At 63.8% G+C, this 53,217-nt stretch carries 60 protein-coding genes and 1 pseudogene (2 of these 61 running past the window's edge); 12 read left to right on the forward strand and 49 right to left on the reverse strand.

Annotated elements, in window-relative coordinates; all coding sequences use genetic code 11:
• Window positions 1–207: the 5' end (the start) of an adenylate/guanylate cyclase domain-containing protein gene (locus AC1DFC_RS09160; protein ID WP_007832214.1), read on the reverse strand. It extends 741 nt beyond the left edge of the window; the window shows 207 of its 948 coding nt (coding positions 1–207); it begins with the start codon at window positions 205–207; its stop codon lies off the left edge, out of view.
• 339 nt (window positions 208–546) lie between these two features.
• On the opposite strand from AC1DFC_RS09160, the gene AC1DFC_RS09165 reads away from it, so the two are divergent.
• Complete coding sequence (locus tag AC1DFC_RS09165; protein ID WP_007832215.1) at window positions 547–882, forward strand: hypothetical protein; 336 nt, start codon at window positions 547–549, stop codon at window positions 880–882.
• A gap of 59 nt (window positions 883–941) precedes the next feature.
• On the opposite strand, the gene AC1DFC_RS09170 is transcribed toward AC1DFC_RS09165, so the two are convergent.
• From AC1DFC_RS09170 to AC1DFC_RS09205, 8 genes are all read right to left on the reverse strand, one after another.
• Window positions 942–1,910, reverse strand: coding sequence for an LD-carboxypeptidase (locus AC1DFC_RS09170; protein WP_478179038.1), 969 nt, complete (start codon window positions 1,908–1,910; stop codon window positions 942–944).
• Complete coding sequence (gene tadA, locus AC1DFC_RS09175) at window positions 1,907–3,025, reverse strand: tRNA adenosine(34) deaminase TadA (protein ID WP_413311743.1); 1,119 nt, start codon at window positions 3,023–3,025, stop codon at window positions 1,907–1,909. Before tadA ends, AC1DFC_RS09170 begins: the two co-directional genes overlap by 4 nt.
• Window positions 3,015–3,236: a hypothetical protein gene (locus AC1DFC_RS09180; RefSeq protein WP_413311741.1), complete on the reverse strand. Its 222-nt coding sequence runs from the start codon at window positions 3,234–3,236 to the stop codon at window positions 3,015–3,017. The genes tadA and AC1DFC_RS09180 overlap by 11 nt, the downstream gene beginning before the upstream one ends.
• Before the next feature lies 1 nt (window position 3,237).
• Entirely contained in the window at window positions 3,238–3,882 is a 645-nt protein-coding gene (locus AC1DFC_RS09185) for an FMN-binding negative transcriptional regulator (protein ID WP_413311740.1), read from the reverse strand.
• Window positions 3,883–3,927: 45 nt separating this feature from the next.
• Window positions 3,928–4,626: an ankyrin repeat domain-containing protein gene (locus tag AC1DFC_RS09190; RefSeq protein ID WP_007832220.1), complete on the reverse strand. Its 699-nt coding sequence runs from the start codon at window positions 4,624–4,626 to the stop codon at window positions 3,928–3,930.
• A complete protein-coding gene (locus AC1DFC_RS09195) occupies window positions 4,626–5,135 on the reverse strand; it encodes a GlcG/HbpS family heme-binding protein (protein WP_007832221.1) in 510 nt (169 codons plus the stop codon). The genes AC1DFC_RS09190 and AC1DFC_RS09195 overlap by 1 nt, the downstream gene beginning before the upstream one ends.
• 118 nt (window positions 5,136–5,253) lie before the next feature.
• Window positions 5,254–5,892, reverse strand: a complete 639-nt coding sequence (locus tag AC1DFC_RS09200; protein ID WP_007832222.1) for a response regulator transcription factor — start codon at window positions 5,890–5,892, stop codon at window positions 5,254–5,256.
• A complete protein-coding gene (locus AC1DFC_RS09205) occupies window positions 5,889–7,367 on the reverse strand; it encodes a sensor histidine kinase (protein ID WP_413331725.1) in 1,479 nt (492 codons plus the stop codon). Before AC1DFC_RS09205 ends, AC1DFC_RS09200 begins: the two co-directional genes overlap by 4 nt.
• 62 nt (window positions 7,368–7,429) lie before the next feature.
• Between AC1DFC_RS09205 and AC1DFC_RS09210 the strand changes: the two genes are divergently transcribed.
• Window positions 7,430–8,512, forward strand: a complete 1,083-nt coding sequence (locus AC1DFC_RS09210; protein ID WP_413331724.1) for a DUF72 domain-containing protein — start codon at window positions 7,430–7,432, stop codon at window positions 8,510–8,512.
• On the opposite strand, the gene AC1DFC_RS09215 is transcribed toward AC1DFC_RS09210, so the two are convergent.
• The 5 genes from AC1DFC_RS09215 to AC1DFC_RS09235 form a co-directional block, all read right to left on the reverse strand.
• On the reverse strand, window positions 8,509–9,003 hold the full coding sequence (locus AC1DFC_RS09215) for a RidA family protein (protein WP_007832225.1): 495 nt from the start codon (window positions 9,001–9,003) through the stop codon (window positions 8,509–8,511). The genes AC1DFC_RS09210 and AC1DFC_RS09215 overlap by 4 nt on opposite strands.
• 86 nt (window positions 9,004–9,089) lie before the next feature.
• Window positions 9,090–9,410, reverse strand: coding sequence for a non-heme iron oxygenase ferredoxin subunit (locus AC1DFC_RS09220; protein ID WP_413331723.1), 321 nt, complete (start codon window positions 9,408–9,410; stop codon window positions 9,090–9,092).
• Between the two features lie 8 nt (window positions 9,411–9,418).
• Window positions 9,419–9,901, reverse strand: coding sequence for an aromatic-ring-hydroxylating dioxygenase subunit beta (locus AC1DFC_RS09225; protein ID WP_413331722.1), 483 nt, complete (start codon window positions 9,899–9,901; stop codon window positions 9,419–9,421).
• A complete protein-coding gene (locus tag AC1DFC_RS09230) occupies window positions 9,898–11,154 on the reverse strand; it encodes an aromatic ring-hydroxylating dioxygenase subunit alpha (RefSeq protein WP_413331721.1) in 1,257 nt (418 codons plus the stop codon). The genes AC1DFC_RS09225 and AC1DFC_RS09230 overlap by 4 nt, the downstream gene beginning before the upstream one ends.
• Window positions 11,155–11,187: 33 nt before the next feature.
• A complete protein-coding gene (locus tag AC1DFC_RS09235; protein WP_413331720.1) occupies window positions 11,188–12,177 on the reverse strand; it encodes a 2Fe-2S iron-sulfur cluster-binding protein in 990 nt (329 codons plus the stop codon).
• Window positions 12,178–12,302: 125 nt separating this feature from the next.
• Between AC1DFC_RS09235 and AC1DFC_RS09240 the strand changes: the two genes are divergently transcribed.
• The 3 genes and pseudogenes from AC1DFC_RS09240 (at window position 12,303) to AC1DFC_RS09250 (ending at window position 15,048) form a co-directional block, all read left to right on the forward strand.
• Entirely contained in the window at window positions 12,303–13,217 is a 915-nt protein-coding gene (locus AC1DFC_RS09240; RefSeq protein ID WP_007832233.1) for a LysR family transcriptional regulator, read from the forward strand.
• 70 nt (window positions 13,218–13,287) lie between these two features.
• Window positions 13,288–13,644, forward strand: a pseudogene (locus AC1DFC_RS09245) (transposase); the annotation flags it as partial.
• Window positions 13,645–14,061: 417 nt separating this feature from the next.
• A complete protein-coding gene (locus tag AC1DFC_RS09250; RefSeq protein WP_478179039.1) occupies window positions 14,062–15,048 on the forward strand; it encodes a hypothetical protein in 987 nt (328 codons plus the stop codon).
• A gap of 70 nt (window positions 15,049–15,118) precedes the next feature.
• On the opposite strand, the gene AC1DFC_RS09255 is transcribed toward AC1DFC_RS09250, so the two are convergent.
• The 14 genes from AC1DFC_RS09255 to AC1DFC_RS09320 all read right to left on the reverse strand — a co-directional run bounded on the left by AC1DFC_RS09255 (window position 15,119) and on the right by AC1DFC_RS09320 (window position 27,290).
• The gene (locus AC1DFC_RS09255) at window positions 15,119–15,868 is read right to left on the reverse strand and encodes a hypothetical protein (RefSeq protein ID WP_478179040.1); all 750 of its coding nucleotides are present in this window, start codon (window positions 15,866–15,868) and stop codon (window positions 15,119–15,121) included.
• A gap of 2 nt (window positions 15,869–15,870) precedes the next feature.
• Complete coding sequence (locus tag AC1DFC_RS09260) at window positions 15,871–16,341, reverse strand: hypothetical protein (RefSeq protein WP_478179041.1); 471 nt, start codon at window positions 16,339–16,341, stop codon at window positions 15,871–15,873.
• Window positions 16,342–16,444: 103 nt separating this feature from the next.
• Window positions 16,445–17,890: a hypothetical protein gene (locus tag AC1DFC_RS09265; protein ID WP_478179042.1), complete on the reverse strand. Its 1,446-nt coding sequence runs from the start codon at window positions 17,888–17,890 to the stop codon at window positions 16,445–16,447.
• 76 nt (window positions 17,891–17,966) lie between these two features.
• On the reverse strand, window positions 17,967–19,385 hold the full coding sequence (locus tag AC1DFC_RS09270; protein ID WP_478179043.1) for a UvrD-helicase domain-containing protein: 1,419 nt from the start codon (window positions 19,383–19,385) through the stop codon (window positions 17,967–17,969).
• On the reverse strand, window positions 19,372–21,102 hold the full coding sequence (locus tag AC1DFC_RS09275) for an ATP-dependent nuclease (protein ID WP_478179044.1): 1,731 nt from the start codon (window positions 21,100–21,102) through the stop codon (window positions 19,372–19,374). Before AC1DFC_RS09275 ends, AC1DFC_RS09270 begins: the two co-directional genes overlap by 14 nt.
• Before the next feature lie 107 nt (window positions 21,103–21,209).
• Entirely contained in the window at window positions 21,210–21,623 is a 414-nt protein-coding gene (gene acpS, locus AC1DFC_RS09280; RefSeq protein ID WP_478179045.1) for a holo-ACP synthase, read from the reverse strand.
• A 37-nt stretch (window positions 21,624–21,660) separates the two neighbouring features.
• Window positions 21,661–21,909, reverse strand: a complete 249-nt coding sequence (locus AC1DFC_RS09285) for a hypothetical protein (protein ID WP_478179046.1) — start codon at window positions 21,907–21,909, stop codon at window positions 21,661–21,663.
• 25 nt (window positions 21,910–21,934) lie between these two features.
• Window positions 21,935–22,912, reverse strand: coding sequence for an IS5 family transposase (locus AC1DFC_RS09290; protein ID WP_478179047.1), 978 nt, complete (start codon window positions 22,910–22,912; stop codon window positions 21,935–21,937).
• Window positions 22,913–22,970: 58 nt separating this feature from the next.
• On the reverse strand, window positions 22,971–23,747 hold the full coding sequence (locus tag AC1DFC_RS09295) for a MazG nucleotide pyrophosphohydrolase domain-containing protein (protein ID WP_478179048.1): 777 nt from the start codon (window positions 23,745–23,747) through the stop codon (window positions 22,971–22,973).
• Window positions 23,747–24,838 carry a nucleotide kinase domain-containing protein gene (locus AC1DFC_RS09300; RefSeq protein ID WP_478179049.1) on the reverse strand — a complete coding sequence of 364 codons (1,092 nt, stop codon included), beginning with the start codon at window positions 24,836–24,838 and terminating at the stop codon, window positions 23,747–23,749. Before AC1DFC_RS09300 ends, AC1DFC_RS09295 begins: the two co-directional genes overlap by 1 nt.
• Window positions 24,839–24,882: 44 nt before the next feature.
• Window positions 24,883–25,731: a thymidylate synthase gene (locus tag AC1DFC_RS09305; protein WP_478179050.1), complete on the reverse strand. Its 849-nt coding sequence runs from the start codon at window positions 25,729–25,731 to the stop codon at window positions 24,883–24,885.
• On the reverse strand, window positions 25,724–26,614 hold the full coding sequence (locus AC1DFC_RS09310; RefSeq protein WP_478179051.1) for an ImmA/IrrE family metallo-endopeptidase: 891 nt from the start codon (window positions 26,612–26,614) through the stop codon (window positions 25,724–25,726). The genes AC1DFC_RS09305 and AC1DFC_RS09310 overlap by 8 nt, the downstream gene beginning before the upstream one ends.
• Entirely contained in the window at window positions 26,611–26,979 is a 369-nt protein-coding gene (locus AC1DFC_RS09315; RefSeq protein WP_478179052.1) for a helix-turn-helix domain-containing protein, read from the reverse strand. The genes AC1DFC_RS09310 and AC1DFC_RS09315 overlap by 4 nt, the downstream gene beginning before the upstream one ends.
• Window positions 26,976–27,290 (reverse strand): hypothetical protein, encoded by a 315-nt coding sequence (locus AC1DFC_RS09320; protein WP_478179053.1) that lies wholly within the window; start codon window positions 27,288–27,290, stop codon window positions 26,976–26,978. The genes AC1DFC_RS09315 and AC1DFC_RS09320 overlap by 4 nt, the downstream gene beginning before the upstream one ends.
• Window positions 27,291–27,505: 215 nt before the next feature.
• On the opposite strand from AC1DFC_RS09320, the gene AC1DFC_RS09325 reads away from it, so the two are divergent.
• The 6 genes from AC1DFC_RS09325 to AC1DFC_RS09350 all read left to right on the forward strand — a co-directional run bounded on the left by AC1DFC_RS09325 (window position 27,506) and on the right by AC1DFC_RS09350 (window position 33,952).
• Complete coding sequence (locus AC1DFC_RS09325) at window positions 27,506–28,102, forward strand: DUF6088 family protein (RefSeq protein ID WP_478179054.1); 597 nt, start codon at window positions 27,506–27,508, stop codon at window positions 28,100–28,102.
• Entirely contained in the window at window positions 28,095–29,105 is a 1,011-nt protein-coding gene (locus AC1DFC_RS09330; RefSeq protein WP_478179055.1) for a nucleotidyl transferase AbiEii/AbiGii toxin family protein, read from the forward strand. Before AC1DFC_RS09325 ends, AC1DFC_RS09330 begins: the two co-directional genes overlap by 8 nt.
• 51 nt (window positions 29,106–29,156) lie before the next feature.
• Window positions 29,157–29,978 carry an abortive infection family protein gene (locus AC1DFC_RS09335; RefSeq protein ID WP_478179056.1) on the forward strand — a complete coding sequence of 274 codons (822 nt, stop codon included), beginning with the start codon at window positions 29,157–29,159 and terminating at the stop codon, window positions 29,976–29,978.
• 79 nt (window positions 29,979–30,057) lie between these two features.
• Window positions 30,058–30,930, forward strand: coding sequence for a hypothetical protein (locus AC1DFC_RS09340; RefSeq protein WP_478179057.1), 873 nt, complete (start codon window positions 30,058–30,060; stop codon window positions 30,928–30,930).
• Window positions 30,927–32,618 carry a hypothetical protein gene (locus AC1DFC_RS09345; RefSeq protein WP_478179058.1) on the forward strand — a complete coding sequence of 564 codons (1,692 nt, stop codon included), beginning with the start codon at window positions 30,927–30,929 and terminating at the stop codon, window positions 32,616–32,618. Before AC1DFC_RS09340 ends, AC1DFC_RS09345 begins: the two co-directional genes overlap by 4 nt.
• Complete coding sequence (locus AC1DFC_RS09350; protein ID WP_478179059.1) at window positions 32,615–33,952, forward strand: Swt1 family HEPN domain-containing protein; 1,338 nt, start codon at window positions 32,615–32,617, stop codon at window positions 33,950–33,952. Before AC1DFC_RS09345 ends, AC1DFC_RS09350 begins: the two co-directional genes overlap by 4 nt.
• Window positions 33,953–33,977: 25 nt before the next feature.
• Here the strand turns inward: AC1DFC_RS09350 and AC1DFC_RS09355 are convergent, their stop codons facing one another.
• The 20 genes from AC1DFC_RS09355 to AC1DFC_RS09450 form a co-directional block, all read right to left on the reverse strand.
• Window positions 33,978–34,262: a DUF2274 domain-containing protein gene (locus AC1DFC_RS09355; protein WP_478179060.1), complete on the reverse strand. Its 285-nt coding sequence runs from the start codon at window positions 34,260–34,262 to the stop codon at window positions 33,978–33,980.
• On the reverse strand, window positions 34,259–35,548 hold the full coding sequence (locus tag AC1DFC_RS09360; RefSeq protein ID WP_478179061.1) for a TraB/TrbI/VirB10 family type IV secretion system protein: 1,290 nt from the start codon (window positions 35,546–35,548) through the stop codon (window positions 34,259–34,261). Before AC1DFC_RS09360 ends, AC1DFC_RS09355 begins: the two co-directional genes overlap by 4 nt.
• A gap of 2 nt (window positions 35,549–35,550) precedes the next feature.
• The gene (gene trbG / locus AC1DFC_RS09365) at window positions 35,551–36,564 is read right to left on the reverse strand and encodes a P-type conjugative transfer protein TrbG (RefSeq protein WP_478179062.1); all 1,014 of its coding nucleotides are present in this window, start codon (window positions 36,562–36,564) and stop codon (window positions 35,551–35,553) included.
• The gene (gene trbF / locus AC1DFC_RS09370) at window positions 36,561–37,268 is read right to left on the reverse strand and encodes a conjugal transfer protein TrbF (protein ID WP_478179063.1); all 708 of its coding nucleotides are present in this window, start codon (window positions 37,266–37,268) and stop codon (window positions 36,561–36,563) included. Before trbF ends, trbG begins: the two co-directional genes overlap by 4 nt.
• Window positions 37,269–37,294: 26 nt before the next feature.
• Window positions 37,295–38,662 carry a P-type conjugative transfer protein TrbL gene (trbL, locus tag AC1DFC_RS09375; protein WP_478179064.1) on the reverse strand — a complete coding sequence of 456 codons (1,368 nt, stop codon included), beginning with the start codon at window positions 38,660–38,662 and terminating at the stop codon, window positions 37,295–37,297.
• Window positions 38,659–38,946: an EexN family lipoprotein gene (locus AC1DFC_RS09380; RefSeq protein ID WP_478179065.1), complete on the reverse strand. Its 288-nt coding sequence runs from the start codon at window positions 38,944–38,946 to the stop codon at window positions 38,659–38,661. Before AC1DFC_RS09380 ends, trbL begins: the two co-directional genes overlap by 4 nt.
• A 10-nt stretch (window positions 38,947–38,956) precedes the next feature.
• Window positions 38,957–39,724: a P-type conjugative transfer protein TrbJ gene (gene trbJ / locus AC1DFC_RS09385; protein WP_478179066.1), complete on the reverse strand. Its 768-nt coding sequence runs from the start codon at window positions 39,722–39,724 to the stop codon at window positions 38,957–38,959.
• A gap of 12 nt (window positions 39,725–39,736) precedes the next feature.
• On the reverse strand, window positions 39,737–42,172 hold the full coding sequence (trbE, locus tag AC1DFC_RS09390; RefSeq protein ID WP_478179067.1) for a conjugal transfer protein TrbE: 2,436 nt from the start codon (window positions 42,170–42,172) through the stop codon (window positions 39,737–39,739).
• Window positions 42,173–42,182: 10 nt separating this feature from the next.
• Window positions 42,183–42,440: a VirB3 family type IV secretion system protein gene (locus AC1DFC_RS09395; protein ID WP_478179068.1), complete on the reverse strand. Its 258-nt coding sequence runs from the start codon at window positions 42,438–42,440 to the stop codon at window positions 42,183–42,185.
• Entirely contained in the window at window positions 42,437–42,769 is a 333-nt protein-coding gene (locus tag AC1DFC_RS09400; protein ID WP_478179069.1) for a TrbC/VirB2 family type IV secretion system protein, read from the reverse strand. The genes AC1DFC_RS09395 and AC1DFC_RS09400 overlap by 4 nt, the downstream gene beginning before the upstream one ends.
• The gene (trbB, locus tag AC1DFC_RS09405; protein ID WP_478179070.1) at window positions 42,766–43,794 is read right to left on the reverse strand and encodes a P-type conjugative transfer ATPase TrbB; all 1,029 of its coding nucleotides are present in this window, start codon (window positions 43,792–43,794) and stop codon (window positions 42,766–42,768) included. The genes AC1DFC_RS09400 and trbB overlap by 4 nt, the downstream gene beginning before the upstream one ends.
• Window positions 43,778–44,251 (reverse strand): CopG family transcriptional regulator, encoded by a 474-nt coding sequence (locus AC1DFC_RS09410; protein WP_478179071.1) that lies wholly within the window; start codon window positions 44,249–44,251, stop codon window positions 43,778–43,780. Before AC1DFC_RS09410 ends, trbB begins: the two co-directional genes overlap by 17 nt.
• Entirely contained in the window at window positions 44,248–46,260 is a 2,013-nt protein-coding gene (locus AC1DFC_RS09415; RefSeq protein WP_478179072.1) for a conjugal transfer protein TraG, read from the reverse strand. Before AC1DFC_RS09415 ends, AC1DFC_RS09410 begins: the two co-directional genes overlap by 4 nt.
• 266 nt (window positions 46,261–46,526) lie before the next feature.
• Window positions 46,527–47,414, reverse strand: coding sequence for a LysR family transcriptional regulator (locus AC1DFC_RS09420; RefSeq protein ID WP_478179073.1), 888 nt, complete (start codon window positions 47,412–47,414; stop codon window positions 46,527–46,529).
• A 6-nt stretch (window positions 47,415–47,420) separates the two neighbouring features.
• Window positions 47,421–47,642, reverse strand: a complete 222-nt coding sequence (locus AC1DFC_RS09425) for a hypothetical protein (RefSeq protein WP_478179131.1) — start codon at window positions 47,640–47,642, stop codon at window positions 47,421–47,423.
• Window positions 47,617–48,105, reverse strand: coding sequence for a YbaK/EbsC family protein (locus AC1DFC_RS09430; RefSeq protein WP_478179074.1), 489 nt, complete (start codon window positions 48,103–48,105; stop codon window positions 47,617–47,619). Before AC1DFC_RS09430 ends, AC1DFC_RS09425 begins: the two co-directional genes overlap by 26 nt.
• A gap of 263 nt (window positions 48,106–48,368) precedes the next feature.
• Window positions 48,369–49,283: a 3-methyl-2-oxobutanoate hydroxymethyltransferase gene (gene panB, locus AC1DFC_RS09435; RefSeq protein WP_478179126.1), complete on the reverse strand. Its 915-nt coding sequence runs from the start codon at window positions 49,281–49,283 to the stop codon at window positions 48,369–48,371.
• A gap of 71 nt (window positions 49,284–49,354) precedes the next feature.
• Window positions 49,355–50,062, reverse strand: a complete 708-nt coding sequence (locus AC1DFC_RS09440; protein WP_478179075.1) for an RraA family protein — start codon at window positions 50,060–50,062, stop codon at window positions 49,355–49,357.
• A 1-nt stretch (window position 50,063) separates the two neighbouring features.
• Window positions 50,064–50,906 carry an acetoacetate decarboxylase family protein gene (locus AC1DFC_RS09445; RefSeq protein ID WP_478179076.1) on the reverse strand — a complete coding sequence of 281 codons (843 nt, stop codon included), beginning with the start codon at window positions 50,904–50,906 and terminating at the stop codon, window positions 50,064–50,066.
• Window positions 50,907–50,966: 60 nt separating this feature from the next.
• Window positions 50,967–52,064 carry a branched-chain amino acid aminotransferase gene (locus AC1DFC_RS09450; RefSeq protein ID WP_007836467.1) on the reverse strand — a complete coding sequence of 366 codons (1,098 nt, stop codon included), beginning with the start codon at window positions 52,062–52,064 and terminating at the stop codon, window positions 50,967–50,969.
• A gap of 154 nt (window positions 52,065–52,218) precedes the next feature.
• Between AC1DFC_RS09450 and AC1DFC_RS09455 the strand changes: the two genes are divergently transcribed.
• Window positions 52,219–52,683 carry an Lrp/AsnC family transcriptional regulator gene (locus tag AC1DFC_RS09455; protein WP_007836465.1) on the forward strand — a complete coding sequence of 155 codons (465 nt, stop codon included), beginning with the start codon at window positions 52,219–52,221 and terminating at the stop codon, window positions 52,681–52,683.
• A 46-nt stretch (window positions 52,684–52,729) separates the two neighbouring features.
• Here AC1DFC_RS09455 and AC1DFC_RS09460 read toward each other — a convergent pair whose 3' ends face one another.
• On the reverse strand, window positions 52,730–53,217 hold the 3' portion of the coding sequence (locus AC1DFC_RS09460) for a Crp/Fnr family transcriptional regulator (protein ID WP_478179077.1). 238 nt of this gene lie beyond the right edge of the window; 488 of the gene's 726 nt are visible here — the last part of the coding sequence; its start codon lies off the right edge, out of view; it ends in the stop codon at window positions 52,730–52,732.

Consider the following 53,217-nt stretch of genomic DNA (forward strand, 5'->3'; position numbering starts at 1 on the left):
GTGCGTGGCGGCTGCACCACTGGAGAAGATGGCGAACACGCCGTCTCCGAGCGACTTCACCACCCGGCCGCCATGCGCCTGGCACACGCCGCCGATCCATTGCGTCAGCCGCGTCACCGTTTCCGTGGCCCGCGCATTCCCCATGGCCTCGAAGACTCTCGTACTCCCCGTCAAGTCCGCGAATACGACTGTGGAATTGACACCCATATTGTTGTGATTCTCGATTTTTCTATCGCAGGTTGTGAACGTTCAGGCTCTCTACCTTCCTCCGCAAACAGCTCTCCTGGCTATATCCATCGCGCACAAAAAGAAACGGCGTGCGCTCTCTTCGTGTTGACCGCTGGGTATACCCCGTTGGGCACGGAGCAGACATACCAAGGGTCTTTTGGCCGCTTGTAGTACTTTTGAAAACAAAACACAACGACGGCGAAAAACACTAAGCCAAGGGTGTTGTTTACAAACAAGAAACATCGTTTCAGATCTTGTGGAACTCCTGACTGAGGCTTAAGGTAGCGGCCGTCCTGGCTTCCCACACGCATCCCGTCCATGCTTCTCCGCCTCCTTCGCCTGCTGAACGTACCCGGCTCCGGATCCCGCCAGGCGACGGAGAGCCAGCTGGGGCGCATTCGCACTGCGATGCTGTCGGTGCTCCAGGGCCATGGCGGCCACTCGGTGCAGCGCGTCAGCCAACGCGTGCGCTTCGCGGCCGACGTCGAGGCACTCTGGTACCTGCGACAGGACGTGATGATGGCGCTGAGCGCCATCGATGGCGAAACCGCCGCCCGCCGCCAGATGAAAGCCATCAACAGCATGTTCAAGGGCGGATTGCCGGGCTCGATGGGGCCTCGTGCGCACCAGCGCTTTACCAGCAACAACAGCTGAAGCTGCGGCGGCCCTTCGGGGCCGTTTTTCTTTTTTCGATTTCTTCTCCCTGCCCGTGGTCAATGGGCGTGTTGATGATCATGTTCGTGGTGGTGCCCGTGCGCCGACGCGTGCAAGTGGCCCCAGACGAGGAAGACGTCGCGCCCTTGCGCCGCCATCGACACCTTCGCGCCCACCGGCAGCAGCACCTTCGTGGGCACGTGGCCGAACGGCAGGCCCGCCAGCACCGGCACCTTGAGCGAAGCGCGCAGCCGGTCGATCACCGTGTCCAGGCCAAAGCCGCGGTCGTAGCCCAGCACCTTGCGGATACCCGTGAACTGCCCGAACACGATGGCACGCTGGCGCGCCAGCACGCCGGCCATCTTCAACTGGTCGAGCATGCGTTCGATGCGGTACGGATGCTCGTTGGTGTCCTCGATGAAGAGCACTCCCTTGTCGACCGCGGGAAAGTATGGCGTGCCAAGCAGGCTGGCCAGCACGCAGAGGTTGCCACCCCACAGCACCGCGTCCTGCACCGGCTTGAACTTCAGGTCGGCATCGCGCGCCGGCATGCGCCAGCCGGTGCCTTCGCCCTGCCCGCTCACGAGGTCGTCGAAGCAGGCTTCCATGATGTCGTCAGGACCGGCCTCGGCGCCGAAGTCTTCGCCGAGCGCAGGGCCCGACCAGCTCACGGCGCCGGTCTTGACCAGCAGCGCGCTCTGCAGCGCGGTGAAGTCGCTGCAGCCGACGAACTCGGTGCCCTTGCCGATCGCCTTGGCCACGGCCTTGTAGGGAATGGCATCCAGGATGCGCGTGAGGCCGTAGCCGCCGCGCGCGATGAGCGCGACGTCGGCACCGCTTGCTGCGGCGCGCGAAATCGCGGCGAGCCGCGTGGCGTCGTCGCCCGCGAAGCGTTGGTACGCCGAGAGTGCCGCCTCGTCGATTTCGACTTCATGGCCCAGCGCCTGGAGCCGCTTGACGCCGCGCCGGAACGCGGCCTTGTCGCGGACCGCGCTGGCGGGGGAATAGATATAGATGTGTTTGCTCACGTGTTCGAGTATCCCATTGCGTTTCGCGCCTGCAGCACGAACGTTCGAGCTTGCGCCGGCGCAGGTCCCGAGGACGTGGCGATGGGGCCGAGCGCGCGCAGCGCGGCTTCGTAGCCCCGATCGGGGAAAGGTGCGCGCCATGCGCCCCCGATTTGCTCGCCGCCGTCGGGCACGAGCAGCATCGCCGCGAAACGGCCGGGCGCCGCGGCCTGCAGCAGCGCGGCCAGGTCGGTCGCGGCCGCGCTATGCGCAAGCACCATCGCGCCGGGCTGCATGCGATCCAGCCATTCGAGCAGCACGTCGCGGTGCCATTCAAGGCGATGCGGCGCTTCGCGCTTGGGCTTGTCGCTCTTGCCGAAACCGATCAGGTCGGGCACGAGCGTGCGCAGCCCGGGCAGGCCCACGAGCTGCCGGAAGAAGTAGCCCCATTCGCCCGGGCCGTGCAGGCACAGGCAGCAGGCTGCTTCGCCTTCACCGCCTTCACCGCCTTCATCGACGTAGTGCATGCGCCAGCCCTGCTGGCTCGGCAGGTCCTGCACGTAGTGCGGCGCGAAGGCGTAGCCGGCCAGCGCGTCGAAGCGTTCCTGCGGCGTGCGCAGCGCGTCGTCGCGCAAGGGTTCGGCCTGCGCGCGCGCGGCGCTCCGGCGCTGCTGGAAGAAGGCCTGCAGCACCGCGGCGCACTCCTGCGCCAGCACCCCGCCCTGCACCAGCGTGCGATGGTTCAGCCGAGGTTCGGCGAAGAGATCGAGCACCGAACCGGCTGCACCGGTCTTGGGATCGGTCGCGCCGTACACGACGCGCGCCAGCCGCGAATGCAGCATCGCCCCCGAGCACATCGCGCACGGTTCCAGCGTGACGAACAGCTCGCAGCCATCGAGCCGGTAGTTGCCGAGCGCTGCGGCACCGGCGCGCAACGCGTTGATCTCGGCATGCGCGCTCGGATCGTGCTGTGCGACCGGCGTGTTGCGGCCTGTCGCGATCAGCTGGCCGTCCTTGACCAGCACAGCGCCGACGGGCACTTCGCCAGCCTCGGCGGCAAGCTGCGCCTCGGCGAGCGCGAGCGCCATCCAGTGCGCATCGCCCGGCATCGGCGCGGGAATGGCCTCAGTTGTCATCCGGCATCTGGCGCGCCTTGGTCGCCGCGTCGAGCGCTTCCTTGACCTGTCGCTGCACCTGTTGCGCATTCACAGGCGCTTCGCCTGCTGGTGCAGCAACGCCGGGCACGGCCGGCCGCGAAGAAGAAGCCATGCTCGTCATCTGCTTCTTCGCAACCAGCCCGGCGATCACGAGTGCCAGCACGAGGCCGATGAGTCCGAGTCCGCGCATCTCAGCGTTCCTGCGCCACGGGCGCATCGGCCGTCATGCCGAGCCGGCCCATCCACACGGCAAGCGCCTGCTCGTCCGGCGTGCCCGCGCTGTAGACCGCGTGCATCGCGGCATGCGACTCGCGGCGGTGCTGGTTGAGCTTGACCTTGCATTGCAGCGCCGTCACGCGCAACTCGAAGCCCGTGATGCCGGCCAGCATCTTGAGCTGGAATTCCTCGCCCAGGTCGCGCCACTGCTGCGCATAGGCGGGCTCGTGGTCGCCGATGAGTTTCTTGAGCAGCGCGTCCTTGTCCGCGGACTCCTCGATCAGCCGGGCCTCGACGGTGCAGTGCACGGCCAGGTAGTTCCAGGTCGGCACGCGGGCCAGGTCAGGGTACACCGAAGGTGACAGGTACGAATGCGGACCGAGGAAGGTGACGACCGCCTTGGGGCGCGCCTGCAGGTAGCGCCAGTGCGGATTGGGCTTGGCGCAATGCCCCAGCAGCACCAGTTCGTCGCCTCCGCGCGGCTCGGCCACGAGCGGCAGGTGCGTGACGTACGGCAACCCGTCGTCGTCGTTCGAGATCAGGCTCGCGAACGGGTGCGAGCGCATCAGCTCCAGCGCGATGGCCGGGTCCTTGGCATTGAACTGCGGGGGCATGTACATGGGCGTTTTTCCTCGTGGCGAGGCCCGATTGTCCCCGAGCCGCCCCTATCTTGTACGCGGCGCCTCCAGCAGTTTCACCATCGCGGTGTAGCCGCGCGCCTTGGCCAGCTGCAGCGGCGTGTTGCCCTGGCGGTCGGTCAGCTTGAGGCTGGCGCCGGCATCGATCAGCGCGGCCAGCGTGCGCTGATGGCGCGGGCCGCCGTCGCCGAGCACGATGGATTCGATCACGGCCGTCCAGTGCAGGTTGTTGACGTGGTCGAGCGGCGCACCCGCGGCGATCAGCCGCCGCACCACCTCGTCGTGCCCGAGGTGCGCGGCCGCGATCAGCGCGGTGCCGTCGTAGCGGCTCGTGGTCTGCCCGGCCTTGGCGCCGAGCGACAGCAGCAGGGAAAGCGTCGGCGTGTCATCGGCCACCGACGCGATGGTGACGGCGTCGTAGCGGTCGTCGTCTAGCAGGTCGAGGTTGGCGCCGGCCTTGGCCAGCAGCTTGATCGCCTCGCGCTGCCGCGCATGCGTGGCAACATGCAGCGGCGTGCGGCCGCGCGTGTCGCGCGCATCGAGGTTGGCGCCCGCGGCGGCCAGCGCCTTCAGCTTCTGCAGGTCGCCATGCCATGCAGCCTGGTGCAGTCCCTCGTAGGCCAGCACCTCCGCTGCCAGCGGCGGCACCTGGGCGAGCGCGCTGATCGGCACGCCCAACCCGAGCGCGATCGCCAGCACACCCGGCCAGATGCCGCGCGCCTTCATCAGAGCAGGCCCTTGACCTTTTCCAGCGCCGCGTTGGCGCACTGGTCGTCGAGGTGGCCGCCGGGTGCGCCGCCCACACCGACCGCGCCGATCACTTCATTGCCCGACTTGACCGGCACGCCGCCGCCCAGCAGCAGGAAGCCCGGCAGGTAGACCAGATTGGCCGCACCTGCGTTCTTCTGCGCGCCTTCCATCATGGCCTGCGTCGGGCTCTTGGCCGAGGCCGAGGTCCAGGCCTTGCGCTCGCTCGAAGCCAGCGTGTGCGGGCCGGCGTTGTCGGCGCGCTGCACGGCACGCACGGTGCCGGCGCGGTCGACCACGGTGGCCGCCACGTTGTAGCCGTTGGCCGCGCAGGCGGCCACGGCTTCGGCCGCGATCTGGTTGGCCAGCGCGAGCGAGATGTTCTTTTCGGTGCGCACGGCCGAAGCCGCGGGTGCGGGCGTCTGGGCCTGGACCGCGGAAGCGGCAAGCAGGACGGCGAGGCCGCCGAGGCGAAGGATGGAATGCATTGTTCGTTTTCTCCAGTGGATGCGGGTGGTTGCGCCGGCTGTTGCCGACGGCTGCGCCACTGTAGAAAACCCGGCGCGCAACGGCCATTCGTACGGCTACGCGCGGTGCTCCGTAGTTCTACGGAGCGCTGTCCACCAGCACGGCGTAGCGCCGGATCAATTGCGCGAGCGAATCGCAGCCGAGCTTGGCGAACAGGTTGGCGCGGTGCGTCTCGACCGTGCGCGGCGACAGCGCGAGCGTGCGCGCGATCTCCTTGTTGGTCAGCCCCTGCACGATGAAGGCGAGCACCTCGCGCTCGCGCTCCGACAGCTGAGCCACCCGCTCGCGCGCGGCGTTGTCCGCCTGCGAGCGTTCGCGCGAGCGCACGTGCTGCCGCACGGCCTGCTGCAGCGCTTCGAGCAATTGCTCGTCGTCCACCGGCTTTTCGAGAAACTCGGCCGCGCCGGCCTTGAAGGCGCGGCGGCACATCTCGACCGTGCCGTGGCCGGTCAGCATGATCACGGGCTGGTCGACGCCCTGCGCCACCAGACGGTCGAGCACCGTCAGGCCACTGATACCGGGCATGCGCACGTCGAGCACGATGGCGCCGACACTCGCGCGGTCGAACCCGTCGATAAAGGCCTGCGGGTCGGCCCAGGCCTGAACGCGCAGGCCGACCGTACCGATCAGCAGCGACAGGCTGTCGCGCACCGCCTGGTCGTCGTCGATCAGGTGGACCAGCGGAGATTGCGGTGGATGGATGCTCGGCGTGTTCATGGAGACGGTGCGACCAGCGGCAGCAAAAGAGTGAAGCGCGCGCCGCGCGGCGAGGCGTTGGCCGCGCTCAGGCTGCCGCCCATGCCGCTGGCCAGGGTTTCGCTGAGGCTCAGGCCGAGGCCCAGTCCGCCTTCGCGCGTGCTGAAAAAGGGCTCGAAGAGGCGCGGCAGGGCCTCGGGGGCGATGCCGCGTCCGTTGTCGGTCACGGTCAGCACGCCCTCCTGCCCATTGCGGCCGACCGAGACGACGAGGCGCCGCTCGGCCGCCGGCACGAGATCGAGCGCCTGAAGCGCGTTCATCAGTAGGTTGTGCACGATCTGCTCGAGGGCCACGGCCTCGGCCTGCACGCGCACCGGCGCCTGCGCGGTGGCGTCGAACTGCGCGTTGATCGTGTGCTTCGCGAACTCCGGCGCCAGCAGGTGCATGGCGCTGCGCACCACCTCCTGCAGCACCAGCGGCTTCGCGTCGCCCGCGGCCTCTGGACGCTCGATGACGCGGCGCAGGCGTCCCACCACGCTGGCCGCGCGGCGCGCCTGCTCGACGGCCTGCCCCATCGCGTCGCGCGCCGTGGCCAGGTCCGGTGGCTCGTCGCCGAGCAAACGGCGCGCGGCCTGCACGTTGGCCAGCACCGCCGTGAGGGGCTGGTTGAGTTCGTGCGCCAGCCCGGCAGACAGTTCGCCCAGCGCATTGAGCCGCGCGACCTGCCCGAGCCGCAGCAGCTCTTCGGCCCGCCGCCGCGCCACGCGCTGGCGCTGCGCGGTCCACAGGCCTACCAGAAGCGCAGCCGCGGCCACAGCCCAGCCAGCGATGCCGCGCCACGGCAACTCGCCCCATCCCACCTGCCGCTCGGCCACGAGGTCGAAGGGCTGGCTCGGCGAGGCCAGCGCCTTGGTCAGCCCGAAGCGCCATCCGTTCGTGGCCGGTGCACCGGGTTGCAGCACGAGTTGCTGCCCGTCGCGCTGCAGGCTCACCCTCACGGGGCTGCGCTGCGGGTTCATCGGCCAGTCGCGCCACGGCACGGAGCCGGCCAGGTCGACGTCGAGTGCGTAGCTGAACGGCGTGGCGCCGATGACGAGCACATAGCGGCCATGAGCCAGGTCGAGCGCGGCCAGTTCGGGGCGCTGCAGGCTACGCGAACGCGCCTCGGCCGCGGCCAGTGCGCCGGCCTGCACGCCGTCTGCCCAGGGCTCGTCGCGGTCGCTCCGCTGCACGCGCAGGATGGACGAATACACCGAAGGCAGGCGCTGCTCCGGATGGTCCGCGCCGGTGCTGGGCTCCAGCAGCGCGAGCGTGGCCAGCACGGCGTCGTACTGCACCATCTGCTGGCTCATGAGCCGGTGCGCGATGCGCACATCGGTCTCGAAGTCCTGGTGCACCTGCGCCAGTTCGGCGCGCGCGAGCCACACCGCGCCAGCGGCGGTGAGCACCAGCCATGCCAGCCACCAACCACCCTGCGTGCGCAACCACTGTTTCATGGCGCGGATTGTGCCCGGCGCGGCGAGCCTGTCCGGGGTTGGCCGAGAATGCGGGCCCAGACATGGCTGACGTACAGGACTCTCTTTTTCCCGATCTTCCGCGCCCTGAAGAGGCGTCAGCGGCCGCGCCGGCGCCCGCCAAGGCGGAAGCCGAACCGCCCGCGAAGAAGAAATCGCGCACCGGCACGGTCGAACCCGCCCCCACCGATCCGGCACTGGTCGAGCTGGCCGCTGCGCTGCCGCCCAAGCTGCGGCTCGGCACCTCGTCGTGGAGCTATCCGGGCTGGGCCAACCTGGTTTGGGATGGCGAATATGCCGAGACCGTGCTGTCGAAGAACGGCCTCTCCGCGCTGGCGAAGCACCCGCTGTTTCGCACCGTGAGCCTGGACCGCAATTTCTACCGCGCCCTCACCGCCAGCCAGTACGCACGCTACGCGGCAATGGTGCCGGACGACTTCCGCTTCGTGGTGAAGGCGCCGAGCCTCGTGACCGACGCCACCGTGCGCGACGAAAGCGGCCGCGGCATGCAGGCCAACCCCGTGTTCCTCAGCGCCGAGATCGCGCGGCAGGAGTTCGTGCTGCCCGCGCTCGAAGGGCTGGGCCATCGCATCGGCGCGCTGGTGTTCCAGCTGAGCCCGATTCCCGGCCACCTGCTGGCCGACCAGCCCGCGCTGCTGGCGCGCATCGCCGAGATGCTCGACTCGCTGCCCGACCTCGCATCGGTCGCGCCCGATGCGGTGATCGCCGTCGAAGTGCGCGACCCGCAGCTGCTGAACCCCGCCTTCGCCGAGATGCTGCGCAGCGTGCGTGCCACCTTCTGCATGGGCCTGCACGCCAAGATGCCCCCCATCGAGGAGCAGTTACCGATGCTGCGTGCGCTGTGGCCCGGTCCGCTGGTGTGCCGCTGGAACCTGCACCGCCGCCATGGCCGCTTCGGCTACGAGGACGCAGAAAAGCTCTACGGCCCCTTCGACAAGATCGTCGATCCCGATCCCGAGACGCGCGCGGCGCTGGCCAAGGTGATCGCGGGAACCACGCGCGCGGGCCAGAACGCTTTCGTCACCGTGAGCAACAACGCAGAAGGCTGCGCGCCGCTGACCATCGCCCAACTGGCACGCGACCTCATCGGCCTGCCGTCGCGCTAGCCGATGTACTGCTTGGCAGCGACCGTCATCTCGACTTCGACCGTCGCATTTTTCGGCAGTGCATACACGCCGACCGCCGTGCGCACGTGCACGCCGGCCTCGCCGAACACACGGTGCAAGAGGTCGGAAGCGGCATCGGCCACTTCGCTCTGCTGGGTGAAGTCGGCCGTGCATTGCACGAACACGCCCACGCGCAAGACCTTCTCGATGGCATCGAGCGAACCGAAGGCCCTGCGCAGCAGCGCCAGGCTGCGCAGCGTGCAGATCTGCGCGCCTTCGCGGGCCTTGTCGAGCGACACTGTGTCGCCGACGCGGCCGGTGACCACCACCGTGGTGCCCACGCGCGGCACCTGGCCGCTGAGGTAGACCGTGCGGCCGCCGCGCACGAGCGGCACGTAGTGGCCGCCGGCAATGATCTCGCCGTCGAAGCTGTGGCCCAGCTCCGCGGCAATCTGGTCGGCGATCTGGTCCCGGGTCTTTTCTGCTGTCATGGCGCTTCCGTGAAAGGGAGGTTCATTGTCGCCAGCCCTCTCACCGCGCAACAGATACAGAGACTGCAGATCAGCGGCAGAACAGATCAGCCCTCGAACGCGAGAAACACCCGCCCGCCCTCGATCTTCACCAGGTAGCTGCGCAGGTCTTCGGTGAGCGGCGCGCACATCGCCTTGCCCGTGCGCACGTCGAAGCGCCCCTGGTGCAGCGGGCATTCGATTTCGTGGCCCTCGAGAAAACCATCGCACAGCCGCGCATGGCCGTGCGTGCAGATGTTGTCCGTGGCGTGGATGCCGTCCTCGGTGCCGTAGAGGGCGATGTCGCGCCCCTGCACCTCGATGCCCACCACGTCGTCGGAGGGAATGTCGTCGACGGCCGCGGCGTCGACCCAGGTCATGGTGCTCATGGTCGCTTTCAGATGGGATAGATGATGGAGTTCGGGATCATTTCGCTGTCGAACACGCACAGGCGCGACGCGAACTTCAGGCCTTCAGGTGTGGGCACCACGGTGTCGATGTAGCGGCCGACGTTGAACACCGTCGAAGGCCCGTCGAGCTTGGTGCGGAACACCGCGTAGTTGGCCTCGCTCTGGATCGTGCCGTCTTCGTCGACCTTGTGCACCAGTGGCAGGCCAACGACGTGGCGCTGGTAGTACGGATCGTGGAACAGCGTCTCCTTGATGCCGTAGACCCGGTCTTCCAGCATGCCCCGGCTCTCGAACGAGAGCGTGGCCAGGGGCAAATTGCGCTCGTGGTTTTCACGCGGCTGAAGGCGGTAGCTGCATTGCTCCGTGAAGAACGCGGGCCACAGGTCCCAGTGACCGGAATCGACCGCATGGGCATAGGCCGCATAGAGGCGCGAGAGCTCCAGGTAGGCGTTGGCGTCGAGGTTCTTCATGCTTCCATCACCTCGCGCCAGTAGCGGTACATGCCGCGAATCAGTGTCTCCGTCACCATGTGGTCGGTGTTCTCCACCTCGCGCCCGCCGAGTTCGGCCAGCGTGCGATGGAAGGGCTTCTGCTCGAAGCCTTCCTGCGAGAACTCGATGACTTCGCCGTCATCGGCCGAGACGAAACCCGCGGGGCCGAACAGGTTGGCCTGGCGCAGTCGCCGTTGCGTCATCTCCTCTGTGTCGTCCTCGAAGCCGAAATGCGTCCAGACGAAATCGAAGGCCTCGTGTCCCACGGGCTGGATGTGCCGGGTCGAGACGCTGTTGACCTGCTGCTGGAGGATCAGGCTGGGGAACAGCGTCATCATCACCGCGGTCGGCCCGCCCCACCAGGGCTCGGGCACGATGTCGAGAAAGCGCGGGTCCTTCAGCTGCATGCTCTCCTTGAAGCTCGACACCTGCGTGACCTGGGCCGCCTTGCCGCCGGTGCCGCGCGTGGAGATCATCGCGGCGTGGCGGCCGTGCGCGTCCATCTTCAGTTCCGACCTGTTGTCGGCGCGCCAGAGCCCGAAGGTCACGAACCAGGTGTGCAGCAGGCCCGGGTGGTACGGGTCCTTGATGTTCTCCTGCATCAGCTTCCAGTTGCCTGGAATGCGCTGGCGGCTGTAGCCGAGGATGGTGAGCTTGCGGCCGTCGAACAGGCGGTCGAAGTAATGCAGGATGTCGGGCCCGAGAAAGTCCTCGAGCGACTCGATGCCGTGGTCGAATGACGCGAACACCACGCCGCCGCGCGAGGCCACCTTGAGCTTGGTCAGGCCGTGCTCCTCGGTCTTGAAGTCGGCCGGCATGCCGCCGTTGACCTTGCCGTCCTGCTTCACGCCGCGGCGGAATGGCACGCCCTGCAGATCGCCCTTGAGCGTGTAGTTCCACTGGTGGTAGGGGCAGACGAACTCCTTGCGGTTGCCATGGCGCTCGCGGCAGAACTGCATGCCGCGATGCGCGCAGACGTTCTCGAAGACGTGGATCACGCCCTCTTCGTCGCGCGACATGACGACCGAACGCTCGCCGATGGCAGTGCGCTTGAAATCGCCGGGGTTCGGAATCTCGGCTTCCAGACCGACGTAGCACCAGTGCTTTTCGTAGAAGAAGCGCTGCAGCTCCTTCTTGTGCAGCGCCTCGTCGGTATAGGCCATGAAGGGAATGCGACTGCTCTTTTCGCTTTCCCATTTCAATTCGATGGGGAACACGGTTTGCGTGGTCATCGCGGGTCTCCTTTTTTCTCGTGGTTTCTTGCTTCAGATGCCTTGCAGGTAGAAGGCATCGGCGTGGATCTGCTCGGTCGCGAGGCCGCGGCCACGCACCAGCTGGGTCACGGCCTCGACCATCGGCGGCGAGCCGCACAGGTAGGCGCGCCAGCCATCGAGGTTACCGGACCAGTCGGCGCGGATGGCATCGGTGATGAGACCCACACGCTGGTTTTCTTTCGCGGGGCCGGTGACGACCACCACATGCACATTCAGCCCCGGATGCTGCGCCTGCAGTTCGCGCAGCTCGCCCAGGCCGTAGACGTCGGCATCGGAGCGCACGCCCAGGTAGAGGTGGACAGGCTGTGTCAGCCCGGTCGCTATGGCACCGCGCACGATCGAGAGGATGGGCGCCAGCCCCGTGCCGCCCGCCGCGCAGAGCATGGGCCCGCGGTGTTTGGTGCGCAGGTAGGCGGTACCCAGCGGCCCGCTCACGCGCACCGAATCGCCAACGCGCAGCTGCTCGAAGATGTGCGCCGTGACCCGCCCGCCGGGCACCCTGCGCACGTGGAATTCAAGCTCGGCGTCGCGGCTCAGTCCGGCCATGGAATACGGCCGCGCCAGATCAGGCGCGAACTGCAGCTGCGCATACTGCCCCGGGGAAAACTCCAGCGGCTTGTTCGGCTTGAGGCGCAGGCGGCGGATGTCGTGCGTGAGCACGTCGATGCCGGTGACCGTCGCCTTCAGGATGCGCGCCGGATGCACCACCACTTCGTCGGGCTCCGGAATCTCGATGGCGCAGCTTTCGGTCAGCGTGCTCTGGCAGGCCAGTACGTAGCGCTCGCCCTGCCCGTCCGGTCGGATCGCGTCCTGGCCGCCGTCAAGCAGCTGGCCCGACACTACTTTGCAGCGGCAGGTGCCGCAGCGTCCCGACATGCAGCTGTACGACACCGGCACATGGTGTTCCCGCAGCACTTCGAGCAGGTTCGCGCCGGGGCGAACCTCGAGAGTGCGGGCAAGGGGGTGAATGTGAAGGTCCATCGTGGGGTTCTCTTGCGCCGGTGTGGATCCGGCTTGTCTCCGGGCCCGATGATGCTCGGCCCCTGCCGATTGACCAATAGAATTTGGTGAATCATCTGCATCACTGTGCTGAATAAAGGTGCGCCATGCAACTCAAGGACATCGACCTCAACCTGCTGCTGGTGTTCGACCGCATGCTGGCCGAAAAGCGCGTGTCGGCCGTGGCTGAATCACTCGGGCTTTCGCAGCCGGCCATCAGCAATGCGTTGGCGCGGCTGCGCAAGCTGCTGGGCGACGAACTGTTTCTGCGCACCGCGCGCGGCATGGAGCCCACGCCCTTCGCGCTGCAGTTGGCCGAGCCGGTGGCCTACGCCATGGGCGCGCTGCACACGGCGCTCAACCAGCAGGTGGTGTTCGACCCCGCCACGAGCACGCGCGGGTTCACGCTCGCCATGACCGACATCGGCGAGATCTACTTCACGCCGAGGCTGATGGAGGCGCTGTCGGTGGCGGCGCCGGGCGTGACGATCAGCACGCTGCGCAACAACACCGCGACCAACCTGCGCGACGAGTTGGAGGCCGGCCACGTCGACATCGCCATCGGCCTGCTGCCGCAGCTGAAAGCGGGCGTGTTCCAGCGCCGGCTGTTCCTGCAGCGGTACGTGTGCCTGTTCTCGAACGCGCATCCGCTCGCGCACAAGCGCAGCGTTTCGCTCAAGGACTTCAGCGCGGCCGATCACGTGCAGGTGCTGGCTGCCGGCACCGGCCACGGCAAGGCAGACGACGTGATGGCGGCACAGGGCATCCAGCGGCGCATCCGGCTCAAGGTGCCGCACTTCGTTGCCATCGGCCACATCCTGCGATCGAGCGAGATGATCGCAACCGTGCCCGAACGGCTCGCGCAGAGCATCGCCGAGCCGTTCGGACTGGTCTGGCGCCCACATCCGGTGGCGCTGCCGCAGATCGCGATCAACCTGTTCTGGCACGCGAAGGCGCATCGCGATCCGGGCAACCAGTGGCTGCGCGGGCTGTTGTTCGACAACTTCGCCGATGGTGACTAGATGAGGCCCCTGAACGGCGTTGTTGCATAACCCTGCGGGAGTGGCCTTCGATCGCGGTTAGGCTAGGCAGATGAGCAAGCCACCGCGGGCGAAGTACCGCACGACGAACTGGAGTGAGTACAACGCGGCGCTCAAGCGCAGGGGATCATTGATGGTTTGGCTCGATGCCGACCTTCAATGGCTGGCTCCTGCCAGTGGTCGCTCGGGCCGGCCCGCTGTGTTCAGCGATGCTGCGATCCAGTTCTGCCTGACCTTGAAGTGCATGTTCGGGCTGGGCCTGAGCCAGGCGACGGGCCTGGCCGAGAGCCTGATCAAGTTGGCCCACTTGGACTGGGCCGTGCCCGACTACAGCACCTTGTCGCGGCGTCAGAAGACATTGAGTGTGGCCATTGCCACGCGCCGCAGCAGCGCGAGCCTACACTTGGTAAGGGAAGGCTCGCCCTGAATTCGGGTTGTGCAACAGCGCCCAGTTTCTCGATAACTAGCGATAGTCCCCGAAGGGACCCGATTTCACTCCCACTCCATCATCAACAGGCCGCCCAAACCCGCATGGTTAAGGGACTTGGCTGTGATCGACATGGGTCTTTACCGTCGCTTTTACCGTCAGAACCGCAGATCTTTTGCTGGCGCGGGAGATGGAGCGATCTGCGGGGCAGCAACTCTTTCGCCGCCATCGTCAATCGGATTGAAGGATACAGGAAATTCGTGCTAGCCAGTGTTCCGAATTTCTGTCGAAACCAGTACTTGAGCGCCGAAGAGCGATGCGATTTTCCAGAATCCGTTCCGCAGCTGTTACTGTTGTGAGACGGAACGTTGTTGGCACCACAACAGGGCTAGAGTCGTTATGCAGAGTGAGGCAGAAACTTTCAACTTCCGGATCTCGTTCAAGATTTCCGGCAGCAACATTAACCTAGATCAAGAGAGGGTCAAAATTTTCGAGGACAAGGAAATCTTCCTCACTGCCTCGACCAAGGGGGCTTTGATCTCCCAGTCCAACCAGTTAGCCATAGAGGGCGATGGATTCGCGACCTACCGTGCCGCTGGTATCGAGATGCTCAAGCTTGAGCAGGCGATAAAGCTGGCGGCGCTTGAGCAGAATTTCGGCATTTGTACTACCAACAGTGGGCATGATGAGTACCCTCTCAATGTTGTACTGAGAGAGATGGAGCATAGCTACATTCTTAAAGGTATTATTTTTAAGCAACTCGCTTCTCGCCGGGCCTACCCAGCGAGCATGATAGTGTGGGACCCAGAATCCTCCCAGGAATTCGAGAGCATTGATTATTCAAAGCTTTCCGCGGGGGTCGCGAGCTACTACTCTAGCTACTATGTGGCACTCCCGATTTCATCAGCAATCGACATGCTTAGCTCAATTCACTTTGAATACTCAAGTATGGTTCGGCTAATCCTTTCTATGACAGTGATTGAAATGCTGGCTGGATCGGGAGGACACAGAAGCAATGAAGAGCAAGCGGTTGTCGATGAACTTGTGCAGAAAATCCAAGAATATTCGCTGAGTAAGGACCAAAAAGAGTCCTTGGCACTGGCCGTGGGTGGGTGTAAAAAATACTCCATTGGAAAGTCATGCAGAAAATTTGTCAGTCAGAAACTCGGTAAGGACCAAGCAAAGGCTTTCAACGACCTGTATAACTATCGTTCAAGGCTGGTCCATTCGGGTGAAATCGATGAGCCACTCATGAGCGAAGAAGAGCGTGAGGCGCAGATCTACAAGGCCGCTGGTGAGGCATATGCAATGGCGTTCAAGTTGGTTGATGCTGTGATGGAGTCACATAGAAACATCGGAGAGCCGGAGTTTGCGGAGGATGACTAACTGCCACTCCTTAGGCAAATGCCGTCGATCTCCCAGACGGTCGAAGGTGCACGGCCTAGATCAATCAGGCTCATACTTCGGCTTCCCAGGGGCGGCGCACAAATCGGATGTAGACCCCCATTTCGTCAACTGGTGAAGCGTATTTCCTGATCCCAACGTCGGAGCTCACCAGTAGGATTGGTGAACTGGGGGCTGCGGGAACCAGTTGCACCAGCCACGGGGCACAGCTTGGGACTGTGTGCCGAAGCAGCGCTGTCTCGCGCCGCAGCCCCAGTGCTTCGCGCACATTCTCCTTCGATGACATACGCACATCCTTACAACTGATGCCTGCGTAAACCTGCGAATGTGTGGGGCGCTCGCCCGAACAAGGCTCAAGGACGCAGACGTCGAGTTCGTGTCGAGCCTTGCGCGGGGCCCTCCCGGGAGTTCCGCCGCAGCGATCCCAACTCAATGACTCAAATTCGACTGAGGTCCATGCTTCACCCAGGTGATTGCCAGCGGCATCAAGCAGATCAAAGTGCGAAAACCGCTTGCGATCGGCCAGGGCGGGCTTGCTTGCCACGATCACCTCGGACGGCTTACCTCCCTTAGACGGCGGTTGGTGGACGATTGACCCTTTGGGATGCGCGCGCCGAAAAGCCCGCAGTAGTCGAGCAAGAACCAGCATTTCGTACAGTTTGTCTCGGGTCATTGCTTGCAATTGAAGGGGCGACGGCGCCTTTGCCGCAATGTCGAAGAGCGCACCTACTGCTTTGACTAAATCCGGCGGCGCAGGCTGCTTCTTCTTTTTCTTGGCGCCTGTCGCCACGGCAGATGTCATACTCATAGCTGATCCGTGGTTTGTCGGGGGAGAAATTCGAGCAATGCATTTCGCAGGGCGACTTGCTGCTTTGTCGGGCGTCGCCCCAAATTACGTCGTAGGCTGACTTTTCGGTTCCCGACGCGTATCAGCAGGGAATCGATTTTCTGCTCGCGCCCCAGTACCTGGTTGAGCTCATGGCGTACGGCTTGTTCGGTTCCGCTATTCACCGGGAAAGCGAGGACCATCAGCAACGACAAGGCTTCTTCAAATCGCTCTTTGATCTCCCGACGCATGGCATCTGCAGCGACACCATCACGTGGCGCACCATCCAAGGAGGCTGCTTCAAGGGGCTCATCCGGCTCGACCGGCGCACTGAGTCTGGCCAACTCCATGAATTGGTGCATTAAGGGCCCCTCATACTCGCAGGCTCGTCGATGAATTTCGTGGAGCGCCTGCTCCAGGTCGTCCTCGCCTTGAAATCGGATTTGCATACTCTCTCCATGAAAATTGCAGTGCCCAGGACCTGGTAGCAGTACAACATTTTTTGCAGACGCCAATGCGTGCCCTGGTACCTTTCACGATCAGCACCTCAAGTCAAGCGCTTGCTTTGCGCGCGGCCAGTTTTGCTTCAAGCAGACGATAGGCCCTCTTCTCATCGAGCTTCTGAAGGTTTGGCTCGTTCTGCAAGAGATCTGCAATCACCGCTGTCACGACATCGAACAGCGCTGACAGCAGTGCTTCACCGACTGCGCGCGGCTCTGCCAAGTCTTCCATTAGTCCCGGCATTTCGCCGTGGGCGAGCTTATTGCGACCTTCGCGGTAAACCTTGTGGACGGCAGCTTCGACCGTAAGCGCGCCCTCAGGTAAGGCCTCTCCGTCGGGCTTGAGCGCAGTCTCGGCGAAAGCGATCATGTCCTTGGCGTACCCTCCGGCGCCAGAAAGGCCATCGGCGGCACAGCCATAGTCCACAACAGCCATGAAGTCGGAGGCCTCGCGACGAGCTTCACCGACCCAGTAAAGTGCATTGGCCCAGCGTTCGACGAGATGCAGCGCATGTCCGCTTCGTCGTCCATCGACATAGTGCTGCAAGATGCATCCGGCGGCATGCAAGAAGGATTGCTCGCCCGCCATCTTGGCTGCCAGCGCTCCGGGGCGTCCGCCAAGGCCAGGCATCTGTATGCTCGACCCACGCAATACCCGTCCGTCCAGCGTGGTCGCGAACCGGTCCTCTGCAAAAAGATGCTGCCGGCCGGCTTTCGTAAATCGTCGCGCATCCTCGACCTGAAACCTCAGTCCGATTGCGTCAATCGCTAGTCCCACCACCACCGATGCTTTGAAATGAGACCGCGCATGCTCATGTCCTTCCATTCGGATGGTCGCTACCCAGCTGTAATGGCGCAGCGTACGCAGAACGTCCAACGCATGCGAAGCACGGCGGCCACCCTCGGTGGCAGCTGATTGCGCGATCAACTCCTCCGTGTCCAATTCACGGGCCTCGACCCGGCGGATGAGCTCGCGAACCTCCGAGTCCTTGACAAAGGAATCGAGCCATTCCGCTCTCGGGAGGAATCGCACCGGGCCCACGGCGAACGCCGGCACGGCCTGATCCGAGTGAAACAGATGACAAGGGATATGCCGGTCGACGTCCGGACTTGCGCTGGCGGCCAGTTGCTGCAGGCGAGACTGGTAGTCGTCGGCGAGCACAGCGTAAAAATCGTCACTGAGCACCACGTCCTGCTCATTCTGACCGTCCGGCACTGTTGGAAGGCGCGATTGGCAATCGCGAAGCGTGTCCCCGATGGCCTGGAACGAGAGCTTCATGAACGCCTCCCGGTCAATTGTCTGGCGCAGGGCTTCGCGTGATTTCCAGCTTCGCTGTGACAGCAAGTGAGCTGCGTCCACGCCAGCTTGCGTGACCCGATACTGCCCGCCTTGCGACACCGGAATGGCAAGCGGAACCAAGGGGTTCGCGCTGAGGGCATGCCACTGTGCAAAGGTCATCGCGTTCGCCTTGATCACGTCCTCGACGATGCTCTCCATGAGCTTTCCAGCGGGTGTCTCTTTTGCACCGCCCGAGCTTGCGAACTTGTTCTCTCTTGCCATTTTCCCCTCCTACTTAGCCCAATATGGGGCTGGCGCTACACACAACCAGCTTCATTGATCCGCGGGTCATGGCCACATATAGATGCTGTGCGCTCATGCCCTCCGTATTCAGCACGACCGCCACTTCCGCCTCCAGCCCCTTGAGCAGCAGCGTGCTGCCGACTGCACGCTTGGGCAACGGGCGGCCCAACAACCGGTTCTCTTCCCGTACGCGCCTGGCAGCCTCCGCAAGCGGGACGTTTCCTGCCGTAGCTGCACGCAGCGCCTTGAGCACGCCGTAAAGAATGGCAGGCCGATGCACGCGCACATTCGGCATTTCGCGCAGCTCCGACAGCAGTGTTGCGGCAGCGGCGATAGACGGGGCGCGCTGGAACGCCAAGGCACTGCTCTCCGCTGCGGACGGTGGATTCCTTGCGGTTCCTCGGGCCAACGACTCCAGACGCCGTGTCAGCTCTGCGACGCCCACGTTGGTCATGACGCTTTGCGCCAGCGCCAGCAACTGCCCCATGGCCCCCGCAGACGCAACATCGAAACTGTTGCCGAAGGCGATGAGGTCTTGCAGGTCGACTGCCTCAACGGTCGAGGCCCCTGGCGTCTGGCTTGCGAAGTTCTGCTGGCTCGAACGGTTACGGCTGTCGGCGATGATCAGCACGCGCCCGTCCGCGGTGGGCGGCAGTGTCCGCGCGGCAGCCAGTCGCTGCGGGTGGTCGTTGGGCGGAATGGTCTGAACCCACGTCACATGTGCTGGTGGTCCAGTGCGCAGATCCACCGACTGACCAGCCACCAACAGGCGGCGAGCTTCCAGCAGCCATTGTCCGAGTGCTTCCGCACCAGCATTGCGCCACCGCCACGGCGTGGCCAGTTCCGCCACGACCGGGAAACGCGCGCACACTTGCTGCTCCCAGTTGGCCAAGGCGTTGCCACCGAAGCCGAAGATGCCCTGCATTGGATCGCCAAGCACGCAGGTCGGCAGGATCAGCGAGAGAAAGTAGACGAGATAGTGCTGAGGCACCGAACAGTCCTGGTACTCGTCAACAATGAGGTGCGCATAGGACGCTTTCAGTACCTCGCTGACGTGCCCGGCCTGCAACAGCTTCCAGGCGAATTCGCGTATCGCCGGGTAGTCCCGCGCAGGCGTGGCAAGCCGCAGGATGTCCGGGTCGTGACCGCTGCGACTCGGAAAGCTCGCAATCAACCGAATGGCCCAGCCGTCGATGGTGCTCAATCGATAGGCACTGTGCGGCACACCGGCACGGTCCAGCCGGCCACGAAGTGCCGCCACGCCAGCGTTCGTGTGCGTGAGCACGAGAATGGGTTTGCGACCTCCGTGCGCGGCCAGGGCGTGGGCAATCAACTGCGTCTTGCCGCACCCGGCCGGTGCCGTAACCGTGCCGCGGGCAATCGCGCGCAGGTCGATTTCAGCGGGGCCCATGGGCAGCCCACGCAGATACCAGGTCCACCAGTGCCTTGAAGCCTGGATCGCATAGCGGCAAGTCCGGCGCCACGATGGTCCTTGCGACGTCCTCCATCCAGGAGATGGACTTGAACCAACCGGCCTTACGGATGCGCGCCGCCTGCCCGAGCATGGCTCGGCTTGGCACTGACAGCGCCAGCGTGTTCTGGATTTCGTCCCAGACGGCCTGAACGGTCAGCGTGTTGTTCGAGACCGTGCGCAGGTGTTCGTGGATCAGGTCGCCATGCAGTTCGTATGCGTAGTTGATTAGCTTTTGACAAGCCGCCGGGGTAAGGCTGCCAAACAGTTCGTCCTCCAATGCGCGGCCTGCGCGGTAGGCGACGACCGCACCACCGGCCTGCAGGAATGCCTGCTCGATGGCAGGCGTAGGCTTCTTGTCGTCATCCCGTACCACCATCACCCTGTAGCCTAACGACTGGAATGCGGCCGCGCGGGCATAGGGCCGATCGGGCTCGCCACCGCCACAGTCGACCATCGCAATGCCCTGTGCTGCCAGAGACACGCCGCCATGTTCGACCCGGTGCAAATCCAGACCACGCAGGAGCCCGATCTCGCTGGCCCCTTCGCACACGATCACGGAGCCAGCCAGAAAGGCCTCGGGATAGAGGCGAATGGTGCTCTGCGTGTCGCTATCGGTGCCCACCAAGCGGGCCTCGTGACCGTGGAGACTGCGGCGCAGCACGAAAAGCTGGCCGCCCGACAACTCCCTCAGCGCCACTGGCGAATGCGTGGTGAGGAACGCTTGCAGCGGGGCCGCTTCCTTCGCCCCGAGAGAGCCGAGAAACCGAGCAATGCGGTGCGGCTCAAGGCCGTACTCCAGTTCGTCCGAAAGGACGATCGACGCTTGGCTGGCCGCCTTGCGCTGCAGACCAGCGACCAACAGGCGCGTGGACCCGACCCCGAGACTGCGAAGCGGGATGCCGCCCTCGTTGTGCAGAGAGATGGTCCCGCCGCCGAACGACACGGAATGCGAGTCGAGCAGGGCCCTCGCCTTCGCGCCAATGTAGACGCCGAGTTCCTGCGCGGTCGCGGCGACGATCCCCAGCGCTTCTCCCAATTGCTGCTCGGCCTGGTCGCCAAAGGTGCCGCGCGCATCGCGTGCAGCCTTCACGAGTGCCGCCGAAGCATCAGCGCGTTCCTCCGAGATGCGGTTCAGGACCGAGCCCCGTTGCCAGGCCAAGTTGTAGTCAGCGAGCGCACCGATCCGCGTCGGCGCCAAGGCCAGACGGTCCTTCCACGCGAGTGTCTTCACCAGCCCTTGCTGGGAGGCACGGTCGGAAATGAGAGTCCAGGATGGCTCGAGGTCGCTGGCGACGGTCAAATTAAGGCAGAGAACCACTTCTGCACCGGCGGACGGCTCGTCTTCGACGACGCCCGTGACGGCGCGATAGCCGCGCAGAAAGGCACCGAAGCTCTCCAGCGTACTCATGCTGTCATCCAGCGCGCCCAGTGTCAGCGTGATGCTGATTGGAACGGTGATGTCCAGGCCGAAAAAGTCAGCGTCGGAAATCTGGACATTGCGCCTAGCGCCCAAGCACAGATCGATCGCATCCAGAACCGTGGATTTTCCGCTGTCGCCCGTGCCGATCAGACAGTTGATGCCAGGCGATGGACACCAGGCTAATTGCTTGATGCCACGGAAGTTGGCGATCTCGATCTTTCTTATTCTTGCCATTGGGTGCCTGTTCCGCTCTAGAAATTTTTGGCGAAGAAGCACTTCTACGCACTTCTCGAATATTTCCGCAGCCTGAAAGCGGCCATGCTGCAGACAACTAGCAGTACCTACGCAGCCAAACCGATGACACTCGCTATCGCGATCGAGCTTGTGTGACTGGCGCTCACCAACCAATGGGCGATCCCCCGCTCACTCGCAATTTTCACCAATCGGCGGTGTAGCACGACAGCCGGTGCGCCGCTCCGCTGAGAAACAACCTCGACATCCGTAAAAGCGATGCCATCGCCCCAACCCGTGCCGAGTGCTTTCAGTACGGCCTCCTTGACGGCAAAGCGCGACGCAAGTCGTTCTGTTCTGTCGCCGCCCTCATCCGCGGTAGCCAATTCTGCAGTCGTGAAGTAACGATCCAAGAAGTCGCTCGCCTGTTTGTTCACGAGGCGAGCAAAATCCGCGGTGTCGACAACATCTAAGCCATGGGCCACGACATTCCGAAAACTCAAAAACTGCGTCTCATCGGTCATTCCRGGGCCTCCTGTCACTAGTTCATTCGAAAAGCCGTTAAGGCTTGTGAGCAGGCTTCCGCCGAGCGCTCTTCGGTGGACCAAGAAAGGTCAGGCTCTTCGCGTCCTGATCAACCAATATCTTCCCGCCACCAGCACTCAGAACTTGGCGCCAAACCTCGAATCCGACCAAGATTGCACGCTGCCACTCCCCTAGGGAACGTCTGATCAAGTCGTAAATTGGCTTGATGACGAGCGTGTGTGTCTGGCCCGTTGCGCTCGCAGGCTCGTCCACCGGGCATCCCATGCGTTTGAGAGCCTCTGTGGCGCATTCACGCTGCCTGCGGGCGCACCTGCCCCATCATCGCAATCAGTTTCCTTCTGGCCATCCACAGGTTCGACAGCGCAAACAGCGTGATCACATGCGCCGTGTTCTTGGCCAGTCCCTTGAACCGCACCTTCGCTAGGCCGAACTGGCGCTTGATCACGCGGAACGGGTGCTCCACCTTCGCCCGGATGCTGGCCTTCTGGAATTCCTGCTTGCGCGCTCTGGCCTTGGCCCGGCCCTCTGGCATCTTTGCCATGTCGCTGGGGCGCCCCGCAATGTGCCATTGCACATCCTGCTGCACCCGGCCCTGTGCTCCGCGATAGCCCGAGTCTGCCCACACCGCGTTTTCTTTGCCGTGCAGCAGATCGCTTACCTGCTCCACGTCCGCCTCGTTGGCGGCCGTGGTCGTCACCGTGTGCACCAGCCCCGAATCCGCGTCCACACCGATGTGCGCCTTCATCCCGAAGTGCCACTGGTTACCCTTCTTCGTCTGGTGCATCTCAGGGTCTCGTTCGCCGCTCTCGTTCTTGGTCGAACTGGGCGCCGCGATGATCGTGGCGTCCACGATGGAGCCTCTCTTCAGAAGCAACCCCTTCCTGGCCAGGTGGGCGTTGACCTGCTTGAAGATGTCCTCGGCCAGGTCGCTGGCCTCCAGCAGGTGGCGGAAGTTCAGGATCGTCGTCTCGTCGGGAATCGACTCCAGACCGAGTCCGGCGAACGTGCGCAGCGAGGCGATCTCGTACAGGGCCTCCTCCATCGCAGGGTCGCTCAGCGCGAACCAGTTTTGCATCAAGTGCACACGAAGCATCGCTTCGAGTGGATAGGGCCGGCGTCCGCGACCTGCCACCGGGTAGTGCGGTTCGATGACTTTGAGCAGCGCCCTCCAGGGCACCACCAGTTCCATCTCGGCAAGGAAAATCTCCCGGCGCGTCTTCTTCCTCTTGCCAGCGTACTCGGCATCCGAAAAACTGATCTGGCTCATCGTTGGCGATCCTTCAGCATGCGTGATCAACGTTCAGATCGGCCATCCGTGGACTTGATCAGACGTTCCCTAGCGACCGCTCACGCACTTCGAGGAGCGATGTCACGCCTTTGACCGTGCGCAGCAACTTGTAGTCCAAGTCGGTGACACCTTCGAGCCATCGATGCTCCTCCGCGTAGTCGAAAACCAGCGCCGCAACACCCTCATCCAGAACCTGGGCTCTACCGCCGTCCTGCACCTCGTCTACTTGGGGATCGCTCTTGCGCTTCCTTTTCAGAAGTTTCCGAATAACAGGCGACCAGCCGAGTACCGCGACGTAGCCCAGATGGAAGACGTCGTGAAATCGATAGCCATCCGGGTCATCGGCGTTGTCGGTCAAGTCGTCACCGATCTTCTTGCCGTTGACGCGCATCCGAATCTTCGTTCGCCCCTTGACGATGACCTCGCTGAGTTCAACTTCGAAACGTCGAGGCAACCGCTCGTTCTCGTCGAACTCGGCATCGAAAGCGAGCGCCCCTGTATCCTGCGGCCCCCAACGGTCCCGGGTCTTCTTCAGATTTGCTTGCGCGACATCGCTCAGTTTGAGATCGAATTTCGCGGCGACGTTTGCGATGTACCAGAGCAGATCGCCCAATTCTTCCGACACGCGCTCCTTGAACAGGAGATGGGAATCACCGTCTCGAAGGTGCTTCTTGTACTCGCTGAGCAGTTCGCCCGTCTCACCTGCCAGCCCGAGCAAGGGAACCACGAGATCGGTTCCTGCATCGCCACTTTTCTGTCGCGAAGGAACGCGATCGGTCTTCTGTGCTTCTTGCTGGTAGGTGTTCAAGTTCATTACGAGCTTCCTAAGTCCAAGGTTGACTGAGCAATTGACCTGTTCGCAGACTTCTCACCCTGTTTAAGGCTGGCACGGCCCAAAAGGTCTGCCTCGATCTTCGAATTGATACCCCATTTGGGTGGATACCAAGGCAGGTCCAACGGTCCGGTGGGAGAAAACTTCTGCTTGATGCGTGTCCGCCCCGAGATGCCGACCACGTCCGGATGGGCCACCCGCGCGTACTTGTCAACCTCGCAAAAGAGGTTTTGGCAATCGATCAACTGCAGCCTGCGTCCCCACAGGGATTGAAACTTGATGCCGAGCCGCTCAAACTCGCGCTCTTGGTTGTCAGCCATCAATCGGATCAGCTCTGCCTCATTGAGGCCCGCACTGTCGCTGAAACACTTCCTGAGGCCGTCGCGCGCACCAGGGCCTGGTATGACGAAATCCATTTCCGAGAAGTCGGTGACTTCGCTGTAGTTGATGTCCGTCACGAACTGGTATGCCAGAAAGTCCCCGATCGTTGGGTAGCTTCTGAGCAATTCGAACGCGGTCTGCATCTTCTTCAATTGCGCCAACTGCCCCCCAAGGTCGTCGGCCATCATGCGTTCCAGTAGGCGCAAATGGTTCTGATGCTTGGCCGTATGCCCGAAGGCAGAGCCCCCAGGCGGCATGATGTAGGCGGCCGAATAGATTCGCCCCCCTGCCCTCATCGCCTGACTCAGAACCTTGTCGTAGTGCTCGAACTTGTAGTTCTTGAAGGTAATCTCACCAAAAGTGTGTTCAAGCAACTTCCAGGTCTCGATCTTGTTGAACAACTTGAACAGCAACGTACGGAAGAGCACTTCGGACGTCGACTGTGGAAGATCATTGCGGTAGATCACATGCCTGATCAGATACTGGCTGACGCGATCCGAAGCGCGATACGCGTTCGTAAACTTGTGAACGGAGATCACCGGATCACCGGTCCACGGCGCGGGCTCGCCCTTCAGCCTCTGGCAGAACACGTTCTGCCGCTCCACTGCGAACCGCCAGTAGCTATCAAACACCGGCGTGACCTTGATCGGCAGCAGGTGCGACGCCCCCCCGGTCGGTGCTGGAGCGGCCACGGGGTCATTCTCCGAAGGCACACAGCTCTTGCTGGCTCCAACCCTCACGCTGCAATCTCTACGTCTGTCGCGAGCACATCGCCAGTGTCAGCCTCCTGATGCTTCAGAGGAAAACTCGCACGAGCCGCAGCGATCAGCGGTTGTAGGTCCAGATCAGACTTGGAGATGCGCTCGAACTTCGCGACGCCGACAACGACATTCATTCTCAAAAGCTTGGTTTTCATTTCATGGGCCATGAAGGCGCCTAGTTGGGCAATGCCAAGGTAGTTGCCATATGCCTTCACGAACAACTGCTGCGTTGCGTAGAAGGCGTTGATGACGAGTCCCTGCTTGGTCGGTTCGAAGCTGACGTGCTGAAGACAGGGAAACTGAAGCTGAGCGTCAGCTACGTGGTCTCGGGCTGGATCAAATACGCTCGCCTGAAACATCGATCTCCGCACGCCCTCCCGTCCTTCGAACTGGGAAAGGATCCATTCGAGCTGGTTGCCATCGCAAGGGCCGCGCCCGAACCCGGTCATTCGCTCGAAATAGAGACCGCGGCGGTTGTCCCGCGGATTCATCGCTTGGTAGCGAGGAAATGCATCCTTGTAGTACCGAAACAGCGCGGTGCGATCGCCCTGGGCCACCTGCCACAAGCGCTGCGGAAAGATCGTGAACGCCACATCGTCCACGCTGCGCATGCGTTTGGCCAAAAGCAGCGTATCGAGCGCCTCGCGGATGGCCGGCGTTTCCGGAATTGCACCCCGTTCATCGAAGCCAGTCACGCTCAAGATCAGGGGCGATATCTCGGGACCCGCGTGATCGACGACGTGGAGCACGGCCTTGGCCCAGGCTCGCGAAATATCAGGTTCGTCGACGAGGAGCGGGCCGATCGAATGGGGAAGCTTACTCATCTGCAGTCTCCTCAAGATGACGGAATCGAGCCAGACCAACGTACTGGCGCCGGGCGATACGGACATAGGTTGCCCACGGGGTGCCGGGTATTGCTACTCGCGTGATGCCGCACTTTGCAGCGCGAAAAAGTCGTCCGGCAGCTAGCTCCCGTTCTGGCACGAGCATTGAGGCGTCCACAACCACACCCGATGGAAGGAGCAGAAGTGCATCCTGTTCAATGTCGAGCGTCGGCGAATTCCAGTGCTGATCCGCTACCGTGAGCGGCGTGGAAACGACCTCCCCCAGCAGTTCCGTGCGGATCATCTTTGGCGTGATCCGCCCGAGGCGATCACGCTGCACCTGGTTGATCATGTTGATGCCGTAGGCGAGGTGATTCACAAGAGTCGCCTGCCCTACCCCGAAGTTGCAGGCAATGGCGTACATATCGAGGGCTGTTGCGCGGTTCGGGTCCAGGCCGCGCTTCGCAAAAGCTTCCCGCAGGCCAAGCGTTGGCATCAGGACGAAGGCCGCGAAAGCGTCAGCCAGGATCTCGTTCGGAGGGCGGTCGGCGCTATTGGCCTGATCTTCCCGCAACTCGTCGATTGTCGAGCCGTGCCCGAAAACGTGATGTCCCAGTTCATGCGCGCATGTGAAAGTTCGTCTCGCCAAAGGCCTGAGGACAGAGACATGGATGCGCGGCTTCGGCGTCCGGTCGTACATGCCCTCCATATTGATATCGTTGAAGCGCACCGCGACGTTGTGCGCCTCGCACAGACCATAGATGCAAGTGGGACTCTTGAGATCCACGCCCGCCTTCACGCGCGCCGTGATCGACGCCTGCATGCCTTGCATCACCAGGGCTTTTCGCCCCGCGGCCGACGTGTTCGAGAGCTGAGCACTCATTTGCTCTCTCCTCCCTCTTCGGCATCCGAACTGCGCATCGACGCCAGCAGCCGCAGCAGTCGATCCAGGTCGTCGGGCTTCAGCTTGCTCAATTCGCGCGCGGCAAGCTGAAGTCGCGGGTCATTCATTTCGAGCTGTTCGGCTGTTTCGCCAAGCAGCCACGAAACGGTGACATCGTAGGTCTCCGCAAATTTCACGAGTTCTTCTGCTGAAACACGGCGATTGCCGGCCTCGATCTCCGAAATCGTCGGGCGATGCATCTGCAGCAGCTTGGCCACCTGGCCCTGAGACAGGCCTGCGGCCTTTCTGGCCTCTCGCAGTCGTTCGGCGATCGCCGAACGCTGGGTGTCCGGGTTGTCCGTCATTGCCCGTTCGCTTGCTTAGGTTCAGCCACGACTTGCGCTTCTGCGAGCGCGACGACCTTTGCCACGATCTCGTCGATCGTCAGCGCGACGCAGGAATCATCCTGCCGGAAGATGTTCACGTCATTGTCGATGGTGATCCCGAGCTTCGCACCCAACATGCCAATGGCTACGGGCCAAATCTTGCTGTCGAACTTCGGCAGTTCCTCGATGGGCTTCGTCGCACCACCAAGTGGTGGGCACTCAAGTTCACTCGTCGCTTGTATGTTCTGCAGGACTTCCACCAGCGTCGCCTGAATCAGAGCAGCATCCATTTGGATCTCCATGTAAGCCATTACGGCCGGTAAGAATATCTTACCAAGCCTTTGGCATCTCCGCAAGCGGCACCGTGGACGCACAACCATGGATTGCGAGATCAGTCGCTGGGGGCGGCGTAGTGCGCACCCCGATGCTCCCATCGCTGGCCGATAGCTGACTTGAAAAGTGTCAGAAATTCCATCATACTTCTACCATCCCTAAAGTTATCGCCATGCAGACCCTCGCCAAACAAGTTTTAGAGCACGCCGCCGGGTTGCCGGAGGGCTCACCCTTGGTTGCGAAGGAGCTGTTGCATCTGGGGAACCGGGCGGCCGTGGACCAAGTCCTGTCCCGCCTCGTGCAGCGCGGCGCCCTGCTGCGCGCGGGCCGCGGCATCTATGTCCTGCCGGTCGAGAGCCGCTTCGGCTCCCGTGCGCCCTCGACAGCCAAGATGGTCGAGGGGCTGGCCAGCCAGCGCGGGGAAACCATCGTGTCGCACGGTGCATCGGCCGCCAACGCGCTGGGTCTCACCACGCAGGTACCGATGCGGGCGGTCTACCTGACGTCAGGCCCCAGCCGCCGCCTGAAGCTCGGGGCTCAGACCGTGGAATTGCGGCATGCGCCGGTGTGGCAGTTGATCTTTCCAGGCCGCGCCGCCGGTGATGTGGTGCGGGCGCTGGCATGGCTGGGGCCTGAGAAGGCCAGCGAAGCGCTGCGTGCGCTGCGCGCCAAGCTACCACCGGCCGAGTTGAAGGAAGTGGCGTCGGCACGTGCGCGACTTCCGACGTGGATGGCCCAGGAGGTCAGTGCGCTGGTGCCGCATGGCTGAGTTCTTCGAGCTCTCTGCCGGCGAACGCCTGGAGGCCCTTGTCCAGGCCGCCAACGCGTCCGGGCGTCCTCCCCACCTTCTGGAAAAAGACGTCTGGGTGGTGTGGTCCCTGCGGCACCTTTTCGCCGCGCCCTATGCGCCGCATATCGTCTTCAAGGGCGGAACATCCCTGTCCAAGGCCTACGGCGTCATTCAGCGCTTCTCCGAAGACGTGGACCTCACTTACGACATCCGCGCCATCGCTGCTGATCTGATCGGCGATGCGGGTACGCCGCTCCCAGCCAGCAAGAGCCAGGAAAAGAAGTGGAGCAAAGAGATCCGCACCCGCCTGGCCGACTGGGTGGCAGCCGAAGTTGGCCCGCGGCTCCATCATGACCTTGAGGAGCAAGGTCTACCGGCCACGGTTCGGGTCGAAGGCGACAAAGTGTTTATCGACTACGCAGCCCTGACCTCGGGAACGGGGTATGTCCCGTCGGCGGTCATGCTTGAATTCGGCGCTCGATCCACCGGCGAGCCGTCGGAATCGCGCCTCGTTCGCTGCGATGCCGCCACGCATTTGTCAGGGGTGGAGTTCCCAGAAGTGACGCCACAAGTGATGCGTGCCGAGCGAACCTTCTGGGAGAAGGCCACGGCAGTTCACGTTTTCTGCGCACAAGGCGCCTTTCGAGGTGGAGAACGATTCGCTCGACACTGGCACGACGTGACTCGGTTGGACGCCGCTGGCTTCGCCGACGCGGCGATCGCGGACAAGGCGCTCGCGAAGGCTGTGGCAGATCACAAGAGCGTATTCTTCGCCGAGAAAAGTCCGGAGGGACCGCTGATCGACTATCACGTCGCCACTTCGGGCGGCCTGCGCCTGGTTCCCGACGATGACGCCTTGGTGAAGTTGGCAGACGACTACCGGCACATGGTCGATGATGGCCTGTTCTTGGATGAGGTCGAATCCTTCGACGCCCTCCTCCATCAATGTCGCGCGATTCAAGAGAAGGCGAATGCGGCATGAGGCGTGGCCGATCGGTCATCCTAGACGCCGTCGATGTACAGCGGACATACCATGGCCGCCATCTCTTCCATTGAACGGCGCAAGCTGGAGCGGCTGTTCCGCATGGGCAGCGGTTATGTGCTCAATTTCTCGGACCGGACTTTCAGCGAGTTCTTTGAAGAGCACACTCGCCGCGATATCGATGCTGCGGTCTACCGCGAACGCGGAACCTCCAAGGCCAACCGGCTGCGCGGATTCTGGACGGTCGAAGGCAATCACCTGGTCGGCAAAGTCATCCAGGCGCTGATCCTGTATGGGCAGGCTGAAGACTGCCTGCCCGACGAGCCCGGATTGACGGACTTGACCATGGACTGCTGGAACCTCGGTGAACGCATGCTGCGGGACACGCCGGTGGCCGAACTGGATGCCCTCACGGCCACCGCCGACGAGCGCGATTTCGAGACCGTGGCGCAACATGTGCGCGAAGCGATTGAAAAAAACCAACCTGAAGCCGCCCTGGATCGCCTGCACACCTTCGTCATCAAGTACCTGCGCACCGTGTGCGCGCATCGCGGTGTCGAGATCAATCGCGACAAGGCGCTGCACAGCATCTTCGGCGAGTACGTGAAGCGCTTGCGCGACGCCGGGCTGCTCGAATCGCTGATGACGGAACGCATCCTGAAGTCCAGCATCTCCGTGCTGGAAGCCTTCAACGATGTGCGCAACAACAAGAGCCTGGCGCACGACAACCCGATCCTCAACTATGAGGAAAGCCTGCTCATCTTCAACCATGTGGCCAGCTCGGTGCGCTTCATCAAATCTCTCGAGGCCAGGGCCAAGTCAACGACTTCCTCCCAAACGACTGCAGACTTCGCCGACGATGCACCGTTCTAGCTGTTCAGAACACGGTCAAATTTACTGTGCAGCAAACATGCAAAAAAAACGAAGAGACCTATCCGAAGAAGCCACATCAATGCCTACCCAACCCCGTCGTCTCTACAGTCGATTGACCCGAGCAGGCGCAGACGCTGCGGACATCACGGGCTTGCTGGATGAGGTTGCCGCTCTGGACGCCGAGCAACAGGCGCATGAACTGGGCGACTGTATGTCTGCCATCATTCAGTCGCCAAGCTTGTCCGTTTGGGCTTTGGGCAGGTGGCTGACCACGAACACCGATATCGCGGCAGCCAAGCGACTGGTGCACGAACTCAGCGTCAACTACCTCTCCGCAGACGTTGCAATCCGCTTCGACCTATCAACGCTGAATCCATCCAATGCTGTGCTGGCCGGTTTCAGACTATGTGCCTTGGGGGCGACCCCTCCCGTATCGTTGGGATGGGTGCTCGCCTTGCTCGGCTTACCCGACGAAGCGGCACAGGCTGATGCACTGAAATTGCTGCAGCACCATATGCAGGAATACCCATATACGACTCAACGCTTGCTGGATGGTGCAAACGGGGAGCTGAAGACTGCTCTCCCGGTCCTGGCAGAGGCTGCATCGATGCTGAAACAACAGGCGGACGCGCTGGAACAAGCACCCCGTCTGAAAGAGTTCGCTCTGTCACGCGAGGAACGAATTGCCTTGCAAGGCTTGAAACTGCGGGAACAACGCGAAATCCATCGCCATGCCGAACAACACTCGGTACTGCGGGCATTCGTGAAGCAGTCGCATTTCAAGTATTCGCGAGATGCGGTGGTCGAGATCACAGCGCAAGGTCAGACCTTCGAGCAGGTTCTCTCCATGCAGTCGCATGGCGTATCAGTCGAGCTTCCTCTTTCGGAGCGACTGGAACCACTCACCGGTGCGTTGCGACGCAATCGACTATGGGGAGGTACGGCATCGTGAGCATGCGGCTTGTGCTCTCCCACTACCTGGAGTCCCTGCGCGAGCGCGATGAGCTGGACGCGTTGCTGCCCGAGTTGCTGGTGGCGATGGGCCACTCCGTGCATAGCCGTCCGCAAATCGGCGTAGCGCAGGGCGGAGTCGATGTCCTGTCAAGCTTTCCTGTCCGCGGAGCCGACAAAGAAGCCTTTCTGTTCATCATCAAATTCGGCAACGTCGGGCGCGAGGACCTCTACTCCGGCAAACAGGCCATCCAGCCTTCCGTTCGAGAGGCCTGCACCGACTATGTGCGAACCCGGTTGCCACAATCGCTTCGCAATGTCAGAAAGCGCCTGGTTCTGCTCACCAACGGTATCTTGAAGCAAGAAGCGCAGTCGGGTTTCTCTGCCCTCACCGAGGAAGTGGCCGCGACACCGGGCTGCTCCCTGGAACTTTGGGGCAGCGATCAACTGGCGCCGCTGATCGAACAGCATCTGTTTGATGAGTCATTGCTCCTGAAGGCTGGCAGAGACCATCTGCGCAGCGCCATCGCCACGCTCGACGACAGCGATGCATCGATCAGGCGTTTCGTACAGTTCGTGGACAGCGCCGTGACGGACACCGCTCCACCGCAATCGGCGAGTCCGGCAGCGCGAAAGCGGCGCTTCCTGAAGCGCTGCGCCACGGCTGTCGTGGGATGGAGCGTGTTTGCAGCCTGGGCGGAAACCGAAGGCAATCTGAAACCCAGTGTCAATGGTGGCGAATACCTGGCGCTTCGGCTTTGGGCCGAAGCGATCAAGCACGGATTTGTCGAGGACAAGACTTTCAGAGAGCGGTTCGGCGTTGTGAAGATCCTGCTCTGGAGCGCGCTGCATCGCTATTTCGACAAGGTCGCGCCTCAGCTGCTGGATCCCCGGATGGTACTGAGCTACCGACACGAATGGGTCCTGTACAGCAGGCTGCTGCTCGAGGAACTGGGGCGACTCGGACTTTTCCTTCTATTGACACCAAAGTCTGACGAAACCTCTGAGCTTCGCTCCAGTATCCGGCGGCTGCTGATCGAATTGCTGAACGCGCATCCCGGTTGTCGATTGCCCGCGATGGATGGCCAGGCCATCGACGTATCTCTGGTGCTGACTGCACTGATGTCGGAGGAAGACTGGGCTGGTGTTTCGACCTTGGTGACGGATATTGCCGGGCGGATGCGTATCGCTGTCGAATCGAAGCGCTACGTCCCCGTGGACACGGACCTGCTTGAAGATGCCATCGCGGCTCATGCAGACAGCCACGATGTGGGGCCCTTCTTCCAGACCAGTTCGCTCGTGCCCATGCTTGCAACCATCACATCCATGATCGACGATGAGAAAGTCCTGGCAATGCTGCGTTCTGAACTACATCCCCTGATTCGTGATGTCACACTCGAACGGTGGTTTCCCAAAGTCGAATTGGAAGTGCTCGCGGCCGACGAGCAGCCGGTACAGCGACTGGGAATATCCAGGGCCCTGAGCGAGTTGAAATCCTCATGCGCCGAAGAGGCATCAGCCTCTATGCACCTACCGAATGGAGCAGCGCCTGCAGCCGACTTCAAGTGCATGCAGCTTGGCCATGATGAATTGATTGCCATTTCCGCCCGGCTCTACAGGCACCCTCTTCCCACTTGGTACATCGAGCGCTTCCGCCGGCCTGCCAACGCTGAAGGAGTACAAATTTGACTGAGCCCAAGATGCCGAGATTCAACCTCGACGCCCTGCAGCAGGCGCGGACGCTTGATATTTCGCGCCAAGCGATCGAGGTGCTGCGTGGCGCGACGGGTTTGTCCACCGCGGCAGAGCAGGCCAAGGCTTTGCTGGCTGAGAACAGTGCCACCGCACAGGCTCAGCGTTTCCTGCGGGAGAACTCGTTTAGCGCATCAATCGCTGCCATGGAACTCAAGCGCGCGGAGGAAATAGAGAAAGTCCTGAATCCATACGGAGACATTCAGCGGCTACTCCAGAGGGATGTCGGCGTGCAGGCCACGATCGAAGCCGCCATGCGGCAGGAGAGCCTGACTGCAAAGATCAGCACCGAATTCCTGGCAGCTCAGGAATTCGCCAAGCACCTGGACCACTATCGCGATATCGCGAAGCAGTGCGAAACAAGTTTTCGCCTGCCTTCAGCCATGGAGGCAAGCCGGTTCCTGGCCGACATGCAGCTAGACGGGGGTACCGTGGCCGCCTATGCGCGGAAACAACTGGGTGGCATGGCCTACCAACAAGATCTTGTCGCGTCCATCACGCGTCCTTGGATGCGGGAGATGGATGCGGCCCGCTCGGTGACGGCGCTCACGGAGCTGCAAGGTTTGGGCTCGGCGTTGCGATCCATCCAGGGCTTTGATAGCGCGCTGACGACCGCACTTCGAGCCGATCTCGGTGACTGGCGTGACCGCATCGCGTTCCCGCAGGTGATATTCGAGGACCCGGTTGCGCGAACCGAGTTCTACGTGGAGCGCGGATTCAACTCCGCGCTGACTGACTTTCCTGAAGAAGCCTTCCGAGAGAGCCTGGTGCTCGTCGGGCTGGACACCGACTCGCAGGAAGTGATCGAGTGGCCGGAGACGTTCCATGCAACGGATGCAATTGAGGAGATGGCATTCCGACGAACCAATAAGTGTCACAACTACCTGCAGAGGTTAGAGCGAAGACTCCGCCAGTTCATCGACGTAGCCATGACCGCACAGTACGGCGCCGACTGGCCGAAGAAGCGGCTGACGCCGCAAATGCTGGAATCTTGGGAGAACAAGAAATCCCGGGCGGAGAACTCAGGTATCGTCCTCAGCACGTTCATTGAGGTCGCCGACTTCACCGACTATGAAGCGATCATCTGCCGCAAAGATCACTGGAGAGAGGTCTTCCAAGGCCGATTCAAGCGGCAAGAAAGCGTGCGGGAGTCTTTCCAACGGCTATACCCCATTCGCCTTGCAACTATGCACGCTAGGTTTGTGACCAAAGAGGATGAGCTCTACCTGGCTGCGGAAAGCATGCGGTTGCTCAGCGCCATCGGCGGTTGAAGCGCCACACATTGCCGTAGCTGCATCAACCCCCGTGCGCAGCTTTCGAAGACAGCAATTGACCACCGCCGCCGCGCTGAATATCCGACGACGCATGGGCCACTCCCTTTCTGAACTCCCGGTCGCGCGCCATGAACGCGTGCAGCATGTGAGGGATCAGCACAGCCGCATCGACGATCTGACCATATTCCCGGCTGTGCAGGTCCGCGTACCGATCCAGCGTCGTTTTCAGCTCAGCTGACACTGAGATCGTTAGCTTGACCACTTCCGTTTTCGGCAACGGGCCCAACCGAAGTTTGGCTTTGTTCATTGCAAACTCCCGCGCACAAAAAACAGCGGCTGATACGGTCGCAACACCAGATCCTTGTTCACCATCACCCGCATCGGAAACCCCGGCCGGATCGTCAGCGTCGGCTGCACGCTCATGTTGCGCTTGGTGATCTCCTGCCCGACCTGGTTCACCGCATCCTGCACGCCTTCCCGTGTAGCGATCACGATGCGGTTCCCATCGGTGCGGCTCTCGGGCGCCGCCAGCTCGGCGCCCACGCCCAGCAGCGTCGACAGCGCCGCTCCTGCCAGTATGCGATCCCAATGCCAATCGACACCATCCTCCAGCCCCGCATACCCAGCCGGATCGATCCCCGGCAGCCGGTCCAGCGCCACCGACGAGGTGTCCGGCAGAATCAGCCGCGTCCACACCAGCAGCACCCGCCTCTGCCCGAACGCCACCTGGCTGTCATAGCGCCCGATCAGCCGCGAGCCCTGCGGGATCAAGAGGTGCCTGCCTGTGGCCGTGTCGTAGACCGCCTCGGTCACGTTGGCGATCACCTGCCCCGGCAGGTCCGAGTTGATCCCCGTCAGCAGCGCCGCCGGAATGATGGTCCCGGCCATGACCTGGTACGGCGAAGCCGGCAACTGCAGGCTGCCCGGATTGCGCGTCGCGCCGTCCCCCGCCTTCGCCAGAAACGCCTCCTTCGCATCCTGCCGGTTCTGGACCGCGGTCGGATCGGCCGGGGCCGACTGCGGCGATGCCACCCCCATCGGATTGAAACCCACGTTCCCCGCAGCCAACGCGGACGCCCCGGCTGGTGCCGCAGCGACTACCGCCGTCCGGCCCCCACCGCTGTTGCCGCTGCGCCTAAAAAACACCGGCGACCGCGCCGCGTCCTCGGCCGCCAGCCGCTCGGCCTGTTCCGGATCGACGCCGCCGCCCGGCGGGCGCATCTCCATCGGCTGCTGCGACTTCACGATGGCCGGCCCCAGGTCGCCGGGCAGCGGCTCGCCCAGCACCGGCGGGGCCGCCTTCGGCACCGGCGCCAGCCCCGCATAGTCCTTCGGCAACCGCTCCAGGTCCTCGGCCCGCGCGATACGGTCTACGTTGAACAGCTCGGTGCCGGCATTGCGGTCCCGCCGGCTCGGACTCAATGACCACAGCGTGGCCCCCAGCACCGCGGCACTGATCCCGCCCACCAGCACCGCCAGCATGCGGCGGTTCAGCCGCGTGACGGGCCGTGGTGCAGCGCGCAAGGCCATGGCCTGCGGATCGGCCTTCGGCGCAGGCGGAGCAGCACCTTCTGGGATGTCGGTCGCGCCCATGCTCAGTTCCTCCGCGCCGCGCTCACGCCATCCGTGCGCTCGATGCGCACCACCTGGGCCTTGTCCCCGCCCAGCCGCAGCTCGGCCGCGCCGAAGAGGCGGTCCACCACGTAGTACGGCGCGCGGAACCGGTAGTTCACCAATTGCCCATCACCCTGCGGCCCGATCACGAACAGCGGCGGCAGCTCGCCCTGCGCGATGCCGCCCGGGAACTGGATGTAGACCTTCTCCCCGTCGTCGAAGGCGCGCAGCGGCTTCCAGGGCGGGGAATCGCCACTGACCGCGTAGCGGAAGCGGATCTGCTCCAGCGTCATGCCCGTTTCCACCGGCGCGCCGGCCTGCGCCTCGCGGGCCTGCTTCTGCAGCGCCAGCATCCGGTCCTTGGGGTAGTCCCAGGACACTGACGCCATCCAGGCCTGCGGCGTCGAGGACATCTCCAGCAGATAGGTCCGGCGGTTCGTCGTGATGACGAGATTGGTCTTCAACCCCACCCGCGTGGGCTTCACGAGGACGTTCACGCGCAGGTCCGCGCCCGATCCGCTGGCCGTGTCCCCCACGATCCAGCGCACCGTGTCACCGGCCGAGACCGTCACCAGTTCCTCGCCAGGCTGCAGCGCGATCACCGTGACGCGCCCCGGGCTCGCATAGACCTGGTACAGCGCGCCATCGGCATAGGGCCAGACCTGGATCGCATTGACATAGCCCTCGCGCGTCGGCGCGATGCGCGCCTCCTCGTTGGCCCGCGACACACGCAGCTTCTCGTCGGCAGGCTCGGGCACTGGTTTCGCATCGGCCTCGCGCCCCACCGGTTTCAGTTGCCCGGGCAAGGCCAGCGGCTGCGGCACGGCGACGGCCTCCACGGGTGTGGGCGCCTCCGGCAGCAACTGCGCCGCCCTCTCCTGCTTCGGCTCGTCGAGCGAGATCATCGGTGGCGGCTTGCCCCGGGTCGCGCAGCCCGCGAGCAACGCAGCCAGCAGGAGCAACGGCAAGACGCAAATACGGCTTTGTGTTTTCATGGCTTCTTCACTCCTTCGGAGGTTTCGAGTTCCCGGCTCCACGACAGGCCGTTGACGTAGATGCCCAATGGGTTCTTGCGCAGACGCTCCTCGCTGCGCGGCGCCTGCAGCACGATGGACAGCACCGCGGTCCAGCGCTCTAGCCCGGCCGCCTCGCCGTTCACGTAGCGCCTCTCGGTCCAGCGCACCTGGAACGAGGCATCGCTGGCGCGCACCACGCTGTTGACGGCCACCGTGACCGAGTGCTGCCCGATGCGCGAAAACGGGTCGGCCGCGCGCGCGTAGTCGTTGAGCGTCGCCGCGCCCTTGTCCGTGGTGTAGTCGTAGGCCTCGAGCCAGTTCTGCCGCACGACGATGGGATCGATCGAGAGAGAACGCACGTCCGTGACGAAGCGCGCCAAGTGGAAGGCGATCTGCGCGTCGCTGGGCTTGTAGGGCGTGGCCGCCTCGCCCACGGCGCGCACCTGCCCCGCCTGGTCCACCTCGATGACGTAGGGCGTCACGATGGACTGCGCCGAGCGCCAGACCAGTCCGCCGGCCATCAACAGCGCCAAAGATAAACAGCCGAAGGCCATCAACCGCCAGTTCTTCGCCTGCACGCGGGCCGAGCCGATGCGCTGGTCCCAGACCTGCCCGGCGGCCTGGTACGGGGTGACGGGCTCGGGCGTGTCCGAGTACCGCACCTGGGGTCGTTTGAATCGCATGGATGCCTCTCTTTCGGGAAATCGATTCAGGTGTTCGAGCTGTCATGCAGGCTCGGGCTGGCACCACTGCCGCCGTGGTCGCCCGAGCGCAGCGCGTGGATCGCCGTCGTGGCGGCATGGCTCGCCTGCTGCCGGCGGCGCATGCGCCGGGCCCAAGCAGGTTCGATGGGAGGAGAAGTGATGTCAGCCGCGTCGACGACCGAAGCCGCAGTCGCAGGCGCAGCGGCCTCGGAGACGAAGTCCGCCATGCGGTCCTTCATGGCCTTGGCGCCGGACGCGACCCGCTGGCCTATGGCGCCCGCTCCCGCCTTTGCGACGTTGGCCACGCCCGCCCCAGCCGCGCGGATGCCACCAGCGCCTGACGCGGCAGCACCGGCCTGGTAGGCCGACTTCGCGCCGCTGGCCACGGCGCTGGCCGAACGTGCGGCGCCGGCACCACCGCCGATGGCAGCACGCGCTGCACCGGGCGCCATGCGTGCACCCGCAGCCACCGCGGACCCCGCGCCCGCCACGGCCGCGCCACCGGCCACGGCCAGGCCCGCGGCGCCCAACGCCGTGCCCGCGGCCGCACCCGCCCCCAGTTGCGGTGCCCCGGACACCAGCCCCGTCGCGATGCCCGGCCCGAAGATCCCCAGGCCCAGCATCGAGAGCGCCGCGAGCATGATGGCCAGCGCATGGTCGATGCTCGGATCGGCACCCGGCGGCGTGCGGAACTCGGCGAACAGCCCCGAGCCGATCCCCACGATCACGGCCAGCACCAGCACCTTGATGCCCGACGACACCACGTTGCCCAGCACCTTCTCTGCCAGAAAACTGGTCTTGTTCCACAAGGCGAACGGCACCAGCACGAAGCCCGCGAGCGTGGTCAGCTTGAACTCCAGCAGTGTCACGAACAGTTGCACCGCAAGCACGAAGAAGCTCACGATCAGCACCAGCCACGCGAGGAACAGCACGGCGATGGTGTCGAGGTTGGCGAACACGTCGGGGAACCCCGTCATGTCGCTGATCTGCGCCATGATCGGCCGCCCGGCCTCGATGCCGACCTGCGCGAGCCGGCCAGGCTGCAGCAACTGCCCCTGCGAGAGAGCCGAGCCCGAGGCCGCCAGCCCCAGTCCGGCAAAGGAGTTGAAGACGATCCCCGCCAGCCGGTTGAAGTTGCCCAGGATGTAGGCGAAGGCTCCCACGTAGAGCACCTTCTTGATGAGCTTGGCCATGACATCATCGCCCTGGCCCGAGGCATGGCTCATGGCCCAGAACAGGCCCGCCAGCGTCATGTCGATCACGACCAGCGTGGCCGTGAGGAAACGCACCTCGCCGCCGAGCAGCCCGAAGCCCGAGTCGATGTAGCGCGAGAACACATCGAGGAAGCGGTCGATGACCGCCACGTCGTTCATGACGGCCCGTCCTTCGCCGCTGGCGTCGATGCGGGCGGCTGCGGGGGCCGCACCGGATCGTTCGCATACGGCGAAGGCACAGCACGCATGAAGCGCTGGCGCGTGGCCTCGGCCACCGCGTTGCACTGGGCGTCGCCGACCTTCGCGTGGTCGGCCTTGCACTGCGCGCGCAGTTCCTTCAGCCGGTCCGGGTTCGCCACCAGCGAGTCGACGGACTCGATGGGCGCAGGCTTGCTACAGGCTGATACCAGCAACGCCAAGGCAATGAGCAGGGGGTACTTCATGGCTGCTCCCTCATTGCCCGTAGAAGTTCACGGTGGTGGGCGTGTACGGCGTACCGCTCCCCATGAAACGCCGGCGCACCTCGCGGGCTCGCTCCTGCACCGCCACCTGGCGCGCCTGCTCCAGCGCCACGGCCCGGTCCTGGGTGATCTGCAGCTGCTGCGCCTGCATCGCCTGGCGCGACTGTAGGGCCAGCAACTGGTTCGTGGCCTGCATGGCCTGCAGGGCGCCCACGGCCGCCTGGCTGCGATTCACGAGGTCGGTCAACGTGCGTTCGTCGGCCGCGAAGTTCTGCACCGCCTGCGACTGCACCTGAGTGGCGGTGCGCAGCGCCTCGAGCGACTGCTTCCATCGCGCACGCGCGTCGGTCGCCATCTGCGTGCCCGATATCGCAGCGGTATACGACTCGGGATAAAGGCGTTTGAACTCGCCCTCCATCTGCTGCACGTTGAACGCCAGCCCCTGCGCCTGCTGGATCAGCTGGTTCGTGGCCGACAGCGCCGCCTTCAGTTCCGACAGCGCGCTGAAATCCAGCCCTGTCAGGTTCCTCGCCTGGTTCCTGAGCATCTGCGCCTCATTCTGGAGCTGCTGGACCTGGTTGTTGATCTGCTCCAGCGCGCGGGCCGCCGTCAGCATGTTCTGGATGAAGTTGGACGCATCGAACACGGTGTCGCCGACGCCGAAGATGGCATGTGCCGGCGGCGCGACACCGAACGCGATTGCGCCAGCGGCGACCAGCGCGGCCAGCCTGGGCTTGAACAACGAAAACTTGGGATTCATGGCATGGCTCCTTCAGGTGGTGGGTGGAAGCGGTGGAAACGAAGGGATGAGGTCGGCGGCCCAGTCGAGGCCGCGGTGGCGCAGCCAAGCGGCCGCGAAGTCCGAAGATGGAACGGAACCGGAGACGGCATCGATGGCCCGCTGGTCCTCGGGCGACGAAGCGCCCGCAAAGGCCAACGCCACAGGCCCCAGCCCCAGGTCAAAGACCCGGTTGCCCAGCCGCGACTGGTAGTAGTAGTCGCGCTTGGGCGTGGCCTGCGCGACGATGTCGATCTGCCGCCCGTTGAGCCCGAAGCCCTCGTAGATCACGCGGATCTGCGGCTCGGTCGCCTGGGGGTTGGGCAGGAAGATGCGGCTTGCGCAACTCTCCACGATGGCCGGCGCAATGATTGAGTCCTTGATGTCCGCGAGCGACTGCGTCGCGAAGATCACCGAGACGTTCTTCTTGCGCAGCGTCTTGAGCCACTGGCGGATGCGCGCCGCGAACACCGGGTCGTCCAGGAACAGCCACGCCTCGTCGAGGATCAGCAGGGTCGGCGCGCCATCGAAGCGCTCGTCGAAGCGCGCGAACAGGTAGGACAGCACGGCCATGGTCGCGGCCTTGCTGTGCATCAGCTCTTCCATCTCGAAGCCCTGCACCTCGGCCGAGCCCAGCCGGTCGTGGTCGGCATCGAGCAGACGGCCGTGCGCGCCTCCCAGCACATAGGGCTGCAGCGCCTGGCGCAGCGCATTGCTCTGCAGCAGCACCGACAGACCCGTCATCGTGCGCTGCTCCACGGGTGCACTGGCCAGGCTGTTGAGCGCAGACCACACTGCATCCTTCTCGGGCGGGCCGACGGCTACGCCTTCGTGCCTGAGCCGGCCCTCGATCCACTCGGACGCCCAGGCGCGGTAGCTCTCCTGGTCGATCCGGGCCAGCGGCTGGAAGGCGATCTCCCCGCCCTCCTCTGCGCCCTGGCCCAGGTCGTAGTGCTCGCCACCCAGCCCGAGGATGGTGGCGCGAATCGAGCGCCCCATGTCGAAGGCCAGGATGCGCGAGCCCGTATAGCGCCGGAACTGCAGTGCCAGGGTGGCCAGCAGCACGGACTTGCCCATGCCCGTGGGCCCCACCACCAGCGTGTGGCCCACGTCGCCGATGTGCGTGACCAGCCGGAACGGCGTGGCGCCGTCGGTGCGCGTCACAACCAGGGGCGGGCCATCGAGGTGCGTATTGCGCTCCTGTCCCGCCCATACGGCCGACACCGGCATCATGTGTGCCAGGTTCAAGGTCGAGACGATGGGCTGGCGCACATTGGCATAGGCATGGCCGGGGATCGAGGACAGCCAGGCTTCGACCGCGTTCAGGGTCTCGGGGATGGTCACGAAGCCCCTGCCCTGGATGGTCCGCTCCACGGCCCGCAGCTTCTCGTCGGCCGCGGTCGCATCGGCATCGAGCACGGTCACCGTGGCGGTGACATAGCCGAAGGCCACCTGGTCGCTGCCCAGCTCCTGCAAGGCGGCGTCGGCATCGGCCGCCTTGTTGGATGCGTCCGAATCCACCAGCGGGCTCTCGTGCTGGAAAATGGTCTCGCGCAACAGCGCCACGATGTTCTTGCGCTTGGCGAACCACTGGCGCCGCAGGCGGACCAGTTCCCTCTCCGCCTCGGCCTTGTCCAGGCACAGGAAGCGCGTGCTCCAGCGGTAAGCAAAGCCCAGGCGGTTCAGATCGTCCAGAATCCCCGGCCAGGTCGATGTCGGGAAGCCGCGCACCGTGAGAACCCGCAGGTGTCGCGTCCCGAGCATCGGCGCCAGCCCGCCCGTCAGCGGCTTGTCGGCCAGCAGCGCGTCGAGGTGCATCGGCACCTCGGGCACCGCGACCGGATGCCGGCGCGTGGACACACAGGCATGCAGGTAGGTCAGCGTCTGGGCATCGTCGAGCCAACCGGTCTCCGGCATCACGCCTTCGAGCAGCCCGAGGAAGCGTTCCGACTCGGCCACGAAGGCGTCCAGGCGTTCGCGCCAGTCCACGCCTTCGGTGTCGCGGTTCTCGTACAGCAGCCGGGAGGCCCGTGCCCGGGTCTCTTCCGGCGGCAGGGACAGCAAGGTCAAGTGGTAGCTGCTCTCGAAGTGGCTGGCGTCCTCCTCGAACGCGGCGCGACGTTCCTCATCGACCAGCCAGGACAGCGGCTCTGGAAACACGGATTCGGGATAGTCCGCCGCCTTGCTCCGCTCGGCCTCCACGAACAGTGCCCAGCCAGAACCCAGGCGCCGCAGCGCGTTGTTGAGCCGCGCCGACGTGGCGATCAGCTCGCCCTGCGTGGCACTGTCGAGGTCCGGCCCCCGAAACCGCGCCGTGCGCTGGAACGATCCGTCCTTGTTCAGCACGACGCCGGGCGCAACCAACCCGGCCCAGGGCAGCCAGTCAGCCAGCAGGGCCGGCCGCTGCCGGTATTCCGTGAGGGACATCATGGTGTGGTCCTCACACGTCCAGCAACTGCCGCTGCTTGATGTGCCGCGCAAAAACCTGCATGAACTGCGCATCCATGCGCGCGCCCCAGACCGCGAGCGAATGCCCGACGATCCACAGCACCAGGCCCGGAATCCACAACTGCAGCCCGAGCCCGACCGCAGCGGCCAGCGTGCCATTGGCGATCGCCACGGTGCGCGGCGCGCCGCCGAGCAGGATGGGCTCGGTCAGGGACCGGTGCAGCGGCACCTCGAAGCCTAGCGCACTCATGCCAGCACCGCCCCGCCCGAGAACGAGAAGAACGACAGGAAGAAGCTCGACGCCGCGAAGGCAATCGACAGCCCGAAGACGATCTGCACCAGCTTGCGGAAACCGCCCGAGGTGTCACCAAAGGCCAGCGTCAGTCCCGTGGCAATGATGATGATCACCGCGACGATGCGCGCGACCGGCCCCTGGATCGATTCGAGGATGGACTGCAGCGGCGCCTCCCAGGGCATGTTGGAGCCGGCGGCCTGCGCGGGCAGCGCGACGGCCAGCAGCAGCGCAGCCACAGCAGCGGCCTGCAAGTACGGTTTTACGAAAAAACGGGAATGCGTCATGACGGTTCTCCTGAGGTCGATGAAGGTGAAGGCGATGAAGAAATCGAAGGGAATGCAGGCCCGAGCGAGGTGTCGAGCTGGTAGCCCTGGCCGTCGCAGCCGATGACGCGCGCGATCTCGCGCACGCGCCGTGCGCGGCCCCGGCCGGCAATGAAGACGATGACGTTGACGGCTTCCGCGATCAGCGCGCGCGGCACGGTCACGGAGACCTCCTGCACCAGCTGTTCCAGCCGCGTGAGTGCGCCCGCCGCAGAGCCTGCGTGCACGGTCGCGATGCCGCCCGGATGCCCGGTGCCCCAGGCCTTGAGCAGGTCCAGCGCCTCGGCGCCGCGCACTTCCCCAACGACGATGCGGTCGGGCCGCAGGCGCAGCGTGGCGCGCACCAGGTCGGCCATGGTGGTCACGCCCGGTTCGCTGCGCATGCCCACGTGGTCGTCGCTGCGGCACTGCAGCTCCACCGTGTCTTCCAGGATCAGGACCCGGTCGCCGGTGTCCGCGATCTCGTCGAGCAGTGCGTTGGCCAGCGTGGTCTTGCCGGTGCTGGTGCCGCCCGCCACCACGATGTTCAGGCGCTCGCGCACGGCATGCCGTAAGAAGGCCGCCTGCGCTTCGGTCAGGATGCCGTCGGCCACATACCGGGCCAGCGTCAGGATGCGCAGCGCCCGCTTGCGGATCGCGAACGACGGCGCGCGCACCACGGGCGGCAGCACGCCCAGGAAGCGCTCCCCCGTCTCGGGCAGCTCGGCCGAGAGGATAGGCAGGCCCGCATGCACTTCGGCGCGCACATGGGCCGCCACCAGCCGGATGATGCGTTCGGCCACCGGCGCGGGCAGATGGTGGCCCGTGGGCGAGCGGCCCGCACCGAGCCGGTCCACCCAGAGCGAGCCGTCCGGATTGAGCAGCACCTCGACCACCTCGGGGTCCTCGAGCGCAGCCGCGATCTCCGGCCCCATGGCCGTGCGCAGCATGCGGATGCGCCGCGCCAGCGATGCGTCCGCGGAACTGGGTTCAGGCTTCGGGCTCAAGGTCGGCCTCCTCGGGTTCGGTGGCAGGCGCTGTGGAGCCGGTGGAGGCCTCGGGTGCAAGGTCCTCGTGGACTTCCCGCACCAGGCTGCGCCCGCGCTGCAGATGGCGCGCGAGCTGTTCGATGAACTGGACGTAGCGGGCGCGGCCCTGCGCGCGGGCCGCGTCCTGCTGCCCCTCGGGCACCGGGATCGAGACCGTGAGGAAATAACGGACGTAGAGCGCCACCGTCTCGATCAGCACGTTCTGGTCGCGCTCCAGCCGATCGAACTGGCGCGAGAGCCGGTCCAGCCGCTTGGCAAGGGCCGCCTCGCGCTGGTCGCCCCCATCGGGGGAGAGGAACGATGCCAGCGCCGCCGCAATCACCGCCGACTTGGAGACCCCCTTGTGCACCGCCAATTGGTCCAGCCGCTTGGCATGCTCCGGCTCGATGAAGATGTTCAACCGTGCCCGGCTCATAGTGCGATCCCATCGTCCGGGTCCAGCGCGGCCAGCCGCGCGGTGCGCATCAGCTGCCGGTCCACATCCTGCGGCCGCAGCGGCACATCTTCCTCGTCGTCGAGCTCCAGCAGGTCACCCGTATCCGAAGATGCGAGTTGCACCGGTGTGATCTCCAGTTCGGGCTTAAGCTGATGTCCGCCCTCATCGGCAAAGCCGCCTGCATCGCCTGCTACCTCGGCCTCCGGAGCCGCCAAGGGCGCCAGCCCGCTCCAATCGTCCGGCCGCGCCGCAGGACGGTCGGCATACAACCCAGCCCGCAGCACCGGCGCCTTCAGCACCCTGCGCGTGAAGTTGCGGTCCTGGTAGTAGCGCAGCTTCCTGGCCTTGATCGGCGGATGCCCCGAGACCATCACAACCGCGTCCTGGGGTGGCAGTTGCATAACTTCCCCAGGTGTGAGGAGGGGCCTCGCGGTTTCCTGGCGCGAGACCATCAGGTGGCCGAGCCAGGGCGACAGGCGATGGCCCGCGTAGTTGCGCTGCGCGCGCAGCTCGGTGGCGGTGCCCAGGGCCTCGGAAATCCGCTTGGCCGTGCGCTCGTCGTTGGTCGCGAAGGCGATGCGCACATGGCAGTTGTCCAGGATCGAGTGGTTCAGGCCATAGGCCTTGTCGATCTGATTCAACGACTGCGCGATCAGGAAGGCACGCAGGCCGTAGCCCGCCATGAAGGCCAGGGCCGACTCGAAGAAGTCCAGCCGGCCCAAGGCCGGGAACTCGTCGAGCATCAACAGCAGCTTGTGGCGGCGCGCGATGCCGTCCGAACCGTCCAGCGATTCCGTGAGGCGCCGCCCGATCTGATTCAGGATCAGGCGGATCAGTGGCTTGGTGCGGCTGATGTCAGAGGGAGGCACGACCAGGTACAGCGACACCGGCGCTTCCGCCGAGATCAGGTCCGCGATACGCCAGTCGCACCGCGAAGTGACCTCGGCCACCGTGGGGTCGCGGTACAGGCCGAGGAAAGACATGGCGGTGGACAGCACGCCCGAGCGTTCGTTCTCGCTCTTGTTGAGCACCTCGCGCGCGGCCGAAGCGACCACCGGATGCGGCGCACCGCCCTGCTCCCCAGCCAGGTGCCGCGTGGTCATCATGCGGTGCAGCGTCAACTCGAAAGGGCACGCTGGGTCCGAGAGGAAGTTGGCCACGCCGCGTAGCGTCTTGTCCTCGCCGGCGTAGAGCACGTGCAGGATGGCGCCGACCAGCAGCGCGTGCGAGGTCTTCTCCCAGTGGTTGCGGCGCTCGAGCGCCCCTTCGGGGTCGACCAGGATGTCGGCGATGTTCTGCACGTCGCGCACCTCGTGGGCGCCGCGACGTACCTCCAACAGCGGGTTGTACGCGGCCGACTTTGCATCGGTCGGGTTGAACAGCAGGCAGTGGCTGAAGCGGCTGCGCCAGCCGGCCGTAAGGCTCCAGTTCTCGCCCTTGATGTCATGGACCACGGCGGAGCCGGGCCAGGACAGCAGCGTGGGCACCACGAGGCCCACGCCCTTGCCGGAACGCGTGGGCGCAAAGGCCATCACGTGCTCGGGGCCGTCATGGCGCAGGTAGCCGCTGTCCTTGTTGGAGGTCTTGCCGAGGAACACGCCAACCGGCTTCGTCAGGCCGGCCTTCGCGATCTCCTCGGGCTCGGCCCAGCGGGCGGAGCCATAGGTCGTGACGCGCTTGGCCAGGCGCGCGCGCCAGACGGCCATGACAATGGCCGCACCCGTCGCCAGCATCCCGCTCGATGCTGCGATGATCCCTCCGCGCTCGAAGACCTTGGGCGCATACGCATCGTAGAAGTACCACCACTCGAAGAGCTTCCAGGGCTCGTAGACCGGCATGCCGGAGAGGTCGAACCAAGCGAGGCCGAGCCTTTGCTGATATCCCAGCGCGTGTGCCGTCCACTGCGTGGCCGTCCACACGCCGCCCAGGGCGACGCCGAGCACAACAAAGATCTGTCCGAACAGGATGCCGGTCGCTGCCGTCGGCATAGGGGCCACCTCCTTGGCGTATGGGTTCCAGCGCACAGGTGCCACCGCGGCACACAGGCATCAAGTCTGGAATCGAACCGCCGCGGGGCACACCCGTTGGGGCGTGGCGCGGCGTACGCTGGCGGGGTTGGCTGGCTCGCGACTCCTTTTGCTTCTGAAGGCGCAAGCCTTCAGGCTGTCACGGTGGGGAGCATCTCAGCGGCATCCCTGTGCGTCCACGGCCGTTGGCGCGGTCCACAAGACACGGGAAACGCCTACCGTAACGATCAATGCAAAGTGGTTGCGTGGGTAAGAAAGCGTTGCAGCGCTTCGGGCAGGCCGTTGGGCTGGTGCTTGTGCAGCACGTAGGTCGTGAAGTGAACCGGCTCGGCAAGCGGCACGACCACGACGTCCGTGCGCTGCAGGGCGCGCATGTGATCGGCATCGGCCACCCCGACGCCCAGGCCAGCCGCCACACGGGTGAGATAGCCGGTCAATGAGCGCGCCTCGCCGGCGATCGTTGGTCGCAATGAATGCCGCTCCAGTATCGCTTCCATCTGCCGGCACAACCCCGGGTGGGAGGCCTCGTGGCAGGCGATGGCGGGGAAAGACAAGAGCTCGGCCAGGGAAATCATCTCGCGCGCAGCGAGTTCATGGGCCAGCGGCAACAGCGCCACGATCGGGCTCGCCCAGGCCGGCTGCTGGGCAATGGCGTCGTCGTCTGGCAGGCCGAAGGAGAAGCCAGCGTCCACCTCCTCGCTGCGCAGCGCGCCGAGCAACTCAGTCGTGCGCATTTCGGTGAGTTCCAGCGGGATGTCGGGAGCGACGGCTTGCCAGCGCGACAGACATTCGGCCAGCTTGGGCTGTACAAGGCTTTCGTCCACACCGATGCGCAGGGGTTCGCGGTGCAAGGCATGGGTTTCGCGGACGACACGTTTGGTGCGTTCCAGGCGGATGAAAATCTTGCGCGCCTGGTCCAGCAGCTTGACCCCGGCGGGCGTGAGTTGAAGCCTGCGCGGTGTTCGAACGAAGAGCGTCACGCCCAGGCGCTCCTCCAAGTCTCGAATGGTGCGCGACAACGGGGTCTGGTCGATGTGGATGCGATCGGCCGCGCGCCGGAAATTGAGTTCTTCGGCGACGGCGATGAAGTAGCGGAGGTGCCGCAGTTCGATCATTGAGTGTCAAAAGAACCAAGCGAGGAATCGGTCCAATCGCTCGAAGACCTTCGCGATGCCCTGCCGACAAGCAATGCACATCGTGACCAGCGCGTAGCGACCACCGGAGCGGTTCAGTTCCCCGCTCGCCTTTGCGCAAAGATCGCGCCCTCCGGGTGAAGATGAAGCCAAAGTAGCAAGTTGCTCGTCGCGTAGGAACGCTTCAACCAGCCAACGGCTCAGCAGCATTCTCATGCTGCATGACATCCACCCAACGTGCGTTGACGAGTTGCGCCATCCGCTCAGGCACTACTCTGACACCTGCATTGTTTGCGCCGGCGGCGGGAAGTACTTCGCTGAAGCTCCGCAGCGAGACATCGCAATAGACATCCAGTTGACTTGCAAGACCGAAGGGCCCGACGCCTCCAATGGGGTGGCCCGTTACCTTCTCCACCTCGCTCGCCGCCAGGAAGCGGGCTTTTGCCCCAAACTGATCTTTGTACTTTCTGTTATCCAGGCGCGCATCGCCTCGGGCGACGAGCAAGATCACTTGCTCGCCCACGCTCAGAGACAGCGTCTTGGCAATCTGTCCTGGAGCGACACCGAACGCTGTTGCTGCCATCGCGACCGTGGCGCCACTCGTTTCGACCTCAATGACTGAAAGATCCGGGGCGTGCTCGGCGAGAAAGTGTTTGACGGAGTCGAGGCTCATGATGAGAGTTGCGAATGAAGACCATGAAGGGTCGTTAGACAGGCACATAGACGAGTGCTACGTGTCGCTCTACGTGAGGCACATTGCGCTCTCAGTTTTGCACCTTGCAAGCCTGGCGTCCATTGGCTGAAACGCCATATTCATGGCTATTTTCGACACTAGAGACAATACTCCCCGATGCTGGACAAACAGAAAGTGAGCATCGGTCTGATTTCCGGGATAGAGATGCCCTGGAATTGCTATGAGCAGAGGTGTATCCTGGCTTACCAGGCGTGCTGTTCGTCGTTTGGGAACGAACCATCCTTCACCGCCGCAGCATACGCCGCAATGGCGGTATCCACGGCCGACGCATCGCTCATGAAGTTCCGCACGAACTTGGCCATGCGTCCCAGGTTGAGTCCCAGCATGTCGTGCATCACTAGGACTTGTCCAGCCGTACCGCTGCCAGCACCGATGCCGATCGTGGCGCAAGACTTCATGTCATTGGTGATGCGGGCTGAAAGTAGCCTGGGCACCATCTCGAGCACCATCATCGACGCGCCAGCAGCTTCAAGTGCCGACGCATCGCGCCGGATCTTGTCGCCGGCCTCCTCCTGACGCCCCTGTACGCGATACCCGCCCAACGCCGACACCGTTTGCGGCGTCAATCCCAGGTGCGCGCAAACAGGAACGCCGCGCTCGACTAGAAACGCCACCACGTCAACGGTCCATCCACCGCCCTCGAGCTTGACCATATGGGCGCCCGCCTGCATCAACAGCGCGGCCGACGCCATGGCTTGCTCTCGCGACTGCTGGTAGCTGCCGAAAGGAAGATCAGCAATGATGAGGGAACTGCCTTGCGAGCGTTCAATTCCCCGAGATACGCATCGGGTGTGATACCGCATATCTTCGAGTGAAACGCCGACCGTGGTGGTCCGGCCTTGACAAACCATCCCCAAGGAGTCGCCGACAAGCAGGCAATCAATGCCCGCGGCATCTGCGACTGCTGCGAATGTGGCGTCATAGGCCGTAAGCATCGCAATCTTCTCGCCACTTGCCCGCATTTCGGCAATTCGCGACGTGGTGACTCTCTTGCGTTTCGGGATTGTGCTGCGCTCGCCTCCTCCATACGGCACCGCCGCATCGCTGGCGCCCCAGGAATGTGCGCCATGGCTGTCTTTAGGTGCACTGTCAGTCACTGCAGAGGCTTCCTGAAAAAGAAATGGAAGAGGATTGAAGTCCAGTTGATCCCGGCTGCTCAACTCGACACTCATTCCTCAATTGCGCCGCCGATAGAGCGCAGATACTGGCGGAATGTCATGTTCTCGTCGGCTTTTCTTGCGGCGAGGAAATCATCGAAGCGAGCCTGTTTTCGGAAACTCGTACCGAGTTGCATGCGCGCCGCCTGACTGCGCTCGGTGTCCCGAATCGCAGTTGCCAGCTCCGCCACCTTTTGGGCCTGGCTCAGGGGCATGAAGATCACCCCATCGTCGTCACCAAGGACGAAGTCGTCGGAGGTGAGTACATGTTCGCCACACTTGGCAGAGATGAGAGCGTCGGCCTCCTGCGCGTCCAAACGCTGCGGCCCTGCAGGCAAGGTGCCCAAGCTGAAAATGGGCAGTCTGATGGTGCGCAACTCCGATGAATCGCGATGCAAGCCCCAGATGACGATGCCGCGCAGGCCAGCCAGGGCCGTCTCCAGAGTGACGAGGTCACCAACGCAGGCCTCGCCCAGACGCCCACCATTGTCGACCACCAAGACATCCCCGGGCGCGGCGCGGTCGATCGCTTCGAGAAACACGTCCACGCTGCCATAGTGCCGCGCAGGACGTACCCGACCCACGATGTGGGATTCACTCCACAGGGGACGAACTCCGGCAGGTGCACAACGAACCGCGATACCCAAACGCATGCATGCGTCCGCTACGTGCGGCGTCGTGAGGTCGAGGTAGGTACGTTGAAGTTTCACGGAGTCCATGTCATTGCTCCTCGGACAAAATGGTGCCGCGCAGATCGCGCAGCAAATGGTTGTTGCGGTTCGTCATCGCAATCGAATAGCGCCAGCCGCGCCCGATGCGGGTGGGGCGCAGCGTGGCGAGAGGCTCGATAGGCGCGTCGTAGATCGTCAATGCCGCGTCGCCCTGCCAGACGGGGCTGGCCTGCACGTTCTCGGCCTGGAGCCGGACGAGTTCGTAGACAGCCGGTTGATCGTGCTGGCCCTCGAACATCGACGGGAAGTGCCGCAAGGCGACGATGGGCCGGCTGCCGAACGTCACGGCGGAGCTGTCGGCAAGGGCTGACAATTTCACGTGACCTTCGGCGATGCGCCGGTCCTTGACGGCCACCGTGCCGGCAAAGGTGGCGCCGACCTCCAGCTTGGGCGATGCAATCGAGGGCATACCCATGGACCGTGTGATCCATACCGAGCCGATCTTCTTTGGATAGCCGAGCACCCAGCCGCGCGCCAGCGACGTGTCCTGATCAACCACGATGTAGGGGCAGTACTGCATGAGCCTGCCCTCGTACTGGACGCTCGCCAGCACGATGCATTCGCGGTATTGCGCGCGGATTGGGTCGAGCAGTTCGCCGCCGGTATCGGTACAGGCTTGCCAATCGACGAAGGAAACCGTCACCAGGCCCGCCTCGTCTGGGTGCAAGCCCAAGCCCGGCGGCAGCAATGCCTCGATGGCGACCGGGTCGACCCAGGTCTCGATCGTGATGAAATCAGCCGCATAGTGCCACGGTGGACTGGGGGCGATACTTGCCTGCCCATCATGGGAGAAGGGCCCCATGAAGCCTTGCGAAGCCGCGAATCGTGTCATACAGGTCTCCTGCTTTTGGTTTGAAAAAGGGCGGGGTGGCACTCCCGCAAAATTTGCGGCTTACGACAGCCGCTCCAACCAGCCGCGTGGATCTGGAGCGCGTCCGAATTGAAGGTCTGTCAGGGCGGCTTTCAGGCGCTGCGTGATGAGGCCAGGACTACCATCGCCGATGGTGAAGTGGTGATTGCGCCCTTTGACTCGCCCGATGGGAGCCACGACCGCGGCCGTGCCGCACGCGAAGGACTCCCGCAGCCGCCCGCTCGTGGCGTCTTCCTGCCACTGGTCAATGGAGTAAGGCTCCTCGCGAACAGTCATGCCGAGATCGCGGGCCATGGTGATCAGCGATTCGCGCGTGATGCCCGCCAAGATCGTGCCGGTCAGGGGCGGTGTTTGAATGGAACCATCTGCGAACACAAAGAAGATGTTCATTCCACCGAGTTCCTCAATCCAGCAGCGTTCCACAGCGTCAAGGAAGACCACCTGATCGCATTGCTCACGGATGGCCTCAGCCTGCGCGGCCAGGCTTGCAGCGTAGTTGCCGCCGCATTTGGCGTCGCCAGTTCCGCCGGGGGCGGCGCGCGTGAAATGGTCGGAAGCCCAGAGTGTCACCGCAGCAGCGCCACTCTTGAAGTACGGCCCCACCGGCGAGGCCACGACGCAGTAAAGATATTCGGCTGAAGACCTGACTCCGAGAACAGCCTCGGTGGCAACCATGAACGGCCTCAGATACAGCGCAAAGCCCGGCGCGGACGGAATCCAGTCGTTGTCCACGCGCGCCAGCGCACGCACCGATTCGGTAAACAGTTCCTCGGGCAAGAGCGGCATGGCGAGGCGCGTGGCCGAGTGGCGGAAACGGCGCGCATTCTGCTCGGGACGGAACAGGCCCGTACCTCCTCCGTCCAGCCGATAGGCCTTCATGCCTTCAAAGATCGCTTGCGCGTAGTGCAACACAAGCGCTGACGGGTCAAGGCTCAATGCCTGGCGAGGACCGATCTTTGCACCATGCCAGCCTTGGTCCTTCGAGTACTTGATGGTGGCCATGTGGTCGGTGAAAACCTCGCCAAAAACAGGACTCTCCAGCAGCCGCTGGCGTCGCCCATCACTCACCGGAGCGGGATTCTTTTCGATAGCGAAGGGCTGTATGTCAACCGAGGTCATGCTTTAACTCCGTGAACCAGAATTCCTCAAAACCCAAGAAATTCTAGGCCTCATGCTCCGCAATTGTTGTTCTTTTTGACCCTCTTATTTCCTAAAATAGGCACGCCATGCCCACATTTTCAGAAATACGAGCATTCGATTGCGAGACCATGAAATGATGAAAGATCTGGACAGAATTGATCGCCGAATCCTCCAGGCACTACAAGAAGATGGACGGATTCAAAACGTGGAACTGGCGGAGAAAGTCGGGCTGTCGCCATCGCCATGTCTGCGGCGTGTGAAGCACCTGGAGGAGTCCGGCGTCATTGAAAAGTACGTCGCGGTGCTCGATGCCCCGAAGATCGGACTGGGTCTGACCGTGTTCGTCCGCATTTGGCTGAAAAGCCAGGATGCCCAGACCATCGAGGCGTTTACGGCAGAAGTGATGCAGCTTGATGAAATTGTGGAATGCCACCTGATGGTCGGGGACTGCGACTTCCTGCTTCGCGTGGTGGCCGCAGACCTCGACGCATATAGGAAATTCCAGGGCGAGTATCTGACCCGCATCAAGGGAGTACAGAGCGTCAAGAGCGAGTTGCCCATGCAGAAGATCAAGATGACGTCGAAGCTACCTCTGTGAGTCGAATCCCTTCGCAGCTTGCAACGTGGCTCCTCGGGTCCCGAACTCACGGTGCGCCCTCCAGCCTGTGCAAGGCAACGTAGTCACGCAAGCGTGGCATGTGAACTGAGACGAAGCCCCAACTACGCTCACTCCGGACGAGCCCGGACCGCTTCAATGCATTGAGCGCCATGTTGACCCGCTGGCGCGACAGCCCACACATCAGGGCCAGCTGATGCTGTGGAATCGAAATCTCCTGCGCCCCGCTGGCTTGCCCGTCGGCGAGCATCATGAGCGCTTTCGCCACCCGCATCTCCGGCCCTAGCAACCGGGCAGCCTCCAACATCCCCACGAACACGCCCATGCGGGCATTCATGATTTCGCAAAGAAAGTGGTTGAACTCGATCGACGAGTTGCGCAGCAACTCGAAGGTTCTGAACGGTATCGTGCACAGTCTCACCGACGTAAGGGCACGCAGGTCATACCGGCGCGGCTCTCCTTTCAAGAGGGAGCCTTCACCGCCCCATTCGCCTTCTCTCAAGCAGTACAGCGTGG

The organism is Variovorax sp. 10L421 (genome assembly GCF_056395365.1).

What these genes read in the sequence shown, in the direction of transcription:
- AC1DFC_RS09295 (WP_478179048.1), bottom strand. Translation starts at nt 23,747, where the DNA reads ATGAACTTGAACACCTACCAGCAAGAAGCACAGAAGACCGATCGCGTT.
- AC1DFC_RS09210 (WP_413331724.1), top strand. Translation starts at nt 7,430, where the DNA reads ATGGCTGACGTACAGGACTCTCTTTTTCCCGATCTTCCGCGCCCTGAA.
- AC1DFC_RS09220 (WP_413331723.1), bottom strand. Translation starts at nt 9,410, where the DNA reads ATGAGCACCATGACCTGGGTCGACGCCGCGGCCGTCGACGACATTCCC.
- AC1DFC_RS09335 (WP_478179056.1), top strand. Translation starts at nt 29,157, where the DNA reads ATGGCCGCCATCTCTTCCATTGAACGGCGCAAGCTGGAGCGGCTGTTC.
- AC1DFC_RS09400 (WP_478179069.1), bottom strand. Translation starts at nt 42,769, where the DNA reads ATGACGCATTCCCGTTTTTTCGTAAAACCGTACTTGCAGGCCGCTGCT.
- AC1DFC_RS09380 (WP_478179065.1), bottom strand. Translation starts at nt 38,946, where the DNA reads ATGAAGTACCCCCTGCTCATTGCCTTGGCGTTGCTGGTATCAGCCTGT.
- AC1DFC_RS09260 (WP_478179041.1), bottom strand. Translation starts at nt 16,341, where the DNA reads ATGCAAATCCGATTTCAAGGCGAGGACGACCTGGAGCAGGCGCTCCAC.
- AC1DFC_RS09305 (WP_478179050.1), bottom strand. Translation starts at nt 25,731, where the DNA reads ATGAGTAAGCTTCCCCATTCGATCGGCCCGCTCCTCGTCGACGAACCT.
- AC1DFC_RS09165 (WP_007832215.1), top strand. Translation starts at nt 547, where the DNA reads ATGCTTCTCCGCCTCCTTCGCCTGCTGAACGTACCCGGCTCCGGATCC.
- AC1DFC_RS09325 (WP_478179054.1), top strand. Translation starts at nt 27,506, where the DNA reads ATGCAGACCCTCGCCAAACAAGTTTTAGAGCACGCCGCCGGGTTGCCG.
- AC1DFC_RS09430 (WP_478179074.1), bottom strand. Translation starts at nt 48,105, where the DNA reads ATGAGCCTCGACTCCGTCAAACACTTTCTCGCCGAGCACGCCCCGGAT.
- AC1DFC_RS09445 (WP_478179076.1), bottom strand. Translation starts at nt 50,906, where the DNA reads ATGACACGATTCGCGGCTTCGCAAGGCTTCATGGGGCCCTTCTCCCAT.
- AC1DFC_RS09310 (WP_478179051.1), bottom strand. Translation starts at nt 26,614, where the DNA reads ATGAGTGCTCAGCTCTCGAACACGTCGGCCGCGGGGCGAAAAGCCCTG.
- AC1DFC_RS09395 (WP_478179068.1), bottom strand. Translation starts at nt 42,440, where the DNA reads ATGAGTGCGCTAGGCTTCGAGGTGCCGCTGCACCGGTCCCTGACCGAG.
- AC1DFC_RS09185 (WP_413311740.1), bottom strand. Translation starts at nt 3,882, where the DNA reads ATGTACATGCCCCCGCAGTTCAATGCCAAGGACCCGGCCATCGCGCTG.
- AC1DFC_RS09225 (WP_413331722.1), bottom strand. Translation starts at nt 9,901, where the DNA reads ATGAAGAACCTCGACGCCAACGCCTACCTGGAGCTCTCGCGCCTCTAT.
- trbG (WP_478179062.1), bottom strand. Translation starts at nt 36,564, where the DNA reads ATGAAAACACAAAGCCGTATTTGCGTCTTGCCGTTGCTCCTGCTGGCT.
- AC1DFC_RS09340 (WP_478179057.1), top strand. Translation starts at nt 30,058, where the DNA reads ATGCCTACCCAACCCCGTCGTCTCTACAGTCGATTGACCCGAGCAGGC.
- AC1DFC_RS09215 (WP_007832225.1), bottom strand. Translation starts at nt 9,003, where the DNA reads ATGACAGCAGAAAAGACCCGGGACCAGATCGCCGACCAGATTGCCGCG.
- AC1DFC_RS09235 (WP_413331720.1), bottom strand. Translation starts at nt 12,177, where the DNA reads ATGGACCTTCACATTCACCCCCTTGCCCGCACTCTCGAGGTTCGCCCC.
- AC1DFC_RS09290 (WP_478179047.1), bottom strand. Translation starts at nt 22,912, where the DNA reads ATGAGCCAGATCAGTTTTTCGGATGCCGAGTACGCTGGCAAGAGGAAG.
- trbL (WP_478179064.1), bottom strand. Translation starts at nt 38,662, where the DNA reads ATGAACGACGTGGCGGTCATCGACCGCTTCCTCGATGTGTTCTCGCGC.
- AC1DFC_RS09195 (WP_007832221.1), bottom strand. Translation starts at nt 5,135, where the DNA reads ATGCATTCCATCCTTCGCCTCGGCGGCCTCGCCGTCCTGCTTGCCGCT.
- AC1DFC_RS09320 (WP_478179053.1), bottom strand. Translation starts at nt 27,290, where the DNA reads ATGGATGCTGCTCTGATTCAGGCGACGCTGGTGGAAGTCCTGCAGAAC.
- AC1DFC_RS09205 (WP_413331725.1), bottom strand. Translation starts at nt 7,367, where the DNA reads ATGAAACAGTGGTTGCGCACGCAGGGTGGTTGGTGGCTGGCATGGCTG.
- AC1DFC_RS09200 (WP_007832222.1), bottom strand. Translation starts at nt 5,892, where the DNA reads ATGAACACGCCGAGCATCCATCCACCGCAATCTCCGCTGGTCCACCTG.
- AC1DFC_RS09420 (WP_478179073.1), bottom strand. Translation starts at nt 47,414, where the DNA reads ATGATCGAACTGCGGCACCTCCGCTACTTCATCGCCGTCGCCGAAGAA.
- AC1DFC_RS09265 (WP_478179042.1), bottom strand. Translation starts at nt 17,890, where the DNA reads ATGGAGAGCATCGTCGAGGACGTGATCAAGGCGAACGCGATGACCTTT.
- tadA (WP_413311743.1), bottom strand. Translation starts at nt 3,025, where the DNA reads ATGACAACTGAGGCCATTCCCGCGCCGATGCCGGGCGATGCGCACTGG.
- AC1DFC_RS09330 (WP_478179055.1), top strand. Translation starts at nt 28,095, where the DNA reads ATGGCTGAGTTCTTCGAGCTCTCTGCCGGCGAACGCCTGGAGGCCCTT.
- AC1DFC_RS09190 (WP_007832220.1), bottom strand. Translation starts at nt 4,626, where the DNA reads ATGAAGGCGCGCGGCATCTGGCCGGGTGTGCTGGCGATCGCGCTCGGG.
- trbE (WP_478179067.1), bottom strand. Translation starts at nt 42,172, where the DNA reads ATGATGTCCCTCACGGAATACCGGCAGCGGCCGGCCCTGCTGGCTGAC.
- AC1DFC_RS09455 (WP_007836465.1), top strand. Translation starts at nt 52,219, where the DNA reads ATGATGAAAGATCTGGACAGAATTGATCGCCGAATCCTCCAGGCACTA.
- AC1DFC_RS09255 (WP_478179040.1), bottom strand. Translation starts at nt 15,868, where the DNA reads ATGACATCTGCCGTGGCGACAGGCGCCAAGAAAAAGAAGAAGCAGCCT.
- trbJ (WP_478179066.1), bottom strand. Translation starts at nt 39,724, where the DNA reads ATGAATCCCAAGTTTTCGTTGTTCAAGCCCAGGCTGGCCGCGCTGGTC.
- trbF (WP_478179063.1), bottom strand. Translation starts at nt 37,268, where the DNA reads ATGCGATTCAAACGACCCCAGGTGCGGTACTCGGACACGCCCGAGCCC.
- AC1DFC_RS09285 (WP_478179046.1), bottom strand. Translation starts at nt 21,909, where the DNA reads ATGGGATGCCCGGTGGACGAGCCTGCGAGCGCAACGGGCCAGACACAC.
- acpS (WP_478179045.1), bottom strand. Translation starts at nt 21,623, where the DNA reads ATGACCGATGAGACGCAGTTTTTGAGTTTTCGGAATGTCGTGGCCCAT.
- AC1DFC_RS09410 (WP_478179071.1), bottom strand. Translation starts at nt 44,251, where the DNA reads ATGAGCCGGGCACGGTTGAACATCTTCATCGAGCCGGAGCATGCCAAG.
- AC1DFC_RS09275 (WP_478179044.1), bottom strand. Translation starts at nt 21,102, where the DNA reads ATGGCAAGAATAAGAAAGATCGAGATCGCCAACTTCCGTGGCATCAAG.
- AC1DFC_RS09240 (WP_007832233.1), top strand. Translation starts at nt 12,303, where the DNA reads ATGCAACTCAAGGACATCGACCTCAACCTGCTGCTGGTGTTCGACCGC.
- AC1DFC_RS09450 (WP_007836467.1), bottom strand. Translation starts at nt 52,064, where the DNA reads ATGACCTCGGTTGACATACAGCCCTTCGCTATCGAAAAGAATCCCGCT.
- AC1DFC_RS09180 (WP_413311741.1), bottom strand. Translation starts at nt 3,236, where the DNA reads ATGCGCGGACTCGGACTCATCGGCCTCGTGCTGGCACTCGTGATCGCC.
- AC1DFC_RS09440 (WP_478179075.1), bottom strand. Translation starts at nt 50,062, where the DNA reads ATGGACTCCGTGAAACTTCAACGTACCTACCTCGACCTCACGACGCCG.
- AC1DFC_RS09425 (WP_478179131.1), bottom strand. Translation starts at nt 47,642, where the DNA reads ATGCTGCTGAGCCGTTGGCTGGTTGAAGCGTTCCTACGCGACGAGCAA.
- AC1DFC_RS09250 (WP_478179039.1), top strand. Translation starts at nt 14,062, where the DNA reads ATGCAGAGTGAGGCAGAAACTTTCAACTTCCGGATCTCGTTCAAGATT.
- AC1DFC_RS09230 (WP_413331721.1), bottom strand. Translation starts at nt 11,154, where the DNA reads ATGACCACGCAAACCGTGTTCCCCATCGAATTGAAATGGGAAAGCGAA.
- AC1DFC_RS09355 (WP_478179060.1), bottom strand. Translation starts at nt 34,262, where the DNA reads ATGAACAAAGCCAAACTTCGGTTGGGCCCGTTGCCGAAAACGGAAGTG.
- AC1DFC_RS09415 (WP_478179072.1), bottom strand. Translation starts at nt 46,260, where the DNA reads ATGCCGACGGCAGCGACCGGCATCCTGTTCGGACAGATCTTTGTTGTG.
- AC1DFC_RS09360 (WP_478179061.1), bottom strand. Translation starts at nt 35,548, where the DNA reads ATGGGCGCGACCGACATCCCAGAAGGTGCTGCTCCGCCTGCGCCGAAG.
- AC1DFC_RS09270 (WP_478179043.1), bottom strand. Translation starts at nt 19,385, where the DNA reads ATGGGCCCCGCTGAAATCGACCTGCGCGCGATTGCCCGCGGCACGGTT.
- AC1DFC_RS09315 (WP_478179052.1), bottom strand. Translation starts at nt 26,979, where the DNA reads ATGACGGACAACCCGGACACCCAGCGTTCGGCGATCGCCGAACGACTG.